Source organism: uncultured Polaribacter sp. (assembly GCF_947501385.1).
Taxonomy (GTDB): domain Bacteria; phylum Bacteroidota; class Bacteroidia; order Flavobacteriales; family Flavobacteriaceae; genus Polaribacter.
Genome location: NZ_CANMVP010000012.1, coordinates 1 through 57,671, shown reverse-complemented (window position 1 = coordinate 57,671; position 57,671 = coordinate 1). Strand labels below are relative to the sequence as shown.

Genomic DNA, 57,671 nt, shown 5'->3' with positions numbered 1-57,671 from the left:
CCTTTATTATGTGTGACTGCTCTGTACGGTTCTATCTCAGCAATTTTTACTGCTTGATAAAATTTTTCTGCAAATTTCTGCGGATTTTCGCCACCCAATTCCTCGATTTTACAACTCACTTCTGCTCTCACCAAACATTCTGGAACATAATTAGAGAGAATACTCATGACGATTTCAATTTCATCATTTCTAAATTGATTTGCAATTGCTTCTAAACAAGAGTTGATAAAATTTGCACCCATAGAATCTTTGGTTTCAAAGGTGGCGTACAATTGATAATAATTAGAGAATTTATCTGTCTTATCAACCAGTTTAATATCTAAAATTCCACCACCACGTTTTTCCATATTTTTAGTGATAGAAGCTGTGGCTGCAAATAATTCTGTTTTATTTTTATTGAAATAGGTTTCTAAATCTTCTTTTTTTCCTGAGAACATAAAGTGAACTTGCCCTATTTTGGTAGTTCCTAAAACGGATGTTTTAAAACCACCTCTGGTACTCCAAAATTTTGCGACTAGAGAAGCTGCTGCAACAACAGAACTTTCTTCAATAACCATAGGAATTGCATACTCTTTGCCATTAATTACGAAATTTGGCGCAACGCCAATTGGCAAATAAAAGTTAGAAATGGTGTTTTCTATAAAATCGTCATGCAATTGTTGTAATTTTTTATCCTCATTCCAATATTGCTTTATAATTGCAACTGCTTCTAAATTATTATTAAAATAATGTTTTACCAGCCAATGTATTTTTTTCTCTTTGGTAAATTTAGAAAAACCAGATATTCTTTTGCTCATTTAATGTTTTGTAATCTATCGAAGACAAATATAAATGAATCTATTTTAAGGTCTAAACTTATTCTTACAACTCTTTTTAATTACACTTTTTTTTAGTTAATAAATATTTTTTAATCGATAATGAACGATTCAATATTATAAATCGTAAATTTTTAAGAAAATTAACATAAACTCAATAAAGTATAAGATATAACAATTAATTGATAAATAAAATTGATTAACAAAAATGCAAACTTAAAAGTATTACTATTAAATTTGAAAGTGATATTAACATAAAATATGATCGTCATGAAAAATTTTGGTACATTAATTTTAGCAGTAGTTTTATTTTATAGCTGCGCCGTCGTAAGACCAGGAGAAGTAGGAATCAAACAGACTTTAGGGAAGCTTTCTAGCAACGTCAAAACACAAGGTACTGTTTTATACAATCCAATAACAAGTAAAGTCTTAATTGAATCTACAAAAACTAAAAATATTAAGTTAATCTTAAGCTTACCCAGTAAAGAAGGTTTGAGTGTAAATTCTGAAATATCAATTCTATACAGATTAGAAGCTAATAAAGTGGCGTCTGTTCTGGAAAACTTAGGACAGGATTATGAATCTGTAATTACAAGTGTTTTTAGATCTGCTGCTTCTGATGTGTGTGCCCAATTTTATGCAAAAGACATGCACTCTGGAATGCGAGCCAAAATAGAAAGTGAAATCTTAAAAAAGATGAAAGTTAATCTTGAAAAACAAGCAGATGGTATTGAATTAATTGCAGTTTTAATGAAAAGAATTCAGCTACCTAGAGGCTTGGCAAGTTCTATAGAAAGAAAACTACAAGCAGAACAAGATGCAATGAGGATGAAATTTGTTATAGATCAGGAAAAATTAGAAGCAGAAAGAAAAATTATCAATGCAAAAGGAGAAAGAGACGCACAATTGATAATAGCCGAAGGTTTAACTGCAGGAATTATAAGATTAAAAGCAATAGAAGCTTTTAGAGAACTAGCAGCATCTGCAAATGCCAAAACCATTATTACAGATGGAAAAACACCATTAATAGTAGGACAAGAGGAAAAATAACATATCAATAAGCAATAGAAATTTCTGATACAATATTTAAAATCTCGATAAATAGTTTATTTATCGAGATTTATTATTTTAATTAAATTACCAAAACTGTATTAAAATGCTATAAAAATTTAGAAAAAAATAAATTACCCTCTTTTTTAAAGTGTTTTTTTGCAGTTTTTTACGTAAACTTGACAAACTTTTATTAAAACGATGTCTCTAATGAAAAAATTGTTCATTTTAGCAACTATTCTTTTACTGGTTAGTTGCAAAGTAACCACCTCAACATCTTCAAATTACAAAACCCAAAAAAAACAAATTACGCTAGAAGAAATCTGGAATGGTACATTTTCTACCAATAGAATGAATGCTTTAAATTCTATGAATGGTGATTTTTATTCTTTGTTAAATTCAGAGAATGGAACTACAACTGTAGATAAATATAGTTACAAGACTTTAGAAAAAGTTGAAACTCTAGTAAGCAGTGCAGATTTAAAAAATTTAAAGACCTTTTCATCCTATAGTTTTAATGCAGAAGAATCTTCTTTAATTTTAGGAACTCATTTTAAGAAACTTTACAGACGTTCATTTACGGGAACTTTTTATTATTATAACATAAATTCTAAAGAACTCACCTTAATTGGTGAAGACATTCAACAACCTACTTTTTCTCCTGATAGTAAAAAAATTGCTTACACAAAGAACAACAATATTTACATTTTAAATATAACCAACGGAAATAAACGCACGATTACCACAGACGGAAAATTCAATCATATTATAAACGGAACTACAGACTGGGTTTATGAAGAAGAATTTGGTTTTGTAAGAGCTTTTGAATGGAGCAAAAATAGCGAATATTTGGCTTTTTTGCGTTTTGATGAAAGTGAAGTTCCTACTTTTTCTATGGATATGGTGGGAAAGGAAAATTACCCAAATCAACAAGTATTCAAATACCCAAAGGCGGGTGAAAAAAATGCAACTGTAACCTTACATGTACATACACTATCTTCAAAAAAAACCCAAAAAATAGATTTGGGAGATGATGAATACATTCCAAGAATCAAATGGTCTAATGATAAAAATATATTGATAGCCACCACGTTAAATCGTCATCAGAATAATTTAAAATTATATAAAATAAATGCTTTGAATAGTAGCGCTACTTTATTATTAAATGAAACGGACAAAGCTTACATAGACATTACAGACAATCTTACTTTTCTAGATGACAATAGCTTTATCTGGACGAGTGAAAAAAACGGATTCAATCATATATATCATTATGATTTCTCAGGAAAACTCATCCATCAAATTACAAAAGGAAATTGGGAAGTAACCAATTATTATGGTTACCATAAAGATAAAAAAACCATTTATTATCAATCTGTAGAAAACAGTTCTATCAACAGAGGTGTCTATTCAATTGGTTTAGATGGCAATAATAAAAAATTATTGAGTACTAAAGAAGGAACAAATTCGGCTTCCTTTAGTAAAAATCTAAACTACTTTATAAACACATTTTCTTCCTCAGAAATACCACCAATGTATGCTCTATATACCGCTGAAGGCGAAATGTTGAAAGTAATTAAAAACAATGCCGAATTAAAAGAGAAATTAGAAAATTACAAAATGAGTCCGAAAGAATTTTCTACAATTCAAATCAATGGAAATGAATTGAATATGTGGATGATAAAACCTGTAGATTTTGATGAGCGTAAGAAATACCCATTATTAATGTTTCAATATTCGGGTCCTGGATCTCAGCAAGTGGCTAATAAATGGAATAACAGCAATGATTATTGGCACAATATGCTAGCACAGCAAGGAATGATTATTGCCTGTGTAGATGGACGTGGAACTGGTTTTAAGGGAAGTGATTTTAAAAAATCGACTTATTTAAACTTGGTAAAATATGAAACGGAAGACCAAATTTCGGCAGCAAAAAAATTAGCCAATGTATCTTATATTGATGAAAATAATATTGGTATTTGGGGTTGGTCTTTTGGTGGACACATGAGTACAAATGCATTGTTAAAAGGAAATGATATTTTTACAACCGCAATTGCAGTTGCTCCTGTAACTTCTTGGCGCTTTTATGATACGGTCTATACAGAACGTTTCTTAAGAACTCCGCAAGAAAACCCTGCAGGATATGATGAAAATTCACCTGTAAATTATGCTGATAAATTAGAAGGTAACTATTTATTGGTTCACGGAACTGGTGATGACAATGTGCATGTTCAAAATAGTTATAGAATGATAAATGCACTCATTGAAGCCAACAAACAATTCGATATGTTTATTGTGCCAGACAGAACACATGGAATTTACAAAGGGAAAAACACACGCTTAAATCTATATACAAAAATGACCAATTTTGTAGAAGAGCATTTAATTGATAAATCAAATACAACACTAAAATAAAAGGATAATTATGTTAGACAAAGGAGTTATTACTACTACAGAAGACCCACAAATGTTTGGGCACCCAAAAGGGTTGTTCTACTTATTTTTCGCAGAATTATGGGAACGCTTTAGTTTCTATGGAATGAGAGCGTTGTTAACGCTTTACATGGTGCAAGAAATATTTAAAGCGATTGCAGAGCGCGATACTGCTACAGCAATTGTTTATGCCTCTTATGGTTCTTTAGTATATGCCTCTACCGTTATTGGTGGGCAAATTTCCGATAAAATTTTAGGAATGCGTAGCTCTATATTTTTGGGAGGAATTTTAATGGCCATTGGTCATTTTGTATTAGCCATAGAAAGTGATGTGGCATTTTTCTTAGCATTGTCTTTAATTGTAGTAGGTAATGGTTTTTTTAAACCTAATATATCAACATTTGTTGGCGCCTTGTATAAAGAAGGTGATGTAAGAAAAGACTCTGGTTTCACTATTTTTTATATGGGAATTAATATTGGTGGCTTTGTTGCACCACTTTTATGTGGATGGCTTGCTGCTACTTATGGCTGGCACTATGGGTTTGGATTGGCAGGAATTGGAATGCTAGCAGGTTTAATTTTCTTTTGGAGTGGAATTAAAAAGAATGTTTTTGGAGATAAAGGGATGCCACCAAGTCAAGAAATTTATGAAAAAAGAGTATTGGGTATTCCTCAAAAAACGTTGATACCAATTATTGCGGTATTATTTGTTCCTGTAATTGCCTATTTACTTTCTTCATGGCAACAAAATTATGTAAGTGGTATTTTTAAATTTATTGGTTTTGCTGTTCTAGTCTATTTAGGATACATTATGTATAGTTTAGACGTTGTTGCCCGTAAAAAATTATTTATGGCCGTTTTAATTACTTTCTTTATGACCTTATTCTGGGGTTTTCATGAATTATCTGGAAGTGTCATTACTTTGTTTGCTTCTAGAAATGTTGACTTAGATGGAATTATGACAGCAAGTCAAACAAATGCATTAAACTCTATGTTTATTATCATTTTAGCAATTCCTATTTCTTTGCTTTGGGGATACTTATCTAAAAATAAATTAAACCCAAGAACACCTTACAAATTTGGATTAGGACTTCTTTTAGCTGGTGCTAGTTTCTATATACTATCTATTAGTGGTGCAAGTGCAGATGAAAACGGAATGGTTCCTTTTGCTTATTTATTAGTGATGTATTTTATCATTTCTATCGGAGAATTATTTATGTCTCCAGTAGGTTTATCGAAAATTACAGATTTATCACCAAGAAACATTGTCGCTTTTATGATGGGAGTTTGGTTTTTATCATCTGCTTTTGCCTTTCAAATTGTAGGTTTTATATCTGAACAATTAGCTATAGAAAGTACAGATGCGAATGTTGGTGGTTTAGATACTTTAAGTGTATATACAGATGGATTTCACTTAATTGCTTTGTATTCTTTAGGTGCAGGAGCAATTGTTTTATTGTTTTCTCCTTTGATGAAAAAGTTAATGGGCAACGTACATTAAAATATAATATTTTTGCAAAAACCTCATAATTATTAATTTATGAGGTTTTTTTCTGCCCTAACAGCAAATCGTTAAAAATCTATTAAATTAAAATTATTTGTAAATTTGGTATTGAATTTGCTAATTCCTAGATATGAAAAAATTCCTAACACTTATAACAATCATCACTTTTGCAGTACAAACAAACGCTCAAGACAAAATTAATTGGTTGTCTTTTGAAGATGCGATTGCTTTGAATAAAGAATCGCCAAAACCTATTTTAATTGATGTCTATACAGACTGGTGTGGGTATTGCAAAAAAATGGATATGGAAACCTATTCTAATGCAACTATCATAAAAGCTATCAACGAAAATTTTTACGCAGTAAAGTTAGATGGTGAACAGAAGGAAGATATTGTCTACAAAGAATATACTTTTAAATTTCAAAAAAGTGGTAGAAATGGTTATCATCAATTACCCGCTTCTTTAATGGATGGCAAATTATCCTATCCTACTACCATATTTCTATCTGAAACAGAACAAAAACTACAGAGTATTCCCGGATATTTAGATAAAAAAATGTTTGAAAAAATAGTCGCTTATTTTTCTTCAGAAACCTATAAAACTAAAAACTGGAAAGACTTCGAAAAAGGTTTTAAGAGTAAATTATAAAATTATTTCTTAAGGGTGAATGCTCCACTTTGTCCAGTATAGTGAAATGGAATTTGCTGTTTTTTGGCGATAATTTTCCATGTAGCTACATCCCTTTTATAATTAGAACCATCTGCAATTATTGTTGATGGTTTTATTGTTTTTATCAATCTTTCTAAGTTTATTTTTGGTGAATATTGTAAAACGACAATTGGTTTCACTAAGTTTTCGACCTTATAAATACCCAAACTATCTACCAATAAAATATGTTGATTTTGAAAATTGATAAAATTTTGAAAATCAATTTTTCTTATTGTTTTAATATCTTCAGCAATTATATAGGGTTTTATAGCACTGATTTCTTTAGAAACAATCGTATCTAAATGATGCTGTAGTAGTAATTTATTTCCTACTCTTTTTCCGATGATAGAAAATCTGCTTTTATGAAAAACGATGAGTTCTTTTTTCTCTGCTAAGGTTTTATTTTCAACAAAAGAAATACTTTGAATCATGACTATTGCAACTAAAAAGTACAGCAATCTTTTTGGTTTTCTTTTTAACAAGAAGAAGATTCCAGAAAAAAAAAAGAAATACCAAGCCAACATCATTAAAAATGATAACGAAATTTCTTGCAATAAAAACTGTTCTTGTTGCGAAATCCAACTAACAAAAGCATTCATCCAAGAAATAACTTCTCCATAAATGCTTGCTAAAAATGCAGGTAATATATTTAGTAAAGAAAGCGCTATTACTAAAATTCCGCCCATTAAAATAAAACCTAAAAAAGGAATAATGACCAAATTAGAAACTACAAACAAACTAGGAAATTGCTGAAAATAATAAATACTCAAGGGTAAAATTCCCACTTGTGCAGCGATAGAAACTGTAAATAATTGCCATATTTTATCATCTAATTTAAATCTTGGTTTGTAAATAGCATATAATTTAGGTTGTATCCAAATTATACCGAAAACTGCCAAATAACTAAGCTGAAAACCAACATCAAACAAAAACATAGGTTTGATAATTAATAAGAATAACATAGATGAAATTAGAGAAAATTCAACCACACTTTTTCGTTGAAAAGATTGCCCAATTGCCAAGAATGTGAACATAGTAACTGCTCTTACTACAGAGGCAGAAAGCCCTGCAATAAAAGCGAACATCCATAATAATAGCACAATGCAAAATGCTTTTAGATACTTTCCATTCTTTAGTCTTTCTAAAGGCTTGAATAGAAAAGAGAGAATCAATAAAATAATCCCAACATGCAATCCTGAAACTGCCAAAATATGAATGGCGCCTGCTCTAGAATAATCTGTAATTAATTCTTTAGAAATGTCTTGCCTTTGACCTAATAACAGCGCACTTATTACTGCAAATTCATCATTTTTAAAGTGGTATTTCACTAATGATTGTTGCATCTTATCTCTAAATTTTTCAGAAATACCTACTAAAGAAACTGATGGGTTTAAAAGTTTTAGAAAATAAAGATTTTCTAAAAATAGTTGATGGTAAATTCCTTGTTTTGCTAAATAAAATTGATAGTCAAATTGATTCGGATTTAAAGGCGGAGTTACTTCTTTAAATTCAGGTTTTACTAAAATTTTATCATCAACTTTCAGTGGAGTTTCTATACTGTCTTTTTGAATATTGAGTAGTATTGCTCCTCTGGTTTTCATACCATCTACTTGGAATACTTCCGCTTGGTATTTTTGATAATAAAGACTCGGTTTTAAGGTTTTTGTAATTCTTAAAATAACATTTGAATCTTTCTTTAAAACCATCTTATAATAGCTTTCAAAATTTCTTGCATCGTTTATATATACTGAAGAAACACCAATGACAAAGAATAGTAGTAAACTTACAAAAGTAATTCCTTTTCTATTCCACAGAAGAAATAAAAGTAACACAAGAGAAAGAATAATTATGAATAAAGTAAGAAAACCAAAGCTCCAAATTTGCGTATAAAATTGAACTCCAATTCCTAAAATTAGAAACACTAACAAGTGTAAAGGCAAATATTTTAATAACTTTTTCAAAGCAACCTAAAGTACTAAAAAAAAATTATAATATTTTAGTTGCTTTTACAAAGGCATTTTTCCAGTATTTTTCTGATAATAAAGAAGTAATAACGCCTCGTGAAGTTGTAGAATGAATAAATCGAATTTGACCCTTTTTAACAGAAACAATCAAACCAACATGATTGATACCTCTTCCTCTTTTAGACGTTTTAAAAAATAATAGATCTCCCTTTTTGACTTTTTTAAGCGGAATTTCAGTTCCTCTTTTTGCCATGTTTCTAGACACTCTTGGCAACTGAACATTTTCTTCTAAAAAAGAAACATAGACAATGCCTGAACAATCCATTCCTTTTTTAGTAGTTCCACCAAATTTGTAACGAACTCCTTTGTATTTTAAGGCGTTGGCAACAACTCTATCTATTTTTGTTATCGATTTTTTGGAAGTTTTTCTAGTTGTTTTTGTTGATGAACAAGAAGTGAACCCCAAAGAAATTAGCAATAAAAATAGAAACCATTTATGCTTTTTAAATCTCTGATTTTAAATCAGCTACAATCTGTGTTGCGACGTTTTTAGAAGCTCCTTTTCCACCTAATTTTTTCTCTAAATCAAAATATGCTAAAAATAATTTTTCCCTATAAGTAGCATCTAAAATATTGGTGAGTTCTTTTTTTAGATTTTGTGTATTAAAATCATTCTGAATTAATTCTGTCACAACTTCTTTGTCCATAATTAAATTTACCAAAGAAATAAATTTTAAGGTGATGATTCTTTTTGCAATTTGGTAAGAAATAAAGCCGCCTTTATAACAAACCACTTGTGGTATTTTAAATAAAGCGGTTTCTAAAGTAGCAGTTCCTGAAGCAACCAAAGCTGCATAGGAAATACTTAATAAATCGTAGGTTTTATTATCGATGAAAGCCACTTCTCTATTATCAATAATTTGTTTGTAAAAAGAAAAATCTTGACTTGGCGCACCCGCAATTACAAATTGATACTCAGAAAAATCATCAACCAAACACAACATTACCGAGAGCATTTTTGTAATTTCTTGCTTTCTGCTTCCTGGTAAAAGCGCTATTATTTTTTTATCACCTAAATTGTGTGCTTTTCTAAAATTCATTTCAGAAACTTGCCTTCTATCTGCAATTGCATCAATTAAAGGATGCCCAACAAATTCGACATGATAATCGAATTTTTTATAAAATTCTTTTTCAAAAGGAAGAATTACAAAAAGCGTATCTACATCTCTTTTAATATCTTGAACTCTGCCTGCTCTGCTTGCCCAAACTTGCGGAGAAATGTAATAATTCGTTCTAAAACCTTGTTCTTTTGCCCACTTGGCAACACGTAAGTTAAAACCTGAGTTGTCTATAAAAATAATAGTATCTGGTTGAAATTCTGCAATATCTTTTTTACAAAATTTTATAAAACCTAAAACCTTAGAGAGATTTTTTAAAACCTCAAAAAAGCCCATAAAGGCTCTTTCTTTATAATGGCTTACCAAAGTTCCACCAACAGCTTGCATTAAATCTCCACCCCAAAATCTTATGTCTGCATTTTCATCTTGTTTGTACAATTCTTTCATTAAGTTAGAACCGTGCAAATCTCCTGAAGCTTCACCCGCAATTATATAATATTTCATAGTAATAAAATGTCTGGTCGAGCGCAGTCGAGACCTAATTATAACCTCTCGTAAACTGTACTTTTATCTTCAAATTAAATATATAGTATTCTCCAATACTGCTCGAGGAAACAAAATTTAAAAAAATTTTAGAATAAAAGTAGTTAATGCAATTAAAATAGTAGCCATTAAAACGCCTTTTGCTTTATGATCTTGTTTCTTTTTGATAAAGATAAAAAATACAAACAAATTAGGGATTGCAGCTAAAGAAAGTACTTTGCCATATAAATTTCCTTCTTTGATCATTTGTAAAGTATCCTCAAAACTAAATTTTGAAAAATATTCTAAATACAAGAAAATGCCTCCAAAAGTGGCAAACAGCGCAACTGAAATTCCAATAAGTATGTCTTTTTTTACAGTTCCCAAGAGTTTAATTTTTGAATCATATGATGTGCCGTCATATCAAATTGAACAGGAACTACAGAAACATAACCATTTTCTAACGCATACACATCTGTATCTTGCCCTTTATCTTTGCTTACAAATTCACCAGAAAGCCAATAATATTCTTTTCCAAACGGACTTTTACGCTTGTCGAAAATTTCTTTCCAATAACCATTTGCTTGTCTACAGACTTTAACTCCTTTTATGGCTTCTTTCTTTAAAGCGGGTATGTTTACATTCAACACAACTCCTTCCGGAATTCCATTTAACAATGCATTTAAAGTAATATTTTTTACAAATTCTTCTGAAGGTTTAAAATCTGCATGCCATTTAAAATCTAACAAAGAAAAACCAATTGCAGGAATTCCCTCAATACCAGCCTCTATTGCAGCACTCATGGTTCCAGAATAAATAACGTTTATTGATGAATTTGCCCCGTGGTTGATTCCAGAAACACATAAATCTGGTCTTCTATTTAGAATTTCACTAATTGCCATCTTTACACAATCTGCGGGTGTCCCTGAACATGTATATTCTAATTGCGGACCATCATCAATTGTTATTGGATTACATGTTAGCACATTGTCTACAGTAATTGCATGTCCCATACCACTTTGTGGGCTGTCTGGTGCAACAACTACAACATCTCCAATTTTATTCATTATTTTTATCAAAGCTCTAATTCCTGGAGCAGTAATTCCATCATCATTCGTGACTAAAATCAATGGTTTGTCTTGCATAAAATTGGTTTAAAATTTAAGATTTAATATTAGGGTTCTTGTTTTGATTCCGTTTCTAATTTTGAATATTGAATCTTTGATTACAAATATAATTCATTTAAAGGAGTTTCTTTTTAACAATTTATAAAGAATATTACAAGGCTTTATTGCGTAATATTGTTAAAATCAATTTTTTGATATTTCTTAAAAAAATTATAAAAATTGTAAGATCACTGTTTTTTAAATTATTTGGCATTATTTTAGTACCTGAGTAAATTAGAAAGTAATTATACTATAAAAATCACGACATAAGATTTATGAAGACGAAACAAAAAAACAGCATTCTTTTCTTAGCTTTTTTATTATTTTTTAATAGTTTTTATACACATGCAAATGATGCTATAAAAAATTCGGATCCTGAAAAAGATAAAATTTTAATTTATGTTTTAAAAAACATTCTAACCAGAGGTCATTTTGTTGTAAAAGATATGAATGACGATTTTTCTGAGCAAGTTTTTAAGAGCTTTATAGATGGTTTAGACCCAAGCAAGCGCTACTTCACACAAGAAGATATTAAAGAATTTTCTAAATATAAATACGAAATTGACAATCAATTATTAACAGATGATGTTTCTTTTTATAATTTGGTATATGGTAGTTTTACTGAAAAAATTAAAAATGCAAGGTCTTATTATGGTGAATTGCTAGCGCAACCTTTCAATTTTAAAAAACAAGAAACGATAGATTTAGACTTTGAAAAAGTTCCGTTTGCTAAAAATGAAAATGAACTTATCAATTATTGGCGCAAGCAATTAAAATTAAACACATTAAGTAGGGTTCAAGATAAATTAGACAAACAAGAAGACAAAGCTAAAAAAGATAAAAATTACCAAAAAAAATCTTTTAAAGTATTAGAGAAAGAAGCAAGAGCAGAAGTTTTAAAAAACATGGACGAACTCTATTTAAGAATAGAAGAATTAGAACATGAAGACTGGTTTTCTACCTTTTTAAATAGTGTAGTGGGTGCTTTTGACCCTCATACAACCTATATGGCTCCAAGGATTAAAGAACGTTTTGACCAAGACATGTCTGGTAAATTAGAGGGTATTGGCGCGCGTTTGTTAAAAAAAGGAATCTATACAGAAATCTTTGAACTAGTTTCTGGAGGCCCTGCTTGGAAACAAGGAGAATTAGAAGCTGGTGACATCATTTTAGAAGTTGCTCAAGGAGAATTAGAACCTCTAGATATTGTTGGTATGCGCTTAGACGATGCGATTAAATTTATCAAAGGAAAAAAAGGAACTGAAGTAAGACTTACTGTAAAGAAAAAATTAGACGGTTCTACAAAAATAATTTCAATTATTAGAGATGTTGTAGAATTAGAAGAAACATTTGTAAAATCTACCATTGTAGAAAAAGAGGGTAAAAAATATGGTTTGATCGATTTACCAAGATTTTATATTGATTTTGCAGATAGCAATTCAAGAGATTCTGCCAAAGACATGGAAAAAGAAATTGCACGCTTAAAAGAAGAAAATGTTTCTGGTCTATTAATAGATTTAAGAAATAATGGTGGTGGCTCTCTAAAAACTGCGATAGAAATAGCTGGATTATTTATTAAGACGGGACCTATTGTACAAGTAAAATATAGAGGACAAGATCCTGTTGTAAAAAATGATGTAGATCCAAAAATACAGTGGGACGGTTCTATTGTTGTTTTGGTGAATGAATTGTCTGCGTCTGCCTCAGAAATTTTTGCTGCCGCTATGCAAGATTATGGAAGAGCGGTTGTTATTGGTGGTAATCAGACCTACGGAAAAGGAACTGTACAAAGTGTAATTCCTATCAATAATTTTTATCCAAATTATGAAAAGGATTTAGGCGCGATTAAAATGACTATTCAAAAATTCTATCGAGTGAATGGAGGTTCTACACAAATTGAAGGGGTTTACTCTGATATTGCGATGCCAGATCGATACAGTTATATGAAATTTGGCGAAAGAGATGTTGCAGGTGCATTAATTTGGGATAAAGTTCCTCAGGCGAACTATACCAAAACAAATTCCTATAAAAACTTTTCTGATGTAGTGAACAATAGTAAAGAAAGAATAGCATCAGACAAAAAGTTTAAGTTGATAAACAACTATGCGAAATGGTTAAAGAAAAATCAAGAAGACACTTCGTATTCACTTAATTTTAGAAAATTTTCTGAAGAAAGTAAATTACTAGAAAAAGATTCTAAAAAATATACAAATGCTTTTAAATACCAATCGAATCTTACTTTTAAATCGCCACAATATGAATTGCCTTTAATGAAAAAAGACAGTGTTTTGGCAGACAAGAGAAATGCTTGGCATAAAAACTTATCAAAAGACATTTATGTAGCTGAAGCGCTAAATGTCTTAAAAGAGTTAAAGTTAAAAGACAATGTAGAAATTGTAAAAAACTAAACAGAAAACATTCATAAATGCCTGATAAAATTGAACATTTTGTCAGGTATTTTTATTTTTAAAAACCATGAGCTTTCAAGTAAACTTTGCCACAAAATGGTCAGATTTTGACCCCAATAGACACATGCGTCATACAGCTTATAATGATTATGCTGCTGAAGTTAGAGTCCGTTATTTTGCCGAACACAACTTTTCTATAGATGAATTTACCAAACACAATTTAGGTCCTATTTTATTTACCGAAGATACTTCATTTAGAAAAGAAATTCATTTAGGAGAAAACATCACTGTTAATTTAAAACTTCAAGGTTTGTCTAAAAACAACGAACGTTGGAGATTGGTACACGAGGTTTTTAATCAAGAAGGTACTCTTTCTGCTGTCATAAAAGTGTATGGCGCTTGGATCGATTTGACAAAAAGAAAATTGGCAATACCACCAATTGAAACAAAAGAAATGTTTGATTTTGCTGAAAAATCTAAGGACTATAAAATTATTGAACTAAAATAATTACATATAAACTTCTAACAATTTACTTCTTTCTGAAATTGAGTTCAATTCAATACTATTAACAGATGCCGGTAGTAGTATTGTTTCTCCTTTTTTCAAAGAATAACCTTTGTTATTGTACGTTAATTCTAAGCTTCCTTCCACACAAATATAAATTACAAAAGAATCTAATGTGGAATACTCTTTTGTGATTGTTCCTTCAACAATTAAGATATTTGAGGTAAAATAAGGTGAATGAACTAATTTATTAGAAGTATTTGGAGTCGTTTTATAAGATGTTTTATACTCTTTATGGCATTCAAAGTCAATCACATCAAGTGCTAAATCATTGTGTAAATCTCTTAGCTCACCTGTTTTAGCATCTACTCTGTCATAATCATAAATACGATATGTGATGTCTGAAGTTTGCTGAATTTCTGCTAGTAACACTCCAGACCCAATGGCGTGAACTCTACCTGTTGGAATATAAAAAGTATCTCCTTCAGAAACATTTTCATGATGTAAAACTTCTAAAACAGTCCCATCAGCTAAATGCTTTTTATAAGCTGTTTTATCTAATTCTTTGTCAAAACCAACAATTAATGCTGCATTTTTATCAGCCTCCATTACATACCACATTTCATTCTTGCCGAATGAATTATGACGTTCTTTTGCAATCTCATTGCCTGGATGTACTTGAATAGATAGTGGCGTTTTAGCATCTATGAATTTTATTAAGAGCGGAAATTCGTTACCAAATTGCTTGTATACTTTTTCTCCTAAAAAAGCCCCTTTAAATTCTTCAGTTAAATTCCTGAGTGTTTTACCACCTAAAGCTCCACTAGAGACAACTGTTTCGTCATTTTTAACATCAGAAATCTCCCAAGATTCTCCAATATTGGTTTCAGAATACGCTTTATTTAAAACTGTTTTCAATTTTTCTCCGCCCCAAAGTCTGTATTTGTAAAGAGGCTTAAATTTTAAAGGATGTAGTTGCATAGTTGTAAAGTTTTCTAAAAATAAAAAAAAAGCCGAAGTTTTCACTTCAGCTTTTTCATTGTACAGGCGGAGAGACTCGAACTCTCACACCTTGCGGCACTAGATCCTAAGTCTAGCGTGTCTACCAATTCCACCACGCCTGCTTTCAGCAGGTAAACCTGCAACTTTTCCGAAGATTTCGGGTTGCAAATATAAACAATACTTCCAAACTTCAAAGTAGTTCATTATTATTTTTCTATTTTTGAGAGAGAAATAAAAAACACTTCATGCATACGATTCAAACTTACATTCAAGAAAACAAAGAAAGGTTTTTAGATGAACTAATAAACCTCTTAAAAATACCATCAATAAGTGCCGATACCGCTTATAAAAAAGACGTTTTAAATACGGCTGATTTTGTTTTAGAAAGTCTAAAAAAAGCAGGTTGTGACCATGTTGAAATGTGTGAAACTCCAGGATATCCAATAATTTATGGAGAAAAAATAATTGATAAAAATCTTCCAACCGTTTTAGTATATGGTCATTATGATGTGCAACCTGCAGATCCTATTGAGCTGTGGACTTCTCCTCCCTTTGAACCTGTTATCAAAAAAACACCCATTCACCCTGAAGGTGCCATTTTTGCCAGAGGAGCTTGTGATGATAAAGGACAAATGTACATGCATATAAAGGCTTTAGAATACATGACTAGTTCAGGAAATTTACCTTGTAACGTAAAATTTATGATTGAGGGTGAAGAAGAAGTTGGTTCAGAAAGTTTGGCTTGGTTTGTTCCTAGAAACAAAGAAAAATTAGCCAATGACGTTATTTTAATTTCCGATACTGGAATGATTGCAAATGACATACCTTCCATTACAACGGGCTTGAGGGGTTTAAGTTATGTAGAAGTAGTAGTTACTGGACCAAATAGAGACTTACATTCTGGTTTGTATGGTGGTGCAGTTGCAAATCCTATCAATATTTTAACCAAAATGATTGCCTCGTTGCATGATGAAAATAATCACATTACCATTCCTGGTTTTTATGATAAAGTAGAAGATTTATCTAAAGAAGAAAGAGCAGAAATGGCAAAAGCACCCTTTTCTTTAGAAAACTACAAAAAAGCTTTAGATATCGACGAAGTTTATGGTGAAAATGGATATTCTACAAATGAAAGGAACGCCATTAGACCCACTTTAGACGTCAACGGAATTTGGGGAGGCTATACTGGTGAAGGTGCAAAAACGGTAATTGCGAGCAAAGCTTATGCAAAAATCTCTATGCGTTTAGTTCCGAATCAAGATTGGAAAGATATTACTCAATTGTTTAAAAATCACTTTGAAAGTATTGCTCCAAAATCTGTGAAAGTTGTTGTAAAACCACATCACGGAGGTCAAGGTTACGTTACTCCTATGGATACAATTTCGTATCAAGCTGCTAGTAAAGCCTATAAAACTACATTTGGAAAAACGCCAATTCCGCAAAGAAGCGGAGGAAGTATTCCTATTGTTGCATTGTTTGAACAAGAGTTAAAAAGCAAAACTATTTTAATGGGCTTTGGTTTAGATTCGGATGCAATTCATTCTCCAGACGAACATTTTGGTATATGGAATTATCTAAAAGGCATAGAAACCATTCCTTATTTTTATCAATATTTTACAGAGTTATCTCAACAACAATAAAACGAACACAAATGAAATTAAATTTTTTAAAAATTGTAGTTCTAACCTGTATTTCAATAAGTATTTTAAGTTGTAATACCGAAAAAAAACAGAAAGAATTTACCGTAGCAGAATATGAAGCAGCGGCAAAATATATGGACAGAAGTTTGTATGGCCTTGTATACAATCAAGTGAGTAGAAGTTCATTTGTTGGTAAAGACAAACTGCTCTATTCAACCACTAATAAAGACGGAAAAAGATTCGTTTTGGTAGATTCAAAATTAAAAACCAAAGAAAATGCTTTCGATCATCAAAAATTAGCAGCTATATTGTCTAAAAAAGCAGACAAAGAAATAAAAGCAACTGCACTGCCAATTTATGGAATTTCTTTTTCTGAAGATTTAAACCTGATGAGTTTCACAACTTCTGGAAAAAAATATACATACAATATAAATAATGACTCTTTAAATGAAAAAAAATCGACATCTAAAAAAGCATCGAGAAATGAGCATGTTTCTCCAAACGGAAAGTTAGCGGCTTATATTAACAATTATAATTTGTGGATTCGTAATTTAGAAACCGATAAAAAAACACAGGTTACTTTTGATGGTGTTGAAGATTATGGATATGCTACCAACAATGCTGGTTGGATTAAAAGTGATGGTGCTGTTTTAAAATGGTCACCAGATTCAGATAAAATTGCAACCTTTCAACAAGATGCAAGAGGCGTTGGTATGATGTATTTGACCTCTACGAATGTTGGGCACCCAAAGTTAGAAGCTTGGAAACACCCGCTTCCTGGAGATGAAAAGGTTTTTACCATAGAACGTGTAATTATTCATTTAGGAAACCAACCAAAAACGGTTCGTTTACAAATGGAAAAAGATTTTCAAAGAGGTTCTACCACAGATCATATTGCGGGTAGAAATAATGAATTGTTAGATGCACAATGGAATGCCGAAGGCACAAAATTTGCTTTTGTTTCTGGGTCTAGAGATCATAAAATAGCGCATTTACAAATTGCTGATGCAAATTCGGGTACAGTGGCATCTATTCATAAAGAAGTAGTTGACACTTATTATGAATCTGGTGTAAATACAGAAAACTGGAAGGTTTTATTCGATTCTAACGAGTTTGTTTGGTATTCAGAAAAAACAAATTGGGGGCATCTTTATTTATATGATTTGAATACAAAAGAATTGAAAAACCAAATTACTTCTGGAGTTTGGATTGTAAAACAAGTTAAAAATATTGACACAGAAAATAGACAAATTTGTTTTACAGCTGGTGGTAAAGAAGAAGGCAATCCGTATCACAACTATTACTACAAAGTAAATTTTGATGGTTCGAACCTCATCAATTTAACACCTTCAAAAGGAACTCATACGGTAACTTTTTCTGATGATTATTCGAAGTTCGTAGACACCTATTCTACAACTACAAATCCACCAATTTCTGTTTTAAGAAACGGGAATGGAGAAAAAATTATGGATTTAGAAACCGCAGACATTTCTGCATTAAAAGCTGCAAATTGGCAAGAGCCTATTGAGTTTTCTGTAAAAGCAAGAGATGAAAAAACAGACATTTACGGAATCATGTGTTTACCGAGTCACTATCAAGAAAACAAAAAATATCCTGTTTTAAATTATATTTATCCAGGTCCACAATCGGGAAGCGTTGGAAATTATGGTTTTAGACCCGTTTGGAGAGATTTTCAAGCAGTTGCAGAGTTAGGTTTTGTTGTGGTTGCAGTTGATGCGATGGGAACTCCAATGCGTTCGAAATCTTTTCATGATGCCTATTATGGAAATATGGGCGATAATGGTTTGCCAGATAATATAACTGCAATAAAACAATTAGCGCAACAATATAAAGGAATGGATATTGAAAGCGTTGGTATTTGGGGGCATTCTGGTGGTGGTTTTGCCTCTACAAGAGCTGTTTTTGCATATCCAGAATTTTATGACGTTGCAGTTTCAGGTGCAGGAAATCATGACAATAGAAATTACGAAGCAGACTGGGGAGAAAAATGGCAAGGTCTTTTGACTGAAGGAAATATAGAAGGAAAAATTGACGGGACTACAAATTACGACAATCAAGCAAATCAATTAATAGCCAAAGATTTAAAAGGAAAATTATTAATTACACATGGTTCTATGGACAATAATGTGCCACCATCAAACACCATGTTGGTAGTGGAAGCTTTGATTAAAGCAAACAAAGATTTCGACATGATTTTATACCCAAACCAAAGACATGGTTATGGAGACATGACCAAATACATGACCCGAAAACGTTGGGATTATTTTGTAACGCATTTATTAGATGCAAAACCTGCTAAAGGTTTTCAGTTAAAATAATAAACACGAAAGCCCCAAAATGGGGCTTTTTTTATTTGATAAAATATGCTTTTTGAATATAATCTACTTTCGGGTATTTTTCTTTCAAAAATGCATTTCCGAATTCATTTATTTTACCCTGCTGTCTTCCTAATCTATCGCCATAACCATCGTAAAAATTCAAAACAGTTTCTTGACCAGCAATCACCTTTGCCACTACAGGAAAACCTGAAACTCCAGAATAGGTTAATGTATTGAGTCTTTTATTCTCTTTTAAGTTGATAAAAATTTGATTCGACCTTGTTTTTACACCACCTCTTGCAAAAGCAATGGTCATCGAGTCATTTTTAACAAGTACAGGTTCATCTTCTATCCCTTTTTGCCAACTTTTATTGATCAAAGAATCATTGTGAATTCCAAATTGAGCCACAAAATTTGGCACAACTCTATAAATAGCTACATCTGTATAATAGCCATACTTAATTAATTGATACAGTCTGTCTACACCTTTAGGAGACCATTCTCTTTTGGCTTCAATATCGAAAGTTCCTTGTGTTGTTTCAAAACGAGCTTTAAAAGTTTCGGGTGCTTTTTTAGACAACCATTTTTCATTAAATTTCTTAGTTGCACAAGAGGTGAACAAAATAATACTAGCCAACACTACTAATTTTCCTTTCATTTTTTATGGATTTTTCTAACAATTTTCAACAAATATATGAAAAGTCATCGTCTAAATTTAACTCTACATTTGTAGAATTCATTTTTTTATTCTATGTTTGTAGAGTAAAAAATAAAACTTCTTATGCAATTATCTAAAACCGAAGAACAATTAATGCAATATTTATGGAAACGTAAAAAAGCATTTTTAAAAGATTTACTAGAAGATTTCCCAGAACCAAAACCTGCAACAACAACGGTTGCTACTTTGTTGAAACGAATTTCTGATAAGGGTTTTATAGATTATACATTGTTTGGGAAATCAAGAGAATATTTCCCGATAATTAAAAAGACAGATTATTTTTCGAAGCATGTAAACGGATTAATTAAAAATTTCTTTAATGATTCTGCCAGTCAGTTTGCTTCTTTTTTCACAAAAGAAACCAACCTTTCTACAGCTGAGTTAGAAGATTTGAAAAAAGTAATTGACAGTCAAATTAAAAAACAGCAAAAATGATCACATACGTTCTAAAATCGGCAAGTTGTTTGGCACTTCTGCTATTTTTCTATCACTTTGTATTAGAGAAAGAAAAAATGCACGCTTTCAATCGTTTCTATCTATTAATTGGAGTTTTATTATCATTCTTAGTGCCTTTTGCTACCATTACTGTCGCAGCGATTCCAGAAGTAATTACAGTAACTCAAACTTTTGAACAACCCGTTTTTACGGAAGGTACTACAGCCATCATTGTTGAAGAAACCAGAGATTATACCATCTATTTTATTAGCTTTTATTTATTAATTTCTTCGATATTATTCCTTCGATTTGGGCGAAACTTATTTAAAATCATTCGAAAAATAAGGTTGAATGAAAAGATAGCGCATCAAAACGCTACTTTAGTTTTGGTTGATGATAAAATTCTACCTCATACTTTTTGGAAAGCTATTTTCATCAATAAAACTGATTATAAAAAAGGTCTTATTGAGGAAGAATTATTTACACACGAGTTAACACATGTTACTCAAAAGCATACTATTGATGTACTTTTAATTGAACTGCTACAAATTATTTTTTGGATAAATCCGCTTTTTATCTTTTTGAAGAAAGCCGTTCAATTAAATCATGAATTTTTAGCGGATGAAAACGTAATCATACAACATAAAAACACTTTCCATTATCAGCATTTATTATTGAACAAAGCTGCTTGGAACAACGCATATTACTTGGCCAGTAATTTGAATTATTCACTTACTAAAAAAAGACTAAAAATGATGACAACACAAAGATCAAAAACCAACATCTGGTTAAAAAAGCTGGCGGTAATTCCGTTATTAACAGGCGTTGTCTTTCTCTTTGCAGAAAGAGTGGAAGCGCAGGAAAAGCAAGAGAAGATTGAGACTATTTATGAGCAGCCTAACAATCAAGAAAAACTGACTGATTCTGAGATGTACAAAGAGTATATCAATAAAACTGTCTTTATAACATTTACAGACAAGAAAGGTAAAAAGACTTCCAAGCGTTATGCGGAAATGAGTCGTGAAGAAAAGGAATTATTAAACCTCCCACCACCACCACCTTTGGAATTTAAAAAGAACGTTCCTTCAAAAAAACAGCTTGAAGATTTCAAAAATAGAGAAAAGCATGCTATTTGGATTGACGGAAAAGTGGTTAAAAACGAAGTTTTAGAAAAGTATAAGAATACTGATTTTGCTAGATATTTTAACAGCTTTGTCAATAATAATGCAAGAAGCAAACGTTTTCCACAAAAAAATCAAATTAATTTAGAAACATTTACATATTTTGAAAATCAAAACAAAAAAAGAGTCAATGATTATTTAGAATATCTAAAAAAAGAAAATATAATCGAAATTGTAGAAGACGCTCCAAAAAAGAAAGATTATATAGATTCGCCTATTCCAACTCAAAAATCTTCAAGGCAAAGCGTACCTATTAGAACAACATCAATAAAATCTAAGCGCAAAAAAGGAACAAAAACAATAGAAGATATTCGATTAAAATTAAAAGATGTAAATGCTTTAAAAATAAGCTATGTAGAAAATGATTCTGTTCCTTCCTTTATAAAAGAAGCAAGAAAAGAATCTAATGAAAAATACAATAAGCTAAATAAGTTATACGAATCTAATAGAGTTCAAAAGCCTCATTTCGTAAAGAGTTCTCAAGAGAGACAAAAGGAATTACAAGAAAGCTTCTCATTGTTAGGTTCATTATATTTTAAGTTATCTAAAGAAGATAAAAGAAAATCAAAAAGACCCATTCATCCTCATTACCCATATCTGAAGTTAACGAAAAACAACAAGATCTTTTATAAATTAAGAAGTGAGTTAACAGAGGAAGATCGATTATTAATTCCACCACCACCAAAGCCTCCAAAGAATCATTTAGATCAGGTGATTGAAATGGCCAAAAAAGGAGCCACTTTTTATCATGAAAAACAACCTATAAATTCTGATAAAGCAATTGATTTACTAAAAAAAAATAAAAAATTAAGCATTCATTCCAAAAGCACCAATAATGGTAACTATGAAGTTTGGATCTCCAAAACTCCTTTAGATGATTTAAATAGAACTGATCTTGAAGTTATTGATGTAAAGAAATTAGAGAAATATAAAAAAGATGATAACATTACATATTATTTGAATGGTAAAAAAATCTCAGAATCAGATCTTACGTATATTGCTACTTCCTCCATAAAAGGTATAACAATTGATAAAAAAATGAGAAAAATCTATATTGTTTCTAAAACTCCCAGATATAAGGGAGAAAGTGTAGAAAAATATCTTCAAAATTAATAATCAAACAATGAATCTTTTATAGTCTTCGACAGGCTCAGACTGACAACAGTTATTATTAATTGGTATTTTGAATTTGAATACTATTTCAGTGAAATCTAAAAAATAAAATGGCGGTATTAAATGCTGTAAGAAATGAAATTATTCATTGTATTTTGGCTGTTTATCAGGAAGCAAATCTTGTGTCAGAATTTTTTGGCTATCGGACTGACATCCCTAGAATCAATTAAATGTCCAAATGTCAATTCCGAAATTTCGGGAGAGCCTGTCGAAGTTTTAGTATTCTATGCAATTATATAAAATTAAAAAAAACCGCATCTAATTGGTCTAAGATGCGGTTGTACTATTTAGAATACTTTATTTCTAGCTAATCTACATTGTCATGTAAAAACGAGTTGTTAGATTTAAAATCTATAGAATTATCGTCTGTTTTTATAGCTGTTTTAGACTTACTTATGGGTGCATCTGCACTTAGATCTAAACCTTGTCTTTTGTAGGCTGGCTGACGCTCAATTTCATCTATGTTTTTATTTAATTGATCATTAAACTTATAGTTGAAACCTTTCATCTTTTGACGTCTTTCTTCTGCTCTTTGTTGTAGTTCAGAAATTGTTAAATCTAAAGGAGAAACTTCTTCACTTCTCGTTTCAATTTTATTAATTGTTGCTTGTGGTGCTGTCGTTTTTAATTCAAATTGAATTTCTTCTTCTTCAACAACTGCAGTTTTTTCAACAATATGAGAGCTTTTTCCAATAGTTGGTTTGGCATTAAAATCTTCTAATATATAACGTGTTTCTTCTACTTTCTTTTCAAAAACAATTTCTTCTTCTTCAAAAACTTCAAGATCATTTGTATTTACGACATCTTCATTCAATTTGAATTTAATTTCTTCAGCAGCTTTTACTTCCGTATAAGAATTTAAAGGCAAATCAAATAACAAATCTGCTTGTATTTGTTCTGGCTCTTCAACTTCAATTTCTGGAACAATTGGAGTTACATCTGTAATAATAAAATCGTTTTCAGAAATAACCTCTAAAGAAATTTCGTCATAAGAAACTGGCATATTTGCAAGCAACTCAGAAGTTGGAATCAAATCCATTTTTGGAGCTGATTTTACTTCTTCAACTTCAATTGTATCTTCTAAAGTATGTACTATTTTTTCTTCAACTAAATTAGAAATTGGCTGATCTACCACTGGCGATTTTGAAATGGTCTTTTCACTAAAATTATAGGTTGCCTTTTGCTCATCTTCTAACGTATGCACAATTTTTTTAACTTCAGTATTCGTAATTGTACTTTGTTGATCTGCAGCAAAACCTGTAGCTACAATCGTTACAGCAATGGCATCTCCTAACTCTTCATCTTCACCAATACCCATGATAATGTTGGCATCGTAACCTGCTTCATCTTGAATATAATCGTTAATTTCTCCAATTTCATCTAAGGTAACTTCATTGGTTCCAGATACAATTAACAAGAGTACATTTTTAGCTCCTGTAATTTTATTATCATTCAATAAAGGCGAATCTAAGGCTTTTACAATTGCGGTTTTTGCTCTTTCATTTCCTTCTTCTTTTGCAGAACCCATAATAGCAGTTCCACTATTAGAAAGTACTGTTTTTGCATCGTGCAAGTCAATATTTTGCTTGTAATGATGTGTAATGACTTCTGCAATTCCACGAGAAGCTGTAGATAGAACTTCATCTGCTTTAGAGAAACCAGCTTTAAAACCTAGGTTTCCATAAACTTCACGTAATTTATTATTGTTAATTACAATTAAAGAATCTACATTTTGGCGCAGTTGATCAATTCCTAATTGTGCTTGTTTTGAACGTCTTCTTCCTTCAAAAGCAAAGGGCATTGTTACGATACCTACCGTAAGAATGTCCATATCTTTTGCGATTTTTGCGATTATTGGTGCTGCTCCCGTTCCAGTTCCTCCACCCATACCAGCGGTTATAAATACCATTTTTGTTTGGGTATTTAACATTTGCTGAATCTCTTGCATGCTTTCTTTGGCTGCCTGTGCCCCAATTTCTGGATTTGCACCTGCACCCAAACCAGAGGTTAAGTTGGCTCCTAATTGAATTTTATTAGGAACAGGACTGTTTTCTAAGGCTTGTGCATCTGTATTGCAAATTACAAAGTCTACACCTCTAATTTGCTGCGTGTACATGTGGTTTACTGCATTGCTTCCACCGCCACCAACACCAATTACTTTTATAGTATTAGACTGTGTTTTTGGCATGTCAAATGAAATGTTATCAAATTCTGTGCTCATAATAACGTAGCTATTGTATTTTATTAATTATTTTTTCTTTTTACTCTTTCTGCTAAATTTTGTTTAAGGTTTCAAGTTTCAAGACTCTCTACTCAAACTTCCAACTTCCAACTTCAAGCTTCAAGCTTCCAACTTCAAGCTATCAACTTTTCTACTCTGCATTGTCCAAAAAGTCTTTAAGACCTTCTGTAAATTTTTCAAAAAACGATTTTTTCTTCTTTGGCTTGATCTTTTCTTCAACAATTGGCGTTGTTTCTTCGGCATCATTTTCAGAGCCATCTAAAATCTCCTCCACTGCTGCTTCTATTGCTTCTTCTTCTTCTTCTTTTGAATCTTTGTTTAAACCTTCCATTAACAAACCAACTGCGGTTGCATACGAAGGACTTGACAAACCATCATCAGAATCGCCTGCTAGATGTTCATTAGGAAAACCAATTCTAGCATCCATACCCGTAATATATTCTACTAACTGACGTAAATGTTTTAATTGAGACCCACCACCCGTTAGTACAATTCCTGCAATTAGTTTTCCTTTTGCAGTTTCATGTCCGTAATTTTTTATTTCTAAATACACATGCTCAATAATTTCTTGCACTCTTGCATGTATGATTTTAGACAAATTCTTTAACGTAATTTCTTTGGGTTCTCTTCCTCTTAAACCAGGAATAGAAACAATTTCTGTTTCCTTGTTTTCTCCAGGCCATGCAGAACCAAACTTAATTTTTAATAACTCTGCTTGTTTTTCAATAATTGAACACCCTTCTTTGATATCTTCTGTAATTACATTTCCACCAAAAGGTATAACTGCTGTATGGCGAATAATTCCGTCTTTAAAAATGGCCAAATCAGTGGTTCCACCCCCAATATCTATCAACGCAACTCCTGCTTCTTTTTCTTCTAAACTTAAAACTGCGGATGCAGATGCGAGAGGTTCTAAAGTGATATCACTTAAATCTAAACCAGCACTTTTTACACAACGTCCAATATTTCTTATGGATGAAACTTGCCCAACAACCACATGAAAGTTCGCTTCTAAACGACCGCCATACATTCCTATGGGTTCTTTAATATCTGCCTGAGAATCAACCTTAAATTCTTGTGGTAATACATGAATGATTTCCTCTCCAGGTAACATCACCAATTTATGAACCTGATTTACCAAGTTTTCTATGTCTGCATCATCAATTACTTCATCTGCATTGTTTCTTGTGATATAGTCTGAATGGTGCAAACTTCTAATGTGCTGACCAGCAATACCTACAACAACCTCTTTAATTTTAACACCAGAAACACTTTCTGCCTCATCTACTGCTTGTTGTATCGATTGAATAGTTTGTGTGATATTACTAACAACACCACGTTTCACGCCTAAACTTTTTGCCTTACCAATACCAACAACCTCAATTTTGCCATATTCATTTTTACGACCAATCATGGCAACAATTTTGGTTGTACCTATATCTAAACCAACAGCTATTTTATTGTTTTCCATTCTAGTTTATTTTGTGCACACAACTTGGTTGTGATATTTTACTGTAATCGTTTTATATTCTTGTATCATTTTATTTTTAAATGTGGTATTATAAAATGCTTTTAACTTCTTAAATTTTACTACTATATCACTTAATTTTCCAAAATCAATTTTATAATCTCCACTTCTTACGGAAAATTCGTACTCATTGGCATCAGATTTTTCAATTCCAACGATTTCTTTTTGCAAAAAATCATCTTCTAAAATGTAAGAGATTAAAGGCAAAATTACTGCAACATCGTCGTTATTTTCTATACCCGAAACCAACATAACTCTTGCCGAATAATTATCAGACAAAGGCACTTTTACACCTTGTTTGTCAACATAATAAGAATCTTTTTCAGAAACAATTCTTGCTATTGGTGTCCGTTGTTTTATGGTTGTTTTTAACACACCTCCTATGGTTAAAAAAACGGCTGCTTTTTCAACATAAGGGTTTTTAGATACGTTATTTTCTAATTTGTATAAATCTATCACAGATTTTGCTTGGTTTGCAACTGTTTTGTTATTTTGTATTAACAATTTATCAACCATAGCATGTGTTAAAAAATTATTGTTTCCCGCTTCAAATTTCACTTCAATATTGGCAACTTTCTTCGTATTATTTCTTACCGAAGTAAAACTATACAAAAAGCCCAAAAAGCCTATTAACAATAGAAATAATAGATATTTTAATACTTTTTTAAATGGCATTTTTATCCGTTTTTAAAAGTTCCTCTGTAACTTCATGAATCATAACCCCAATATCCCCAGCACCTAACATGACCACAATTTTTGCATTTGTATTTTTAATATCTTTTACTAAATTATTTTTTTGCGTCATTTTTTTATGCGGATTCTCTATTTTACTCAATAACCAATTAGCATCTACGCCGGCAATAGGTATTTCTCTTGCTGGATAGATCTCTAATAGTAAAATATGATCAAACTTTGTTAATGCCTTTGCAAAATCATCAATAAAATCTCTCGTTCTAGAAAATAAATGAGGCTGAAATACAACCAAAATCTCTTGATTCGGATACATTTCTCTTACTGAATTTTCTACAGCATTTATCTCTGTTGGATGATGTGCATAATCATCAATCAACATAAAATTTTCTGTTTTAATTTTATACGAAAATCTTCTTTTTACTCCTTTAAAGCTTTCTAAACTTTGTTTAATTTTTTCTAAAGGAATTCCATATACATCTGCCATTGCTAAAGCAGCTAAAGCATTCATGACATTGTGCTTTCCAGGTAAATGAAATGTAATATTTTTTATTTCTGATGAAGGTGTTTTTACATCAAAAACATAGGTGCCGTTTTCTATTTTTAAGTTAAATGCTTTGTAATCTGCAACTTCCTCAATAGCGTAGGTTAAACCTTTTAAAGGCACCCCTTTTGCTACGATTAACGTACTTGAAACTTTGTTTGAAAATTCAACAAATGATTCAGTTAATGCTTCTGGATTTTCGTAAATATCTAAATGATCTGCATCCATAGAAGTTATACAGGCAATATTCGGACTCAATTGCAAGAAAGATCTGTCAAATTCATCTGCTTCTACCACACTTATTTTATCTTCTCCTAAAATTAAGTTTGAATTGTAATTTTCTGCAATTCCCCCTAAAAAAGAAGTTGCGTTTGCTGACGTCATAATATGACCCAAAATAGCAGACGTAGTTGTTTTTCCGTGCGTTCCTGCAACTGCTAAACAAAAAGTAGTCTCGGTAATTTTGCCTAATATTTCTGCACGTTTTAAAATTGTAAAATTATTCTCTAAAAAATAATTGTATTCAGCATGATTTTTTGGGATTGCAGGTGTATAAACAACCAACGTTTTTTCTTTGTTTAAAAAAGAAATAGGTATGTTTTTAACAGCGTCTTCAAAATGAATTTCCACACCTAATTTCTCTAAATCTTTGGTGATTTGAGAAGGCGTCTTATCATAACCTGCCACTTTTTTTCCATTCGAAGCAAAATAACGCGCAATTGCACTCATCCCTATGCCACCAATTCCGATAAAATAAATAGAAGCCCATCCTAAATTCTTCCCAAAGGGAAGGACTTTTTCACTCTTGCTAATATTTTTATCTAAATTATTCATTTTTCTAGAATGCTATTAAAATTCTGTTTTTTTTCGTAACCGTGTTTCTTCCCCTTGGGAAGAATCAAAGATGGGATAAGAGTTTTTCAACTTCGTCAACAATATCTTTTGTGGCACTTGGTAATGCCAATTCCTTTATATTTTCTGCTAAACTTTGCTGTTTCCCAATATCTTTTAACAACGATTCAAAAACTACTAAAAACGTATCTAATTCAGTTTCTTTGATCATGATTGCAGCATGCCTGTCTACAATAAATTTTGCGTTTTTTGTTTGATGATCTTCCGCCACATTTGGCGATGGAATAAAAACTACCGGTTTGCCAACAATACACAATTCTGAAACAGAACTTGCGCCAGCTCTAGAAAGAATGACATCTGCTGTTGCATAAGCCAAATCCATCTTATTTAAAAAGGCATGCACTTGCACGTTTTTGTTGTCATTGTATTTTTTATATGTATCAAAATACAATTTACCACATTGCCAAATCAGTTCTATATTCTGAGTTTTAAAAAAGGCCAAATGAGCTTCTATAAGCTGGTTTATTTTTCTTGCCCCTAAACTGCCACCTAACACCAATACTGTTTTTTTACTCTTATCTAATTGATAAAAATCAGTTGCCTGTTGTAGCTTAGAATGAATTGTTAACAGGTCTTGCCTTACTGGATTGCCTGTCTTAATAATTTTATTTGCAGGAAAAAAGCGTTCTAAATTTTCGTAGGCAACACAAATTTTCTGTACCCTTTTTCCCAGTAATCTATTGGTAATTCCTGGATAGGAATTTTGTTCTTGTATTAAGGTTGGTATGTTTCTTCTATTCGCCATTATTAAGGTTGGCCCACTTGCAAAACCTCCTGTACCAATAGCAATATCTGGTTTAAAATTTCTTATAATTCTTCGTGCATTCCATAAACTATTAACGAGTTTAAAAGGAAAACTTGCATTTTTTCTTGTTAATTTTCGTTGAATTCCAGAAATCCACAAGCCTTCTATTTTATATCCTGCCTGCGGCACTTTTTCCATTTCCATTTTATCTTTCGCACCAACAAATAAGAAATTTGCATCTGGATACCGTGCCTTTATCTCATTTGCAATCGCAATTGCAGGATAAATATGACCTCCTGTTCCTCCTCCAGAAATTAGTATGTTAATCGATTGTTTCATACAGACTTTTCTATTTTAACTTTTTGGATGTATGGAACACTGATGCTATTTCGTTTTTTTGATTTACCCATTTTAGTCTAGTGTTTCATGCAAAATATCTAAAGGATTATCATCTAAAATATCATCTTCTGTTTCTTGTTTCGATGCGCTTACGCTTAGAATCATTCCTAAGGCAAAGCATGTCATCCAGATAGAAGTACCTCCACTACTAATTAGTGGTAAAGTTTGTCCTGTTACTGGAAATAAATTGGTAGCAACTGCCATGTTTATGGTAGCTTGAAAAATGATTGGGAAACCAACTCCAATAACCAATAAAGTTCCAAAAATTGTGGTTGTTTTTTTCAACACCACAAAAACTCTAAAAAACAATAAAAAATATATACATACAATTGAAATTGCTCCTAGAAGTCCATATTCTTCAACAATAATTGCATAAATAAAATCTGATGAAGACTGCGGTAAAAAGTTTTTTTGAACACTTTTACCAGGACCAACTCCTAAAGGTCCACCTGTTGCAATTGCAATTTTTGCTTTTTCTACTTGATAGGCTTCTTTGCCTTCATCACTAGAAAAACTTTCGATTCTACTTTGCCAAGTTTGCACTCTATTTGGCATTGCATCTGGAAATGCTTTCGCTATTAAAACAAAGAAAGCCAATGCCAAAATTCCTGCTGCAAGAATTAAACCAATGTATTTTAAAGGATAGCCCCCAATAAATACAATGACCAAAATCATCGTAAAAATAATAGCGGTTGTCGAAAAATTTGCAGGTAAAATTAAGATCAATACTAAACTTACTGGCAACCAAAGTTGCAATAAGCTTTCTTTGAATTTAATTTGTTTTTCTTTATTCTTAGCCAAATACCTCGCAACATACACCATCAATACCAAACCTGCTAAAGTAGATGTTTGAAATCCTATACCCACAAAAGGAATACGAATCCACCTGCTTGCATTGGCACCACCAATAGTGGTTCCTTGTGCTAAAGTAAAAATCAATAAAACAATAACAATGGGTAGCATCAAAACAGAGCCTCCAGAAAAATACCTGTATGGTATTTTATGAACTCCGTAAATAATTGCGAAGCCCATAATTAGTAAAACAGCGTGTTTTATTAAATAACCAAATGAAGAACCAGCCCCTACAACATATACCAAGTTTGTGCTGGCGCTATACACAGGCATAAATGAAAATATTGCCAATACAGCAACAATTGCCCAAATGGTTTTATCTCCTTTTACATGTTGAAAAATGGTTAGCCCCCTAACCCCCGAAGAGGGAAAAGTATGCTCTTTATTCTTTTCTACATTATTATTCATTTTCTACACTTTAATCCGAAGACTTTACTGTTTTATCCGTAAACGAGCTAACTCCTTCCTTTTTGAAAGGTTGAGATGAGCTATTTAGAGACTTCTCACCGCTTTTTTAAATTGACGCCCCCTGTCTTCATAATTTTCAAACAAATCGAAACTTGCACAAGCTGGTGACAATAAAACGGCATCTCCATTTTCTGATAATTTATGAGCCACTTTCACCGCCTCTTCTGCTCCCGCAGTTTCAACAATAATATCAACCACATTGCCAAACATATTTTTTATTTTATCATTATCTAAACCCAAACAAACAATAGCTTTCACTTTTTCTCTCACCAAAGGCAATAGATCATTGTAATCGTTTCCTTTGTCTTCTCCACCAACAATCCAAACGGTTTGTTTATCCATACATTCTAATGCATAGAAAGTGGCATTTACATTTGTGGCTTTTGAATCATTTATATACTCAACACCTCTAACTTTTAAGACATTTTCTAAACGGTGCTCTGCACCTTCAAAATTTGCCAAACTTTCTTTAATCAATTCTTTACGAACTCTTAATAACTGCGCAGCCATTGTTGCCGCCATTGCGTTTTTTACGTTGTGTTTTCCTTTTACTGTTAAAGTTGATATTGGCATGTTGATTGTGTCTTTATTTATATTGATGTTGATATTATTATCCTTTAAAAATGCACCGTATTTTAATTCTTTCTCTAATGAAAACGGAACTAATTTTGCTGCTGTCTTGTTCTTTTGTAACCAATTATGAATTGCTTCATCATCTGCATCGTAAATCAAATAATCGGTTGCTGTTTGATTTTTTGTAATTCTAAATTTTGAGGCGATGTATTTCTCAAAATCGTATTCATATCTGTCTAAATGATCTGGCGTTATATTCGTTAAAATTGCAATATGACTATTAAAATTCTCAATTCCGTCTAACTGAAAACTACTAAGTTCTAACACATAATTTTCATAGGATGCTTCCGCTACTTGTTGCGCAAAACTATCGCCAATATTTCCTGCAACACCAACGTTTAGACCTGCATTTTTTAAAATATGATGAAGTAGTAAAGTCGTTGTGGTTTTCCCGTTAGAACCTGTAATACCAACAATGGTTGCATTTGTAAATTGGCCTGCAAATTCAATTTCTGATATCACTGGCACTCTATTTTCCTTCAGTTTTAAAACCAATGGCACGGTTTCTGGAATTCCAGGACTTTTCATTACTAGATCAGCATTTAAAACCTTGCTTTCTGTATGATTTCCTTCCTCAAAATCTATCTCGTTATGTATAAGAACTTCTTTGTATTTTTTCGCTATTTCACCTTTGTCTGAAACAAAGACTTTGTATCCTTTTTGCTTTCCTAAAATTGCGGTTCCCATACCACTTTCACCTCCACCAAGAATTACCAGCCTCCTCAATCCTCCAAGGGAGGACTTTTTCTCACTCATATTTTTATAATCCTTTTCTTTGCTCATTTTCTGTTTTTTCATCTTAACTTCTTTCCTATGGGAAGGTTGGGATGGGTTTTTTATCGTAATTTCAATGTAACAATTGTGAATACTGCCAATAGAATTCCTACAATCCAAAAACGGACAACTATTTTACTTTCGTGGTAACTTAATTTCTGATAATGATGATGTAATGGCGACATTCTAAAAATTCTTCTTCCCGCACCAGATTTCTTTTTTGTGTATTTAAACCAAGAAACCTGCAGAATCACAGATAGATTTTCAACAACAAAAATTCCCGCTAAAATTGGCAACAACAATTCTTTTCTGATGGCAATTGCGATGACTGCGATGATTCCACCAATGGTTAAACTTCCTGTATCTCCCATAAAAACCTGAGCAGGATAGGTATTGTACCAAAGAAAACCAATCAAGGCGCCTGCAAAAGCAAGAATAAAAACGGTCATTTCTCCAGAATCTGGAATAAACATGACATCTAAATAATCTGCGAACACAATATTTCCAGAAACCCAAGCAAAAACCGCAAGTGTTAACACCATAATTGCTGATGTACCCGCAGCTAAACCATCAATTCCGTCTGTTAAATTGGCTCCGTTAGAAATTCCTGTCACGATAAAAACTACTACAAAAATGAAAACAATCCAACCATATTTCTCATACCCTTCTCCTAAAAAGTTGAATGCTTTTGAATAATCTAATTCGTTATCTTTTAAAAACGGAACTGTAGTTTTGGTTGATTTATGAGCGTCTCCAAAAACTTTAGTTCGTCCATTTTCTTGAACAATTTGTTCTGCTACAGGTAATTGTTCTTTAATAGTTACATCGTCATGAAAATATAACATAGAACCCACAATGATTCCCAAACCGACTTGTCCTAAAATTTTAAATTTTCCTTTTAAACCTGCTTTGTCTTTTTTAAATATTTTTATATAATCATCTAAAAAACCTATCAAACCCATCCAAACGGTAGTGATGATTAAAATAATTACATAGATATTATCTAACTTCGCTAATAATAAAACTGGAATTAAAGTTGCTAAGATGATGATGATTCCACCCATTGTTGGTGTACCCGATTTTTGTTTTTGTCCATCTAAGCCTAAATCTCTAACCGTTTCACCAACTTGTTGTTTTCTTAAAAAATTGATAATTCTTTTACCATAAATTGTAGAAATTAATAATGATAAAATAAAAGCTGTTGCTGCTCTAAAAGTGATAAACTGAAACACACTAGCTCCCGGAAAACTAAATTGACTTTCTAAATATTGAAATAAATAATATAGCATTCTTACTAATTTTTTAATTGATTGAAACAGTCTTTCACTTCTTCTAAATCATCAAAATGAGTACGAACTCCATCTATTTCTTGATAATTCTCATGTCCTTTTCCTGCAATAAGTAAAATATCTCCAGACTCAGAAAATTTACATGCCGTTTTAATGGCTTGTTTTCTATCTAAAACTGTGAGTGTTTTTTTGTAATTCTCTGGTGAAACACCCACTTCCATTTCGTCTAAAATAGTCTGCGGATTTTCTGTTCTCGGGTTGTCTGATGTAAAAATTGCTTGAGTACTTAACTGAGAAGCGATGTGCGCCATTTTTGGCCTTTTGGTTTTATCCCTATCTCCTCCACAACCTACAACCGTAATCACTTTTTCATTTCCTGTTCTGATATCGTTAATAGTTTCCAGCACATTTTTTAGCGCATCTGGCGTGTGTGCATAGTCTACAATTGCCGTAATTCCGTTTTTAGAAATTACATATTCAAATCGTCCACTTACACTTTCTAGCTCACTAATAATAGTTAGCACTTCTATTTTTCCTAAGCCTAATAGTGCTGCAGTTCCAATAATTGCCGTTACATTGTACATATTGAAAACACCTATTAATTTTGTCCAAACCTCAATTCCATACACAGAAATTAAAGTTCCAGAGATTTGTTTTTCTAAAATCTTCACTTTAAAATCTGCCAAGGTTTTTAAAGCATAGGTTTTCTTCTTTGCTTTGGTATTTTGCAACATAAAGTTGCCATTTTTATCGTCGATATTTGTCAACGCAAAAGCTGATTTTGGCAACGAATCGAAAAACTGTTTTTTTACATTTCTATATTCCGCAAACGTTTCATGGTAATCTAAATGATCGTGAGAAAGATTGGTGAAAATTCCGCCAGCAAATGTTAGTCCTTCTGTTCTTTTTTGATGAATTCCGTGAGAACTCACTTCCATAAAACAAAAGTCTACACCCGCTTCAACCATTTTATCTAAATAAAAATTAATTTTTACCGAATCTGGAGTGGTGTGTGTTGCTTTAAACTCAGCGTCATCAACCATAATTTTTACTGTAGAAAGTAAACCAACTTTATAACCTGCTTTTTTAAATAATTGATACAAAAGTGAAGCAATGGTGGTTTTACCATTTGTACCCGTAATACCCACCAAAGGTATTTTAGCAGAAGGATTATCATAAAAATTAGAAGCCATAATTGCCAAAGCAATATTTGCATTGGCTACTTGAATATATGTAACTCCTTCTTTTTTATTTTTGGGGAAATCTTCACAAATAATTACAATTGCCCCTAAATCTATCGCTTTCTCGATATATAAATGACCATCTACAGAAAGTCCTTTTTGTGCGACAAAAACATCCTTTTCTTCAACTTTTCTTGAGTCGAAAACAAGGTTTTTTATAGCAATAGCTGTTGTACCAAATACTTTGGTAATCGCTACTTTATACAATATGTCTTTTAAATTCTTCAGACTATGATAATTTTAATGTGATTGTTTTTCCTTTTTCTAGCTTCTCTCCTTTTTTTAGAGATTGAGATTCCACTCTACCCACTCCAGAAATTTTTACTTTTAAACCAATATTTTCTAAAAGAGACAAAGCATCCATACCAGACATTCCTTTTACATTCGGAATCTCTGTATAATTTTTACTTAGGTTTTTATCATATTTTAAATATTCCTTTTGAATTTCTTCAAAGTCAACTTTATCGTTTACAGATTGATTGTCTATGGGCGTTGTAGTATAAATTTTTTGAGCAATTTCTTTAAAGACAGGTCCAGCAACGGTTGCGCCATAATATCCTTTTTCCTTTTTAGGATCGTGAATCACCACAATACAAGTATATTTAGGACTCTCTGCTGGAAAAAACCCTGCAAATGAAGCCACATAATGTTTATTAGAATACCCAGCAGCTACGGTTTTACCATCTTCATCTGTATGTTTTTGTAAAAACTTTTTTGCGGTTCCTGTTTTTCCTGCCATTGAAAAATTAGGGGAATAAATATTATCTGCAGTTCCTCTAACAACTACATTTTCCATTACTTTTCTAATTTTACTCAAGGTCTCATCAGAAGCAATTTTCGGATTCACAACAATAGTTTCAAACACTTTTTCTGTTTTATCTTGTCTTCTTAATTCTTTAATAAACCTTGGCTTTACCATCACTCCATTATTTGCAACGGCGTTGTAAAACATTAGGGTTTGCATTGGTGTAATAGAAATTCCATAGCCCCAAGACATCCATTCTAAAGAAATTTTGTTCCACCTTTTATCTGAAGGCTTTGGCACTACAGGCTTTCCTTCTCCTTTAATTGAGAAACCGATGGGATTTGTAAATCCGTACAATTCTAATTTCTCAATAAATTTTTCTGGTTGATGATCGTAATGCTTTTTAATTAATTTCACAATACCCACATTAGAAGAAACCTCAAAAGCTCTCGCCGCAGAGATTTTTCCATAACCGCCTCTGTGAGAATCTTCCACTTTAGAACCATGAATAAAAATTCTACCTTTTTCTGTATCTACAACGGTAGAAGTATCAATCATTTTATCATCTAAAGCCGCCATTAAACTTGCCAACTTAAAAGTAGATCCAGGCTCATGACTTTCCCAAACGGCATAATTTCTTTTTTCGTAATATTTTCCTTTTGAAGTTCTACCCAAATTAGAAATTGCTTTGATTTCTCCTGTTGCCGTTTCCATCACCACTGCACAACCATGATCTGCTTCAAAATATTCTAACTTTCTTAGCAATGCATGATGGGTTATGTCCTGAATATTTACATCAATAGTTGTAATAATATCATGACCATCAATGGGTTCTTTTTCATTAAAATCGCTAATAGGCTTCCACTGGTTCTTTGCAATTTTCTGTTCCCAACGCAAACCATTTTCACCCTGCATATAATCTGCAAAAGCACCTTCTATACCTGCTTCACCTCTAAAATCATCATAACCAATGGTTCTTTCTGCAATTTTACCAATTGGGTGCGCACGCTCGGTTCTATGTTTTGCAATAAAGCCACCTTTATATACTCCCAATTTAAAAATTGGAAATGTTTTCATCTTTAAATAATCTGTATACCCGATATTTCTAGCAATTAAAAAGTACCTTCTTTTCTTATTTTTAGCTTTTCTTAATCTTGTCTGATGGTACTTAGCTGAACGCCCTAATAATTTTGAGAGTTCTTTAGACAATTCAACAATATTTTCTTCAAATATTTGGCTATCTACTGTAACCAAATCCATATAAATATTGAATTTAGACATAGAAGTAGCCAGCAAATTACCATCTGCAGCATAGACATTTCCTTTGTTTGCATAAATGGTATCTTGTCTAACGGTAAGTTCTTCTGCTAATTTTCTATACGCATCTCCTTGAACATATTGAAGATTGATAACTCTAAAAATAATAGCCAACAAAAACAAGGTCATAAAAGCCGCAACCAAGTAGAATTTAGTAAGGATGCTTTTTTTGTGAGTTGCCAATTTTAGTCGTTTTTATAAGTTACTTTTATTTTCTTTGGTGGGGTTGCAGAAGGTTTTAAACCTCTTTTTTTAGCTTTTGTTCTAATATTAGATTCCATTTTCATTCTCATTAAAATAGTACCTGTATCTACATACTCTGCTCTTAATTCTCTTTTTAGCTTATTTAGTTCAGATATTTTATATACTTTTTTCTCTGCGCTATGCCCCATAGAAATCATTATTAAGAGTAGCGCAACGATGAAGATGATAATGCGCCAATTTTTAAAGGCAGATTCGTCTGTAAGGAAACTTCCTCTAAGAAAACCATATACACCTTTTTTAATTTTAGACATTCTAATTATTTAATGTTGCAATTCTTAATTTTGCACTTCTAGATCTATTATTTATTTTTATTTCTTCAGGATTGGGAATAATTAGTTTTCCAACTTTCCTTAACGGCTCATTAGATCTACCAAACATGTCTTTTTCTAACTCACCTTTAAACAAGCCAGTTCTTATAAATCTTTTGACTAATCTATCTTCTAATGAATGATAAGAAATGACACTTAGCCTTCCTTCAGCAGTTAATAAACTTGGGATTTGTTCTAAAAATTCTTTTAAAACATCTAATTCTTCATTTACTTCAATTCTAATGGCTTGAAATATTTGTGCTAATATTTTATGTTCTTTTGCTTTTGGTAAATACCGCTGTAAGACTTCTTTCAGCTGAAAACTGGTTTCAATTTTTTCTTCTTGTCTTTTTTCTACTATTGTTTTTGCGATGTTTCTAGAGTTTCTTAATTCTCCATATAAAAACAATATTTCTGCCAATTTTTCTTCAGAATAACTACTGATAATTTCTTTGGCTGATATTTTAGATTTCTGATTCATCCTCATATCTAAATCACCATCAAAACGAATTGAAAACCCTCTTTCTGCTTCATCAAATTGATGCGAAGAAACTCCCAAATCTGCTAATACTCCGTCTACTTTTCTTACGCCATGAAATCTTAAAAATCTTGAGAGATACCTAAAATTTTCTGGAATCAATGTAAAACGCTCATCATCAATTGCATTCTCTAAAGCATCCGGATCTTGATCAAACCCAAACAACCTTCCATTTTCTCCAAGCCTACTTAAAATTTCTCTAGAATGACCTCCACCACCAAACGTAACATCTACATAAATGCCATCTTCTTTAATAGCCAAAGCATCTACGCTTTCTTTTAATAAAACCGGACTATGATAATTCATCGAATTCTGTATTTCCCATTACTTCTTCAGCCAAATCTGCAAAATCTAAAGCAGCGTCATCAATGGCTTTTTCGTAGTTGTCTTTGTCCCAAATTTCAATAATATTTACTGCAGATGACAATACAACCTGTTTTTTAATTCCTGCAAATTCACTTAAATCTTTCGGAATTAAAACTCTTCCTGCTGCATCAAATTCAACTATTTTTACACCAGCAGTAAACCTTCTTATAAAATCATTATTCTTTTTAACAAACTTGTTCAGTTTATTAATCTTCTGCATCATTAAGTTCCATTCTTCCATAGAATACAACTCAAGACAAGGCTGAAAAACTGCTCGCTTTATAATAAAACCCTCATTTAAAATGGGTTGCAGTTGCTTTTTTAGAGCCGATGAAAACATCACTCTACCCTTTGCATCTGCCTTGCATTCATATGTACCAATTAGGTTGATCACTTTTTCTTGAATCTTAATGTAACATCAAAAATATATAAATTTTACCACTTTTTACCACTTTTTACCACATTGTTGATAAGTAATTGCTTTTTCAAGGTATTTCGGCTCATTTCGCCCTTAGAAATTGACTTATAGTGATTTACGAAAACGTTATATATGTTATAAAAAAGAATTACATTTGCGTTTAAGTAAAACGAATTGAACGATGACTGAAACGTTAAAAACGGAAGGAAAATTTACATACGCAGAATCAGGAAAAGGGCCTGCAATAATTGTTTTACACGGGCTAATGGGTGCTTTGAGTAACTTCGGAAAAACGTTTACTCACTTTTCTGAAAATGGTTACCATGTTTTAATTCCTGAATTGCCATTGTATTCTCTTCCACTTTTAAAAACAAACGTTAAAAACTTAGCTTCGTTTCTAAAGGAATTTATGGAGTATAAAGAACTAAACAAGGCCATTTTATTAGGAAACTCTTTAGGCGGTCATATTGGTTTATATTTTACAAAACACTATCCAGAAAAAGTGAATGCCTTGGTATTAACAGGTAGTTCTGGCTTATACGAAAAAGCAATGGGAGATAGTTTTCCAAAAAGAGGAAACTACGAATATATTGAACAAAAAACGAAGGATGTTTTTTACGATCCAGAAATTGGAACAAAGGAAATGGTTGATGATGTTTTTAAAATTGTAAATGATAGAAGTGCTGTGATTAGAACTTTATCTATTGCAAAAAGTGCCATTAGACATAATATGGCAAATGATATTCCTGAAATGACACAACCAACTTGTTTAATTTGGGGAAAACAAGACAATGTTACACCACCAGAAGTTGCTGAAGATTTTCATAAACTTTTACCTGATTCAGATTTATTTTGGATTGATAAATGCGGGCACGCTGCAATGATGGAAAGACCTGAAGAATTCAACACCATATTGCACAAATGGTTTACAGATAGAAAGCTTTAATTCTTATGAAAATTAGATCTGCAGAATTTGTAATGAGTAACAGTAATGTTATCAATGCACCCAAAGACAGAATACCAGAATACGCTTTTATAGGACGTTCTAATGTGGGAAAATCTTCATTAATTAACATGTTAATGGAGCGTAAAGATTTGGCTAAAATTTCTGGAAAACCAGGAAAAACCCAGTTGATTAATCATTTTAAAATAAATGAAGAGTGGTTTTTAGTCGATCTACCCGGTTATGGTTATGCGCAAATTTCTAAAAAGAAAAGAACCATTTTTCAGTACTTTATAGAAAACTATTTTAAAGAAAGAGAGCAGTTAGTTTGCACATTTGTGTTGATTGATTCTAGACACGATCCTCAAAAAATAGATCTAGAATTTATGCAGTTTTTAGGAGAGAATAAGATTCCGTTTTGCCTTGTTTTTACCAAAGCAGATAAATTAGGAAGCTCTAAAATAAACAAACAAATTACCTCTTACAAAAAGAAACTTTTAAACACTTGGGAAACTTTACCAATAACATTCTTAACCTCTTCTTCCACAGGTTTAGGTAGAAAAGAGTTTTTAGAATTCATTGACGGTGTAAATGAAGATGTTGCCAAAGATTTTAAATAATGAACTTCAATTTTACTTTTAAACACCTATAAATGCAATCAACTAAAGAAAATTTACAGGTTTTATTTGAAGACAATCATATTATTATTGTAAATAAAAGAGCGGGTGATCTTACTCAGGGTGATAAAACTGGCGACAAACCTTTAAGTGATGTTGTAAAAGAATATGTAAAGGATAAATACAAAAAACCTGGGAATGTTTTTATAGGAACCGTTCATCGATTAGACAGACCCACTTCTGGTATTGTAATTTTTGCAAGAACCTCTAAAGCTTTAGAGCGATTAAACAAAATGCTTCGTGAAAAAACAATTAAAAAAACATATTGGGCACTTATAAAAAGTATCCCAAAAAAATCTTCAGACACCTTAGATCATTTCTTAAAAAAGGACACCAAAAAAAATAAGTCTTTTGTTTATAAAAAAGAAATTGAAGGCAGTAAAAAAGCAATTCTACATTATAAAATCATTAAAAAACTAGAGAACTATTCTTTGGTTGAAATTGATTTAGAAACAGGAAGACATCATCAAATAAGAACACAATTATCACATATTGGCAGTCCCATAAAAGGAGATTTAAAATATGGTTTTCCACGTTCTAACAAAGACGGAAGCATTAGTTTACATGCAAGAAAAATCAACTTTACGCATCCTGTTTCTAAAGAAGAAATAGCCATTGTTGCACCTACCCCAAAAGATATTATTTGGAACGCTTGTAACTAAATGCTATCTTTAGAAAATTAATAACTCTAAATGAAAGCTTTAAAATACTTTGCGATCTTAATTTTACCAATCACTGTATTTATTTCTTTTACAAATAAAGGATGGCTTACATTTTTACCCATCATTTTTGTATTTGGCTTTATCCCTCTTTTAGAATTTTTTGTAAAGCCAAATAAGAACAACTTCACAAAAGAAGAAGAAAATAAAGAGAAAAAAAACAAACTCTACACCTATTTATTGTATGGAACTTTACCGATTCAAATTGTCTTTCTACTGCTATTTTTTAAATACATCCAAGAACCTGGTTTAGAAACTTTTGAAATGGTTGGTAGAATTTTAGGAATGGGTATTTTATGTGGTGTGATGGGTATTAATGTAGGGCATGAATTAGGACATAGAAACAATAGAGTTGATGAGTTTATTGGTGAAATATTATTATTAACTTCACTAAACACTCATTTTTTACCATATCATAATGGTGGGCACCATTACAATGTTGCAACCCCTAATGATGCTGCTACTGCAAGAAAAAATGAATGGATTTTTACCTTTTGGATTCGCTCTCATATTACCAGCTATTTTCAAGCTTGGAATATAGAAAATAAACGGATGAAAAGTTTAGAAAGAGGCTGGCTTCACCATCAAAACAGGATGGTTATTTATAGTATTTGTACTGTTATTTTTATTGCTACTATTTTCCTGTTTTATGGAATGTTTGTGACACTTGCATTTCTAGCAGCTGCAATTGCGGGCATTCTACTTTTAGAAACCGTTAATTATATTGAACATTATGGTTTGCTAAGAAAAAAGAATGAACACGGACGTTATGAACGTGTAAAAAGGAATCATTCTTGGAATTCCGACCATCAAATAGGGCAAGCTTTTTTGTTTAATTTGAGTAGACACTCAGACCACCACTACAATGGGGCAAAACATTACCAGTTGTTAAAATCTCTTCCTGAAAGTCCGCAAATGCCTACAGGATATCCTGGAATGATGTTACTTTCATTGATTCCGCCACTTTGGTTTTTAGTGATGAATAAAAAAGTGAATAAATTGGTTTCTTAAAATTTTGATTTTTTTTTAATTTTGAAGTATGGATTCCCACTTTCGTGGGAACGACAAAAAGATTATTTTATCTCTAAAAAAGTAAATTTAAGAGAATGTTCTCAGTCTTGTCATTCCCGAGAAATCGGGAATCCAAACTAGAGTATGTAAAGTTTAATGAAATCAACAAGTTTGAACAGAAAATTTTAAATACTCTTTTCAACATAAGCTTAAACCAATCGATTACTTATAGCTTCTAATTTCCTTACTGTGGATTCTCACTTGCGTGGGAATGACAAATAGACTAATTTTATATTACTAATAAAGAAAACTCGCACTAATCAATTAAAAGATTGTCATACCAATCACTTGCTAAATCAAGCCATCTTATATTTTCTTTTTCAATCAATTCTATTTTCCAACTTCTATTCCACTTTTTCAATCTCTTTTCTCTTAAAATAGCTTCTTCAACATTTTGAAATGTTTCAAAATACACTAATCTATTTACACCATATTTAAAAGTAAAACCTTTTTTGATTCCCATTTTATGTTCGTAAACTCTTCTTTGTAAATCATTCGTCATACCAATATATAATGTACCTCTTATTTTACTTGCTAAAATATAAACATAATATTGATGAATTGTGTTCATTTTCAATTTTTGAAGTATGGATTCCCACTTTCGTGGGAATGACAAACACACTAATTATACGATCTCTAAAAAACTAAATTTAAGAGATTGTTCTCGATCTTGTCATTCCCGAGAAATCGAGAATCCAAACTAGATTGTTTAAAGTTAAATAAAATCAACAAGTTTGAATAGAAAATTTTAAATACTCTTTTCAACATAAGCTTAAACCAATCGATTACTTCTAGCTTCTAATTTACTTACTGTGGATTCCCACTTTCGTGGGAATGACAAACACACTAATTATACGACCTCTAGTGAAGTAAATTTAAGAGATTGTTCTCAGTCTTGTCATTCCCGAGAAATCGGGAATCCAAACTAGATTGTTTAAAGTTAAATAAAATCAACAAGTTTGAACAGAAAATTTTGAATACTCTTTTCAACATAAGCTTAAACCAATCGTTTACTTATAGCTTCTATTTACTTACTGTGGATTCCCACTTTCGTGGGAATGACAAGTACACCAACTACATGATCTCTAAGGAAGTAAATTTAAAAGAAGTTCCATCAAACAAACCTTTATCCGATAATTTTAAAGACGGTATGACCAACAATGCCATAAAAGACAAACTCATATAAGGTGCTCTTAACGTGCTTCCCATTTGTTTCGCCATTTTATCTAATGCTGCGTACGATTTACCAATTTCTTCAGCAGACAAATCAGACATGATTCCTGCAATGGGCAAAGAGACTATTTTTTCTTCGGATGTATTTACAGCACAAACGCCACCGCTGTTTTCAATAATTAAATTTACAGCTTTGCAAATTGCTGCATCAGAAACACCAACAGCAATAATGTTGTGAGAATCATGACCAACAGAACTTGCAATGGCGCCCTTTTTTAATCCGAAATTTTTAATAAATGCAATTGCTGGTTTTTCATTTTTATAACGATTTACGACGGTCATTTTTAACACATCATTTTTTGTGTTTGAAACTAAATTTCCATCAACAAGTAAAGAAGCCATTTCTAGTTGATTCGTAACCAACTCGCCATCTAAAGCTTCAATGACTCTTATTTTTTCTGAGGATGATATAAACTCAAAATCTAATACTTTCTTTTGATCTGTATGAAAGTTATTCAAGATCTCGAAATCTACAGATTCCACAAACGATTCGCCATTTTTCGCCACCAATTCTCCGTTGATATACGTTTCTAAAACTTTAAAATTGGTTAAGTTCTCAACAACAATAAAATCGGCATCATCTCCTTTTTGCAACAACCCAACCTCTAAGTTATAATGTGTTATTGGATTTATACAAGCTGCTTGTAATACCTTAAAAACATCAATTCCTTTGGCAACTGCTCTCTCACACAATTGATTGATATGCCCTAATAACAAATCATCTGGATGCTTATCATCTGAACAAAACATCATATTTTCAAAATGTTCAGGGAGTAAATCTATCAGCGCTTCAAAGTTTTTTGCAGCACTACCCTCTCTGATAATTACCTTCATACCCTTCTGTAATTTTTCTAAAGCTTCTTCGTAGGTAAAACATTCATGATCTGTAGAAATTCCTGCTGAAATATATTTAATTAGGTCGTCTCCTCGCAAACCTGGTGCATGACCATCAATAGGTTTCTTATTATTCTTGGCATGTTTTATTTTTGCTAAAACTTCTTTATCATCAAATAAAACACCTGGATAATTCATCATTTCTGCCAAATATTTGATATCAGGGTTTTCCATCATCAATTTGATGTCTTTTGCATCTACAATGGCACCTGCACTTTCAAAAGATGTTGCGGGCACACAACTTGGGGCACCAAAATTAAATTTCAACGGAACTTTCTTTCCATTTTCGATCATAAATTCCACACCTTTTACACCCAAAACATTGGCAATTTCATGCGGATCTGAAACCGTAGCAACAGTGCCATGCACAACCGCAATTTTTGCAAACTCAGAAGGAACCAACATAGAGCTTTCTATATGAATATGTGCATCTACAAAACCTGGTAAAATATAGTTTTCTTTATGATGATTTGCCTTCCGAATTTCTTTAATTTTTCCGTTTTCAACGACAACTTCACCTTTAAAGGTTCTTCTATTAAGAATATCTACAATATTACCTTGTACAATCATTTTTAAAATATTTACAACAAATTTACAAAGATTCTAAGGTGATTTTAGGTTGATTTCTAAACTTTGTCTTATTTTTATTTTATGGAAACATCTACGTCACATAAAAGTTTTAAAAATAAATTTGCTTTTACAATTCATCCGAATTTAACGAAATTTAATAATTGGGTAACGAAAAACACTTTTTCCTTAACATCACTTTTTCCAACTATAAATAAAAAGGAAATACATCATGTAGACTTGAGTGTTACCAGTAATTTTATAGGAGGAAAAGAAGAGTTTAACGACTTAAGTTTTTTTCAAAAAAAAATAGATTCACTTCAAAAAAAAGCCCCTAATAAAATTATTGCTGGTGGCTATTTAGAAAAAAGGGCTTTATATACTTCTGATATTTATGAAAGAGAAAGTGAAAATGGGTTTGAAAAAAGAACAATTCACTTAGGTTTAGATTTTTGGTTGCCAGAAAAAACACCCGTTCATGCCATTTTAGATGGTGAAGTTATTTGCATAACAGATGACGCTAGCCATAAAGGCTATGGAGGATTCATCATTTTAAAACATACCGTAAAAGAACTTTCTTTTTATACTTTATACGGACATAATACTATAGAGAGCATTCTAAAACATAAAATTGGAGACGTTGTAAAAAAAGGAAAACAGATTGCAATTTTGGCAAATTCTAAAGAAAATGGAGATTGGGTTCCGCATTTACACTTTCAAATAATGCTTACTCTTTTAGACTTTGAAAATGATTTCCCAGGAGTTGCCTTTGAAAGTGAAATTGAAATTTGGAAAAGCATTTGTCCTGACCCAAATATGTTATTTAAATTAGAAGGTTTTAAAGATAATTAGATAAAAATGCAAAAAACTATTAAACTATTATGTAGGATAGATCACTTTATCTAAAGCAACATCAAAATCATTAATATCTTCAATTTTAGAAATAGGTTCAAAAAAATTAAGTCCGATTATTGTAGTATCTGTTCTGCAATTAGATAAAAAACGATCGTAAAAACCTTTGCCGTATCCCACTCTGTAATTTCTTTTATCAGAAATTAGAAGTGGTACAAAAATAAGATCTAATATATCCTCAGAAGCTTGTTCTGAATTTATAGGTTCAGGCACTCCGAATTTATTCAATTCTAAAGCTGTGTTTTTATCGTAGTAAAAATGAGACAAAGTATTGTCATTAAAATTACATTTACTCACCACTATTCGCTTCCTTTTGGCTCTAAAAAAATCAATAATAGGTTGTGTGTCTATTTCATTAAACTTCTTTAAAGAAAGAAACAAATGAACAGTTTCAACTTCAGAAATATCTAATTCATAAACCTGTTGGTAGACGTTGTTTTGTAATACCTGAATTTCATCTTCAGTTAAAACTGCACGTTTCTGCTGATAACGTTTTCTTAATGCTTGTTTTTTCATTTATAAATTCTCTAATTCGGCTTGTAATTTCTTGGTCAAGCTTTTTACCACCAAATCATAAGAATGATTGATCAGTTCTTTGACCAAATCATCTGGAACATCACTTGAATTGATGGTTACCGTATTCCAAAGTCTTTTGTTCATGTGCCAACCAGGGTTTATCCCCTCATATACTCCACGCAATTCAACTGCTTTATCAGGATCGCATTTTAAATTAATTTTTTGTTCTCCTTTTTCCCAATTACTTAAACCCGTAAGTGCAAACATTTTTCCCATCACCTTAAAAACCAATGTAACGTCATCAAAAGGAAAATGTTCTGTCACTCCTTTCTTTACAATACAAAAATCTCTTAATTGTTCTATATGCATAAAATGTTCTATTAATTACAATTTAAAAAGTATCTTTATCTATCAAATTTACAATTATTATTCAAATGGAAAATGAATTCTTAGATAAGTCATCTATCATCAGTTATTCAAGTAAGAATTATGAGAAAAACAACTTCTCTACCATCGCTGAAATTGATTTATCTAAAAATGAAGACACCATAAAATGGTTAAACACCTATGGTATTCAATATAGAGAGTCTTATAGAAAAGTTATTTATCAAAATAAATTAGACGATTTTTTAATTAAATTACTAAGTGATGAAGAACATCCTAACAAAGTTATTTTACTCGATGATTTATTATTTATAACCACACGTGTTTTAATTACTGAAAGTCAGAAATTAGATTCAGAACAGATGATTTTTATTGTTTCGCCAGATTTTTTATGGTCTATTCAAGAAAAGCCGGGTGACTATTTTAATTGGATTCGTGAGCGTTTAGAAGGAAATAAAGGTATTGTTAGAAAGAAAAAAGCAGATTATTTATTGTTTTTATTATTAGAATCTATCATAGATAATTATCAAGATACCTATCAAGTAAATGCAGAGTTAAGTTCTGACAGACTTGGTTCTGGAAGCGTTAAACCAACACCCGAATTTACTTCTTTGGTAGAAAAAAGAAAACAAGAATTATTCAATTTTAAAAAAGCAACAATTAGCCTAAGAGATACCATTGTTAAACTAGAAAAAATAGAAATTGAAGGTTTCAATTCTAAATATTTTAGTGAATTAAAAGAACAGACTAATAATTTGATTTCGAATATCGATTTTGAATTGCAAGAGCTAGAAAGTAAAATAAATTTAATTTTTAGTATTCAAGGACACCGTTTAAATGAAGTAATGAAAACACTTACTATTTTATCTGTTATTTTTATTCCTTTGACTTTTTTAGCAGGAATTTACGGAATGAATTTTGAAAACATTCCAGAGTTAAAATTTAAATACGGCTATTTTATTTTATTGGGAATTATGATTTTAATTACCATTATTTCTGTTTGGTATTTTAAGCGTAAGAAATGGTTTTAGATAAAATTCTACAGATACGAATTTCACAGATTTTCACAAATTAAAATTTGTGAGTTTGGTGCTAACAATACTATTTTTATTTTATAATTTTATACAAAATCGGCTTGCTGGGAGTTGCATCATTCTCAAACGGAGCAATCATTAAATTTAGTAAATATTCTCCGTCTTCCACAGCATTTGGTACATAAATAAACTCTGTAATTGTAGCGTTCAATCTCATTTCTCCAGAAGTATTCCAAAAAGCATTGTGTGAAAGTAACTGCCCATCATCTCTTTCTTTATCTACTGATGGCAAATCTATTAACAAATGCTTAATTCCTTTTTCACGCAAATAAATTGCTGCTTCTTCTAATAAATAAGGTGGATTTGTATTCGAGTATTGCATCGATTTTTTATCCATTAAATTGGGCAAAGTTCGTATAATTATAGCATCTCTTTTTTTATTTCTTAAAGCAGTTCTTAATTGTTTTTCAGAAATTACAAAATCTTCTCCTAGATTTTCTGGAGCAACGGTTACCACTTCAGCAACAAAGAAATAATGCTTTAAATTCTGATTTATAGAATGTGCCTTTTCTGTAATATGACCCACACATTCTGTATGCGTAATATGAGAATGAGGATTGAAATGAATGTTGTTAAAGTTTACAACCGCGCCTTCTGAAACTTTCACAATTTCTCCATCAATTTCTTCTGGAAAAATTTTTGGCTCGTCTATATACCAAGCATTTACATTTTTTCTTGACACATCTATAGGAATAGAAATATCTATAGGTTCAGAGACATTGATGATTATTTTTCTTGAGTTATATTCTATGATTGCTTTCATGTCTGCTGAACTTGTTTCAGTATCTGATTATTATAAATCCAAATATAAGTTTTTTAAATTAGGCTTTTGCGATTTTATTACATTCCATATCCAATCTTTATACCAATTTTTTAACTATTTTTATTTTTTAAAAGCCTCTTTAAAAATTATACATTCCGCAAAATAAGAAATTCGTTATCATCGTATTTCTTTATACTGAAACTAGTTTAGCATAAACAAATCGGATGCGATTCCGTCTGATAAAAACTTTCCTTTTTTAGTTATTTTTAACTGCTCTACTCCGTTCGAAATCACAATTATTTCTAACAATTCTTCCTGAATATATTTTTGAGACTGTTTTGCTAAATAATTTACAAAATCATCTCCAAAATCTTCTTTAATTTTAAGTATTGAAACGCCCCAAATGGTTCTTAAACCCGTCATAATATATTCATTATAGCTATCTACTTTAGAGAGTGTTTCTCTTTCTATGGGAAGTATATTTTTTTGAATTTCGTTGATATATTTTGAATTGTTTCTCACATTCCAACTTCTTTGATTTCCATCAAAAGAATGTGCAGAAGGTCCTATTCCTAAATAAGATTTCCCCAACCAATAAGACGAATTATTTTTGCTAAAAAAACCTTTTTTTCCGAAGTTAGAAAGTTCATAATGCACAAAATTTGAATTTTCTAATTCATCAATTAAAATATAAAATTGTTCTTGTGCCTTTTCATCATCTACATTTTTAATGATTCCTTTATGTATCAAAGTCTCCAGAGCCGTTTTTGGCTCCACAGTTAAGGCGTAACTAGAAATATGAGGAATTCCGAAACTCAAAGCCGTTTGTATATTTTCTCTCCATTGCTGATTGGTACAATCGGGAATTCCGTAAATTAAATCTAGTGAAATATTATCAAAATATTTTGTTGCTAGAGATAGTGATTCTCTAGCTTCTTTCGCATTGTGAGCTCTGTTCATCAACTTTAAATCTTTCTCAAAAAAAGATTGGATGCCAATACTTAATCTATTGATTGACGATTTTGAAAGCTCAATGATTTTTTCCTCAGACAAATCATCAGGATTTGCTTCTAACGTAATTTCAGGATTTTCTACAACTTCAAAATTATGATAAACAGCCGCTATTAAAAGCTGAATTTCCTCAGTATTTAAAACAGAAGGTGTTCCTCCACCAAAATAAATAGTTGCTACAATTTTATTACCTAGCTCGTCTTTTCTAAATTCAATTTCTTTTATTAAAGACGAAATCATATCGTCTTTCTTTTTCAAAGAGGTAGAAAAGTGAAAGTCGCAGTAAAAACATGCTTGTTTGCAAAATGGTATGTGAATGTAGATCCCACAAGCCCCATCTAGCTTCCCAAAAGGGGAAGAATTCTTACTCTTGTGAGAATACTCTTTGACCATACCTATTATTTTTTCTTTTTAAGGTTAACGACTAAAGAGTTTTTTGAGCCCCCTTTGGGGGTTTGGGGGCTATTCTGTTTCACAAAACTCGCCCAACCTGTATAATTTTTTCCACCAACCACTTTTCCTGAATTGTAAAAATGGCAAACTGCAGCTGCCAATCCATCTGTAGCATCTAAATTTTTCGGCAATGTTTTTAAATCTAAAAGCGATTTTAACATCAAGGCAACTTGCTCTTTACTTGCACTTCCTTTTCCCGTAATGGACATTTTAATTTTTTTCGGCAAATACTCTGTAATCGGAATTTCTCTAGACAAACCAGCTGCCATGGCAACCCCTTGTGCTCTGCCTAATTTCAACATCGATTGCACATTTTTACCAAAAAATGGAGCTTCAATAGCGATCTCATCTGGATGATAGGTATCTATTAATTCTATGGTTCGTTCAAAAATTAGTTTTAGTTTTAGATAATGGTCATCATATTTCTGCAACATCAATTCATTCATTTGAATAAATTCCATTTTTTTACCAATCACTTTTATCAGACCAAAACCCATGATGGTAGTCCCTGGGTCGATTCCTAAAATAATTTTCTCCGTCTTCAATATTTTAGATTGTTTTTGAATTTCTCATCTCACTTACTGACGATTATTTGTTACTTTGCAAACAATGAATTATTCGCTAACACACAAATCTAAACAATTCTTTTGGTTGCTCATAAAACTAAGTATTGTATTTGGTTGTGGATATTTTATTTGGCAAAAATTAAATTCTAACGATCAATTGAAATTTTCTGATTTTTATCAAAATTTGATTGAAAACCATATTATTTCATCTAAAAACCTTGTTTTTCTATTATTTTTTACTTTTTTAAACTGGTTTTTAGAAATTAAAAAGTGGCAGATATTGGTTTTAAATATTAAGAAGATTCATTTTTTAGAAGCAGCAAAGCAAAGTTTAGCCTCGTTAACAACTTCTTTACTAACACCAAACAGAATTGGTGAATATGGCGCGAAAGCATTGTATTTCGAGAAATCTTTACGAAAAAAAATTCTAAGTTTAAACTTTATCGGAAATTTGCACCAACTTTTTGCAACTGTCTTTTTTGGTCTTATTGGATTATTTTATTTGATAAACACCCAGAACGTTCCATTGAATTTGACTAAAATTTCTTATGCAATTCTTATGGGTTTTGTAATTATTTTTGGAAGCTTATTTCTTTGGAAATTTTTAAAATCTAAAGAAAATTTATTTCGAAAATATTCAGTAAAAATCTCCGTAAATGAACATTGCAAGATTGGTTTGTTCTCTTTTTTAAGATACCTTATTTTCTCTCATCAATTTTATTTTTTGCTCATTATTTTTAAAGCTGATGTTTCTTATATCGATGCACTTAGCGCTACTTGTGCTATGTATTTGATTAGTTCGTTTATACCGATGCTATCAGTATTTGATGCTGTTTTAAAAGGAACGGTTGCTATTTTTATTTTTACTTTTTTGAATCTTAATACGCTTACAATTCTAAGCATTACAACATTCATGTGGATTTTAAATTTTGCGATTCCTGCAATGATTGGCAGTTATTTTGTACTTACTTTTAAACTAAAATTAGTTACATGATTTGGGTATTCGTCTTTCTTTTTTCTGTGTATGCAGTGCTAATCATTTCTTTAACGATTGGTTTTTATAAAATTGAAGAATTTTACGCAGAAAACACAACTTTCAAAACCAGGTTTTCTGTTATTATTCCTTTTAGAAATGAAGCAGAAAATCTCCCTAATTTGTTAAACTCAATTGCAGCATTAAAGTATCCAAAAGAACTCGTAGAATTTATTTTTGTTGATGATGATTCTACGGATGCTTCAGTTGCTAAAATCCAACAAATTCTAAATAAATTTCAGATTGATAATAGTCAAAATCTAAAACCTCTCGACTGCGCTCGAGGAGACATCCATATTATTAAAAATAAAAGAACCTCCAACTCTCCAAAAAAAGATGCTATTTCTACAGCAATACAAATGGCAAAAAATAATTGGATTCTTACAACAGATGCAGATTGTATTGTTTCTGAAAATTGGCTAAAAGCTTTGGATCGTTTTATTCAAAAAAGCAATCCTAAAATGGTGGTTGCTCCAGTAAATTATATTGCCAAAAACAACTTCTTAGAGCAGTTTCAATTGTTAGACTTTATGAGCTTACAAGGAACTACCATTGGTGGTTTTGGCATGAACTTTCCTTTTCTATGCAACGGTGCAAATTTAGCTTACAGAAAAGATATTTTTTTAAAGTTGAATGGTTTTAAAGGAAATGATACAATTGCAAGTGGAGATGATATTTTTCTGTTTGAAAAATTTTTAGAAGATGATAAAAACGGAGTTCATTTTTTAAAATCTAAAGAAGCGATTGTTTCTACTTTTCCAGTAAAATCGACTTCAGCGCTCATTCAACAAAGAATTCGTTGGGTTTCAAAAACAAGTAAATTTAAATCTACTCGCGTAAAACTGATTGGTCTTTTAGTCTTTTTGGTAAATCTTTATGTGGTTTTCAATGTATTCTTTTATGACAATATAGCGTCTATTTTTCTTCCTTTAGTTCTAAAAATATCAATCGATTTATTTCTATTTATACCAACGATAAACTTTTACAATCATAAAAAAACATTCTTTAAATGGTATGTATTTAGTGGTATTATATATCCTTTTTTTAGCGTATGTATTGTTTTTAAATCGTTTTTCTATAAATACAATTGGAAAGGAAGAAATTTTAAAAAATAAGCTTAAAACAAAGCTTCCATAATTGCATCTGCCTTAAACCAAAGGATTAGAGCGATTGCTAAAAGCAACACTAAAAAAAGACCTTTTTTAGGTTTTGATTCTTTCTTTCTACCAAACTTTCTTTTGAATTCCATTTGAATAAATTTTTTATAAAAAATATAACTGAAAACTGCTTACTACTTACTGATTGCTTTTTTTAACAGCTCGTAACATTTCTCTTTTTCCCGGAGGACCAGGCAAACGTTCTACTGTAAAACCTACCGCTTGCATGGCTCTTCGAACACTTCCTTTTGCAGAATAGGTTACTAAAATTCCGTTTTCCTTTAATGCATCAAACATTTTAGCAAAAATTTCTTCTGTCCATAATTGAGGTTGAACACGAGCTCCAAAAGCATCAAAATAAATCAAATGAAAAGCATCTTTATCTTCAATGTCTTCAAAAAACTGCTTCCTTTTTAAAAGAGAAAATGTATCTGTAATTTGGTGTTTTTCATCCCAAGAAACTTGGTGCATTTTATGAAAGATTGTATGCTCTTTTTTTGCATCTAACACAGCTATAAAATTCATTTTCTCAATTTCATCTGGAGTAACAGGATAGGCTTCTACACCAACGTAGTCTATTGGTTTTTTAGCTTCTAAATACGTAATAAAAGCGTTTAAACCCGTACCAAAACCAATTTCGAGTATTGCAACTTTATCAGAAGAAACCAACTTTAACCCGCTTTCTATAAAAACATGATAGGTCTCATTGATAGAACCATTTTTAGAATGGTATTGTTCATCCCAATCTGGTAAATGTATGGTTGTAGACCCATCTGAAGTAATTAAAATTTCTCTTTTCAAGTTTTATTGGAATTAGGTTGTTTTGTTAAGCACAGTCGAGACAATTTATGAAAATTATTCTAAACTTAACAAAACACCGTTTGCTTCAAAAGTAAATTCTTTTTTAGGTGCTGTGATTTTTGCAATTTCTTCTTTACTTTTTCCTGCGTCTTCCGCATAATGTTGTAATTCTTCTACAGGTGTTATTTTTACAAATGCTTTCCCTGCTACAATTACTTCTTTTCCTTGAGCATCTAAAGGCATAAAAAAACCGTAATCTTTAAAACGTACCATCGCTTCGCTTTCTTCTGCTAGAGGAAGCTTCATCCAACATCCCTTTTTTGAGCAAACTTCTTTTATTTCTGATATAAATTTTACATTTACAGTATCACCAACATTCATATTCTCAAATTTAGCCAACATCTGTTCAGAAGTCATTGCTTTTTCTTTAGATATTTTATCACCATAAGAAGCGTATGCCAATTCTTGTGTAGGCATTTCTGTGCTTACATTTTCCGTTTTTCCTTTTTTACATGCTGTAAAAACCAATAGTGCAATTGCACAAAATCTAAGGACTAATTTCATCTTAAAAAATTTTAACTATTCAAACACAAATGTAATGAATTTAACAGCAAAACCCACTTTTTTATATCAGTACAGATGAATAAATTATGTACATTTGTAATCAAATTTAATTAGCTAAACTATGAATTCTAATATAGAAATCAAACCTATAGAAAAGTCTAAAATAGACTCCGTAGATTTTAATAATCTACCTTTTGGTAGCGTTTTTTCTGATCACATGCTTGTGTGTGATTTTAAAGATGGAGAATGGCAGACACCAGTAATTGAACCTTATGCACCTATTTCTTTAGATCCTTCTGCGAAGATTTTTCATTACGGACAATCTATTTTTGAAGGAATGAAAGCTTACAAAGATACAGACGGAAACACTTTATTGTTTAGACCTACAGACAATTGTAAACGTTTAAATAAATCTGCTGAACGTTTGGTAATTCCTCAAATTCCTGAAGCAATTTTTATGGAAGGTTTAAAAGCTTTATTAAAAGTTGATGAAGCTTGGATACCTACAAATGACGGAAGTTCTTTATATATTAGACCTTTTATGTTTGCGTCTGGAAATGGTTTTCATGCCTCTCCTGCAGACGCTTATAAATTAATGATTTGTACTGCACCTTCAGGAGCTTATTTTGCAGGTAAAGTAAAAGTTTTAATTGAAGAAAAATATGCACGTGCTGCAAATGGTGGGGTTGGTTTTGCAAAAGCTGGTGGTAATTACGCTGCCCAGTTTTACCCAACACAATTGGCTATTGAAAAAGGATATAATCAAGTAATTTGGACAGATGACCATAAACATGAATATATCGAAGAAGCGGGTGCGATGAATATATTTATCAGAATTCATGATACCTTAATTACAAGTCCTACAAGTGATCGGATTTTAGATGGAATTACTCGTAAAAGCATCATTCAAATTGCAAAAGATAGGGGTATTGATGTAGAAGTAAGAAAAATTTCTGTTTCTGAAGTAATCGCTGCTGCACAATCTGGTAGTTTAAAAGAAATGTTTGGTGCAGGAACTGCTGCCGTAATTTCACCGATTTCAGGTTTTGGGTATCAAGATACAGACTACGATTTACCAGAACTAGACAAACCTTTTGCAGCTACATTAAAGAAAGCAATTACAGACATTCAAACCAATAAAGCTGAAGACCCTTATGGCTGGAGAGTTGTAGTGAAATAATAAATAAAACTTTTTATATTTTTAAAAGCATCAATTTACATTGATGCTTTTTTTAACTGCTCTTTCTTTAAAATTTTCACCAGAAAAAGTAATATTAAAACTCCCATCAAGGCAAAAACAGTTAGCACATCTAAAGTTGTTTCAAAACCAAAATTAGCAACCATTTGCATACCCGCGTTGTGACTAAACACATGAGATAGAGAGAATGCAATGCTATACATTGCCATATACTCTCCTTGATTTCCTTTTTTGGCTCTTTCTACAGCAAAGGCATTAGAAAAAGGGAAAGCAATCATTTCTCCGATCGTCATTAATAACATTCCAACCAATAAAATTCCAATCCAAGATGTTGTGTTTAAAACCACAAAACTTATGGCGACTAGAAAAAGCCCAATTGCAACCAATTTTATTTTTGAGTTTTTTGGTTGTTCTAACCATTTAATCAATGGCATTTCAAAAAGAAAGATAAAAAATCCGTTGAAACCCATTAACAAGCCTATTTCTAGTTCAGATAAAAAACGGATGTCTTTATAATACAAAGGCATTGTAGAAAAATACTGCAAAAAGGTAAATCCGAAGATAAACATTGCTATAAAAAAGATCCAAAAAGCTTTGTCTTTATATACTGAAACGGGGTTTTCTACTTTTACAACATCTAACACTTTTACCTTTTTAGGGTGTAAAACTTTTAATAGTAAAATACTTGCCAAAGCACAGGTAATTCCATCTACCCAAAACAGACCTTGGTAGCCAATTCCTGTAATTATTAAACCGCCAATTGCAGGTCCTGCAGAAAAACCTAAATTAATTGCCAAACGAATTAAAGTGACAGAACGTGTTTTATTTTCTGGTTTACTATAGGCACTCAATGCTACAAACATGGCGGGTCTAAATGCATCAGCAACCAACATTACAGAGAAAATTCCGAAGCAAAAACCCGCAAAAGTAGTTACATATTGAAGTAGCACAAAAAATACACCTGTAAATACAAGACTTACAAACATTACTTTGTAGTACCCAATTTTGTCTGTCAACTTTCCTCCTAACCAAGTTCCTACTAAAGAACCTATCCCAAAAAAAGACATAATGATACCCACATCTGGCAATGAAAAATGGAGACTTTTGTTTAAATACAAACTCAAAAACGGAATCACCATAGTTCCTGCCCTATTGATTAATGTTATTAAAGCAAGCCACCAAACTTCTGTTGAAAGTCCTTTAAAAGTGTTTATGTAATTTTTAAATAATCTATTCATCTAGTTTGGTTATTAATTTTTTTCTGATGCTGAAACGAGTGCAGAATAAGTTCAACGTATCAATTCTTATAAAACTGAGAATTTCTTTAAAATAGAAAGTCCGACTGTGAAGTCGGACTTTATTAAATTGTTTGATATAATTGTATCATTATCAAAATTTATAGATAGTCCGCCTTTCGTATTTTATATACGATAACTGCATGTTATAAATTTTGACTGTTTTCATTTTGATTTCTTAATTGATTTCAAATCTACATAAAATAATTGAAAGTTGTATTTTTGATTTTTTAAATAAGTAAATATGAAATTTGTAAGCCTATTATTGTTCTTCATTATCATTACTTCATGCAATTCACAAGATAAAAGACCCATTCTTGGTGCAACCGAATACCAGAAAGAACTAAACACACAATATAAAGATGCTACAAAATCGCCTTTAAAAAAAAGAGATTTAAAGAAGTTTAAAGGATTGGATTTTTTTCCAGTAGATTCCTCTTTTATTGTAACTGCAAATTTGAAAAGAACAGAAAACGCACCTATTTTTGAAATGGCAACTACTACAACTAGAAAACCATTGTATAAAGAATATGGAATTTTGAGTTTTAATTTAAATGGAAAAGATTGCAAATTGACTATTTATCAGAGTCAAGATGATGAACGAGACGAGAAGTATAAAGACTACTTGTTTTTACCTTTTACAGATGATACTTCTGGAAACGAATCTTATGGTGGCGGGCGTTATATGGACGTAATGACGACTGATATAAGTGCTGAAAATACAATTCAACTAAACTTCAACAATACTTACAATCCTTATTGTGCTTATAACGACAAATATTCCTGCCCGTCAGACTGTCTAATAACTTCTTGATATTTTTCGTAATAATCCCAATGTCATTTTTCAAGTTTTTTGTATCTTAAT

General features: G+C 31.4%; 52 protein-coding genes and 1 tRNA gene (1 of these 53 running past the window's edge). 20 read left to right on the top strand and 33 right to left on the bottom strand.

Annotated features, from left to right (window positions below; all coding sequences use genetic code 11):
* Positions 1-797, bottom strand: partial view of a hydroxymethylglutaryl-CoA reductase, degradative gene (locus Q0998_RS09325; RefSeq protein ID WP_299669290.1) — the start only. 931 nt of this gene lie to the left of the window's left edge; only the first 797 of its 1,728 coding nucleotides appear in the window; it begins with the start codon at positions 795-797; its stop codon lies off the left edge, out of view.
* Between the two features lie 288 nt (positions 798-1,085).
* Between Q0998_RS09325 and Q0998_RS09320 the strand changes: the two genes are divergently transcribed.
* The 4 genes from Q0998_RS09320 (at position 1,086) to Q0998_RS09305 (ending at position 6,451) form a co-directional block, all read left to right on the top strand.
* Positions 1,086-1,865 carry a prohibitin family protein gene (locus tag Q0998_RS09320; protein ID WP_299669288.1) on the top strand — a complete coding sequence of 260 codons (780 nt, stop codon included), beginning with the start codon at positions 1,086-1,088 and terminating at the stop codon, positions 1,863-1,865.
* 210 nt (positions 1,866-2,075) lie between these two features.
* A complete protein-coding gene (locus tag Q0998_RS09315) occupies positions 2,076-4,280 on the top strand; it encodes a S9 family peptidase (protein ID WP_299669286.1) in 2,205 nt (734 codons plus the stop codon).
* Positions 4,281-4,290: 10 nt separating this feature from the next.
* Complete coding sequence (locus Q0998_RS09310; RefSeq protein ID WP_299669284.1) at positions 4,291-5,799, top strand: oligopeptide:H+ symporter; 1,509 nt, start codon at positions 4,291-4,293, stop codon at positions 5,797-5,799.
* 133 nt (positions 5,800-5,932) lie between these two features.
* Positions 5,933-6,451, top strand: a complete 519-nt coding sequence (locus Q0998_RS09305) for a DUF255 domain-containing protein (protein ID WP_299669282.1) — start codon at positions 5,933-5,935, stop codon at positions 6,449-6,451.
* Positions 6,452-6,453: 2 nt separating this feature from the next.
* On the opposite strand, the gene Q0998_RS09300 is transcribed toward Q0998_RS09305, so the two are convergent.
* The 5 genes from Q0998_RS09300 to surE form a co-directional block, all read right to left on the bottom strand.
* Positions 6,454-8,343 carry a ComEC/Rec2 family competence protein gene (locus Q0998_RS09300; protein WP_299669280.1) on the bottom strand — a complete coding sequence of 630 codons (1,890 nt, stop codon included), beginning with the start codon at positions 8,341-8,343 and terminating at the stop codon, positions 6,454-6,456.
* A 154-nt stretch (positions 8,344-8,497) separates the two neighbouring features.
* Positions 8,498-8,941: a C40 family peptidase gene (locus tag Q0998_RS09295; protein WP_299669278.1), complete on the bottom strand. Its 444-nt coding sequence runs from the start codon at positions 8,939-8,941 to the stop codon at positions 8,498-8,500.
* Between the two features lie 37 nt (positions 8,942-8,978).
* On the bottom strand, positions 8,979-10,097 hold the full coding sequence (lpxB, locus tag Q0998_RS09290) for a lipid-A-disaccharide synthase (RefSeq protein WP_299669276.1): 1,119 nt from the start codon (positions 10,095-10,097) through the stop codon (positions 8,979-8,981).
* Between the two features lie 117 nt (positions 10,098-10,214).
* On the bottom strand, positions 10,215-10,502 hold the full coding sequence (locus tag Q0998_RS09285) for a hypothetical protein (protein ID WP_299669274.1): 288 nt from the start codon (positions 10,500-10,502) through the stop codon (positions 10,215-10,217).
* Positions 10,490-11,260, bottom strand: a complete 771-nt coding sequence (gene surE / locus Q0998_RS09280; protein WP_299669272.1) for a 5'/3'-nucleotidase SurE — start codon at positions 11,258-11,260, stop codon at positions 10,490-10,492. Before surE ends, Q0998_RS09285 begins: the two co-directional genes overlap by 13 nt.
* Positions 11,261-11,556: 296 nt before the next feature.
* Between surE and Q0998_RS09275 the strand changes: the two genes are divergently transcribed.
* Both Q0998_RS09275 and Q0998_RS09270 read left to right on the top strand, forming a co-directional pair.
* Entirely contained in the window at positions 11,557-13,689 is a 2,133-nt protein-coding gene (locus tag Q0998_RS09275; protein WP_299669270.1) for a carboxy terminal-processing peptidase, read from the top strand.
* A 67-nt stretch (positions 13,690-13,756) separates the two neighbouring features.
* Positions 13,757-14,197 (top strand): thioesterase family protein, encoded by a 441-nt coding sequence (locus Q0998_RS09270; RefSeq protein WP_299669268.1) that lies wholly within the window; start codon positions 13,757-13,759, stop codon positions 14,195-14,197.
* On the opposite strand, the gene Q0998_RS09265 is transcribed toward Q0998_RS09270, so the two are convergent.
* Both Q0998_RS09265 and Q0998_RS09260 read right to left on the bottom strand, forming a co-directional pair.
* Entirely contained in the window at positions 14,198-15,175 is a 978-nt protein-coding gene (locus Q0998_RS09265; protein WP_299669266.1) for a type I phosphomannose isomerase catalytic subunit, read from the bottom strand.
* A 61-nt stretch (positions 15,176-15,236) separates the two neighbouring features.
* A tRNA-Leu gene (locus Q0998_RS09260) sits at positions 15,237-15,318 on the bottom strand.
* Positions 15,319-15,441: 123 nt separating this feature from the next.
* Between Q0998_RS09260 and Q0998_RS09255 the strand changes: the two genes are divergently transcribed.
* Together Q0998_RS09255 and Q0998_RS09250 are read left to right on the top strand one after the other, a co-directional pair.
* The gene (locus Q0998_RS09255; RefSeq protein WP_299669264.1) at positions 15,442-16,836 is read left to right on the top strand and encodes a dipeptidase; all 1,395 of its coding nucleotides are present in this window, start codon (positions 15,442-15,444) and stop codon (positions 16,834-16,836) included.
* Positions 16,837-16,847: 11 nt separating this feature from the next.
* Positions 16,848-19,175: a DPP IV N-terminal domain-containing protein gene (locus tag Q0998_RS09250; protein WP_299669262.1), complete on the top strand. Its 2,328-nt coding sequence runs from the start codon at positions 16,848-16,850 to the stop codon at positions 19,173-19,175.
* 31 nt (positions 19,176-19,206) lie between these two features.
* Here Q0998_RS09250 and Q0998_RS09245 read toward each other — a convergent pair whose 3' ends face one another.
* Positions 19,207-19,833 carry a peptidylprolyl isomerase gene (locus Q0998_RS09245; protein WP_299669260.1) on the bottom strand — a complete coding sequence of 209 codons (627 nt, stop codon included), beginning with the start codon at positions 19,831-19,833 and terminating at the stop codon, positions 19,207-19,209.
* A gap of 123 nt (positions 19,834-19,956) precedes the next feature.
* Between Q0998_RS09245 and Q0998_RS09240 the strand changes: the two genes are divergently transcribed.
* Complete coding sequence (locus tag Q0998_RS09240) at positions 19,957-20,328, top strand: BlaI/MecI/CopY family transcriptional regulator (RefSeq protein WP_299669258.1); 372 nt, start codon at positions 19,957-19,959, stop codon at positions 20,326-20,328.
* Positions 20,325-22,622 (top strand): M56 family metallopeptidase, encoded by a 2,298-nt coding sequence (locus tag Q0998_RS09235; RefSeq protein ID WP_299669256.1) that lies wholly within the window; start codon positions 20,325-20,327, stop codon positions 22,620-22,622. The genes Q0998_RS09240 and Q0998_RS09235 overlap by 4 nt, the downstream gene beginning before the upstream one ends.
* A gap of 367 nt (positions 22,623-22,989) precedes the next feature.
* Here the strand turns inward: Q0998_RS09235 and ftsZ are convergent, their stop codons facing one another.
* The 13 genes from ftsZ to Q0998_RS09170 all read right to left on the bottom strand — a co-directional run bounded on the left by ftsZ (position 22,990) and on the right by Q0998_RS09170 (position 38,931).
* Positions 22,990-24,903, bottom strand: coding sequence for a cell division protein FtsZ (gene ftsZ, locus Q0998_RS09230; protein ID WP_299669254.1), 1,914 nt, complete (start codon positions 24,901-24,903; stop codon positions 22,990-22,992).
* A gap of 151 nt (positions 24,904-25,054) precedes the next feature.
* Positions 25,055-26,395, bottom strand: coding sequence for a cell division protein FtsA (gene ftsA / locus Q0998_RS09225; RefSeq protein WP_299669251.1), 1,341 nt, complete (start codon positions 26,393-26,395; stop codon positions 25,055-25,057).
* A gap of 6 nt (positions 26,396-26,401) precedes the next feature.
* Positions 26,402-27,127, bottom strand: coding sequence for a cell division protein FtsQ (locus Q0998_RS09220; RefSeq protein ID WP_299669248.1), 726 nt, complete (start codon positions 27,125-27,127; stop codon positions 26,402-26,404).
* Positions 27,117-28,520 carry a UDP-N-acetylmuramate--L-alanine ligase gene (murC, locus tag Q0998_RS09215; protein ID WP_299669245.1) on the bottom strand — a complete coding sequence of 468 codons (1,404 nt, stop codon included), beginning with the start codon at positions 28,518-28,520 and terminating at the stop codon, positions 27,117-27,119. The genes Q0998_RS09220 and murC overlap by 11 nt, the downstream gene beginning before the upstream one ends.
* Positions 28,521-28,584: 64 nt before the next feature.
* Positions 28,585-29,682, bottom strand: a complete 1,098-nt coding sequence (murG, locus tag Q0998_RS09210; protein ID WP_299669242.1) for an undecaprenyldiphospho-muramoylpentapeptide beta-N-acetylglucosaminyltransferase — start codon at positions 29,680-29,682, stop codon at positions 28,585-28,587.
* A 72-nt stretch (positions 29,683-29,754) separates the two neighbouring features.
* The gene (locus Q0998_RS09205) at positions 29,755-31,002 is read right to left on the bottom strand and encodes an FtsW/RodA/SpoVE family cell cycle protein (RefSeq protein WP_299669239.1); all 1,248 of its coding nucleotides are present in this window, start codon (positions 31,000-31,002) and stop codon (positions 29,755-29,757) included.
* 84 nt (positions 31,003-31,086) lie between these two features.
* Positions 31,087-32,451, bottom strand: a complete 1,365-nt coding sequence (murD, locus tag Q0998_RS09200; RefSeq protein ID WP_299669447.1) for a UDP-N-acetylmuramoyl-L-alanine--D-glutamate ligase — start codon at positions 32,449-32,451, stop codon at positions 31,087-31,089.
* Between the two features lie 80 nt (positions 32,452-32,531).
* Positions 32,532-33,758, bottom strand: coding sequence for a phospho-N-acetylmuramoyl-pentapeptide-transferase (gene mraY / locus Q0998_RS09195; protein ID WP_299669236.1), 1,227 nt, complete (start codon positions 33,756-33,758; stop codon positions 32,532-32,534).
* Positions 33,759-33,763: 5 nt separating this feature from the next.
* Positions 33,764-35,227, bottom strand: a complete 1,464-nt coding sequence (locus tag Q0998_RS09190; RefSeq protein WP_299669445.1) for a UDP-N-acetylmuramoyl-L-alanyl-D-glutamate--2,6-diaminopimelate ligase — start codon at positions 35,225-35,227, stop codon at positions 33,764-33,766.
* A 1-nt stretch (position 35,228) separates the two neighbouring features.
* On the bottom strand, positions 35,229-37,190 hold the full coding sequence (locus Q0998_RS09185; RefSeq protein WP_299669443.1) for a penicillin-binding protein: 1,962 nt from the start codon (positions 37,188-37,190) through the stop codon (positions 35,229-35,231).
* A gap of 56 nt (positions 37,191-37,246) precedes the next feature.
* Entirely contained in the window at positions 37,247-37,576 is a 330-nt protein-coding gene (locus tag Q0998_RS09180) for an FtsL-like putative cell division protein (protein ID WP_299669233.1), read from the bottom strand.
* Position 37,577: 1 nt separating this feature from the next.
* Positions 37,578-38,477, bottom strand: a complete 900-nt coding sequence (gene rsmH, locus Q0998_RS09175; RefSeq protein WP_299669230.1) for a 16S rRNA (cytosine(1402)-N(4))-methyltransferase RsmH — start codon at positions 38,475-38,477, stop codon at positions 37,578-37,580.
* Positions 38,464-38,931 (bottom strand): division/cell wall cluster transcriptional repressor MraZ, encoded by a 468-nt coding sequence (locus Q0998_RS09170; protein ID WP_299669227.1) that lies wholly within the window; start codon positions 38,929-38,931, stop codon positions 38,464-38,466. The genes rsmH and Q0998_RS09170 overlap by 14 nt, the downstream gene beginning before the upstream one ends.
* Before the next feature lie 205 nt (positions 38,932-39,136).
* On the opposite strand from Q0998_RS09170, the gene Q0998_RS09165 reads away from it, so the two are divergent.
* From Q0998_RS09165 to Q0998_RS09150, 4 genes are read left to right on the top strand one after another with little or no spacing between them, the layout of a single operon-like run.
* Positions 39,137-39,901 carry an alpha/beta hydrolase gene (locus Q0998_RS09165; protein ID WP_299669224.1) on the top strand — a complete coding sequence of 255 codons (765 nt, stop codon included), beginning with the start codon at positions 39,137-39,139 and terminating at the stop codon, positions 39,899-39,901.
* A 5-nt stretch (positions 39,902-39,906) separates the two neighbouring features.
* Positions 39,907-40,518 carry a ribosome biogenesis GTP-binding protein YihA/YsxC gene (yihA, locus tag Q0998_RS09160; RefSeq protein WP_299669221.1) on the top strand — a complete coding sequence of 204 codons (612 nt, stop codon included), beginning with the start codon at positions 39,907-39,909 and terminating at the stop codon, positions 40,516-40,518.
* Positions 40,519-40,550: 32 nt separating this feature from the next.
* Complete coding sequence (locus tag Q0998_RS09155) at positions 40,551-41,237, top strand: RluA family pseudouridine synthase (RefSeq protein ID WP_299669218.1); 687 nt, start codon at positions 40,551-40,553, stop codon at positions 41,235-41,237.
* Positions 41,238-41,267: 30 nt separating this feature from the next.
* Positions 41,268-42,305 carry an alkane 1-monooxygenase gene (locus tag Q0998_RS09150; protein ID WP_299669216.1) on the top strand — a complete coding sequence of 346 codons (1,038 nt, stop codon included), beginning with the start codon at positions 41,268-41,270 and terminating at the stop codon, positions 42,303-42,305.
* A gap of 316 nt (positions 42,306-42,621) precedes the next feature.
* Here the strand turns inward: Q0998_RS09150 and Q0998_RS09145 are convergent, their stop codons facing one another.
* Together Q0998_RS09145 and ade are read right to left on the bottom strand one after the other, a co-directional pair.
* Positions 42,622-42,936 (bottom strand): GIY-YIG nuclease family protein, encoded by a 315-nt coding sequence (locus Q0998_RS09145; protein ID WP_299669213.1) that lies wholly within the window; start codon positions 42,934-42,936, stop codon positions 42,622-42,624.
* Between the two features lie 503 nt (positions 42,937-43,439).
* Positions 43,440-45,062: an adenine deaminase gene (gene ade, locus Q0998_RS09140; protein ID WP_299669210.1), complete on the bottom strand. Its 1,623-nt coding sequence runs from the start codon at positions 45,060-45,062 to the stop codon at positions 43,440-43,442.
* An 81-nt stretch (positions 45,063-45,143) separates the two neighbouring features.
* Between ade and Q0998_RS09135 the strand changes: the two genes are divergently transcribed.
* Positions 45,144-45,911 (top strand): peptidoglycan DD-metalloendopeptidase family protein, encoded by a 768-nt coding sequence (locus Q0998_RS09135; RefSeq protein WP_299669207.1) that lies wholly within the window; start codon positions 45,144-45,146, stop codon positions 45,909-45,911.
* A gap of 27 nt (positions 45,912-45,938) precedes the next feature.
* Here Q0998_RS09135 and Q0998_RS09130 read toward each other — a convergent pair whose 3' ends face one another.
* On the bottom strand, positions 45,939-46,487 hold the full coding sequence (locus tag Q0998_RS09130; RefSeq protein WP_299669204.1) for a 5-formyltetrahydrofolate cyclo-ligase: 549 nt from the start codon (positions 46,485-46,487) through the stop codon (positions 45,939-45,941).
* On the bottom strand, positions 46,488-46,856 hold the full coding sequence (locus tag Q0998_RS09125) for an MmcQ/YjbR family DNA-binding protein (protein WP_299669201.1): 369 nt from the start codon (positions 46,854-46,856) through the stop codon (positions 46,488-46,490).
* A 65-nt stretch (positions 46,857-46,921) separates the two neighbouring features.
* Here Q0998_RS09125 and Q0998_RS09120 point away from each other — a divergent pair, with 65 nt between their 5' ends.
* On the top strand, positions 46,922-47,902 hold the full coding sequence (locus Q0998_RS09120; RefSeq protein ID WP_299669198.1) for a CorA family divalent cation transporter: 981 nt from the start codon (positions 46,922-46,924) through the stop codon (positions 47,900-47,902).
* A gap of 76 nt (positions 47,903-47,978) precedes the next feature.
* On the opposite strand, the gene Q0998_RS09115 is transcribed toward Q0998_RS09120, so the two are convergent.
* From Q0998_RS09115 to ruvC, 3 genes are all read right to left on the bottom strand, one after another.
* The gene (locus tag Q0998_RS09115; protein WP_299669195.1) at positions 47,979-48,728 is read right to left on the bottom strand and encodes a cyclase family protein; all 750 of its coding nucleotides are present in this window, start codon (positions 48,726-48,728) and stop codon (positions 47,979-47,981) included.
* Positions 48,729-48,929: 201 nt separating this feature from the next.
* Positions 48,930-50,132 (bottom strand): radical SAM family heme chaperone HemW, encoded by a 1,203-nt coding sequence (gene hemW / locus Q0998_RS09110; protein WP_299669192.1) that lies wholly within the window; start codon positions 50,130-50,132, stop codon positions 48,930-48,932.
* A gap of 5 nt (positions 50,133-50,137) precedes the next feature.
* The gene (gene ruvC / locus Q0998_RS09105) at positions 50,138-50,737 is read right to left on the bottom strand and encodes a crossover junction endodeoxyribonuclease RuvC (RefSeq protein ID WP_299669189.1); all 600 of its coding nucleotides are present in this window, start codon (positions 50,735-50,737) and stop codon (positions 50,138-50,140) included.
* Between the two features lie 64 nt (positions 50,738-50,801).
* Here ruvC and Q0998_RS09100 point away from each other — a divergent pair, with 64 nt between their 5' ends.
* A complete protein-coding gene (locus Q0998_RS09100) occupies positions 50,802-51,752 on the top strand; it encodes a lysylphosphatidylglycerol synthase domain-containing protein (protein WP_299669187.1) in 951 nt (316 codons plus the stop codon).
* Positions 51,749-52,906, top strand: coding sequence for a glycosyltransferase (locus tag Q0998_RS09095; protein WP_299669185.1), 1,158 nt, complete (start codon positions 51,749-51,751; stop codon positions 52,904-52,906). The genes Q0998_RS09100 and Q0998_RS09095 overlap by 4 nt, the downstream gene beginning before the upstream one ends.
* 2 nt (positions 52,907-52,908) lie before the next feature.
* Here Q0998_RS09095 and Q0998_RS09090 read toward each other — a convergent pair whose 3' ends face one another.
* From Q0998_RS09090 to Q0998_RS09080, 3 genes are read right to left on the bottom strand one after another with little or no spacing between them, the layout of a single operon-like run.
* A complete protein-coding gene (locus Q0998_RS09090) occupies positions 52,909-53,040 on the bottom strand; it encodes a hypothetical protein (protein ID WP_299669183.1) in 132 nt (43 codons plus the stop codon).
* 46 nt (positions 53,041-53,086) lie between these two features.
* Entirely contained in the window at positions 53,087-53,749 is a 663-nt protein-coding gene (gene mnmD, locus Q0998_RS09085) for a tRNA (5-methylaminomethyl-2-thiouridine)(34)-methyltransferase MnmD (RefSeq protein WP_299669181.1), read from the bottom strand.
* Between the two features lie 54 nt (positions 53,750-53,803).
* The gene (locus Q0998_RS09080) at positions 53,804-54,313 is read right to left on the bottom strand and encodes a DUF4920 domain-containing protein (protein WP_299669179.1); all 510 of its coding nucleotides are present in this window, start codon (positions 54,311-54,313) and stop codon (positions 53,804-53,806) included.
* A 121-nt stretch (positions 54,314-54,434) separates the two neighbouring features.
* Between Q0998_RS09080 and Q0998_RS09075 the strand changes: the two genes are divergently transcribed.
* Positions 54,435-55,493, top strand: a complete 1,059-nt coding sequence (locus Q0998_RS09075) for a branched-chain amino acid aminotransferase (RefSeq protein WP_299669177.1) — start codon at positions 54,435-54,437, stop codon at positions 55,491-55,493.
* A gap of 35 nt (positions 55,494-55,528) precedes the next feature.
* Here the strand turns inward: Q0998_RS09075 and Q0998_RS09070 are convergent, their stop codons facing one another.
* Positions 55,529-56,749 (bottom strand): MFS transporter, encoded by a 1,221-nt coding sequence (locus Q0998_RS09070; protein WP_299669175.1) that lies wholly within the window; start codon positions 56,747-56,749, stop codon positions 55,529-55,531.
* Between the two features lie 301 nt (positions 56,750-57,050).
* Between Q0998_RS09070 and Q0998_RS09065 the strand changes: the two genes are divergently transcribed.
* Positions 57,051-57,620, top strand: a complete 570-nt coding sequence (locus tag Q0998_RS09065; protein WP_299669173.1) for a DUF1684 domain-containing protein — start codon at positions 57,051-57,053, stop codon at positions 57,618-57,620.
* Positions 57,621-57,671: the final 51 nt, after the last annotated feature.

Bases quoted from the DNA above. Each gene is read 5' to 3' on its own strand.
- Q0998_RS09130 (WP_299669204.1), bottom strand. From the start codon at position 46,487: ATGAAAAAACAAGCATTAAGAAAACGTTATCAGCAGAAACGTGCAGTT.
- rsmH (WP_299669230.1), bottom strand. From the start codon at position 38,477: ATGAATTATCATAGTCCGGTTTTATTAAAAGAAAGCGTAGATGCTTTG.
- Q0998_RS09150 (WP_299669216.1), top strand. From the start codon at position 41,268: ATGAAAGCTTTAAAATACTTTGCGATCTTAATTTTACCAATCACTGTA.
- ade (WP_299669210.1), bottom strand. From the start codon at position 45,062: ATGATTGTACAAGGTAATATTGTAGATATTCTTAATAGAAGAACCTTT.
- Q0998_RS09220 (WP_299669248.1), bottom strand. From the start codon at position 27,127: ATGCCATTTAAAAAAGTATTAAAATATCTATTATTTCTATTGTTAATA.
- murD (WP_299669447.1), bottom strand. From the start codon at position 32,451: ATGAGTGAGAAAAAGTCCTCCCTTGGAGGATTGAGGAGGCTGGTAATT.
- Q0998_RS09180 (WP_299669233.1), bottom strand. From the start codon at position 37,576: ATGTCTAAAATTAAAAAAGGTGTATATGGTTTTCTTAGAGGAAGTTTC.
- Q0998_RS09075 (WP_299669177.1), top strand. From the start codon at position 54,435: ATGAATTCTAATATAGAAATCAAACCTATAGAAAAGTCTAAAATAGAC.
- Q0998_RS09270 (WP_299669268.1), top strand. From the start codon at position 13,757: ATGAGCTTTCAAGTAAACTTTGCCACAAAATGGTCAGATTTTGACCCC.
- Q0998_RS09120 (WP_299669198.1), top strand. From the start codon at position 46,922: ATGGAAAATGAATTCTTAGATAAGTCATCTATCATCAGTTATTCAAGT.
- Q0998_RS09320 (WP_299669288.1), top strand. From the start codon at position 1,086: ATGAAAAATTTTGGTACATTAATTTTAGCAGTAGTTTTATTTTATAGC.
- hemW (WP_299669192.1), bottom strand. From the start codon at position 50,132: ATGGTCAAAGAGTATTCTCACAAGAGTAAGAATTCTTCCCCTTTTGGG.
- Q0998_RS09165 (WP_299669224.1), top strand. From the start codon at position 39,137: ATGACTGAAACGTTAAAAACGGAAGGAAAATTTACATACGCAGAATCA.
- Q0998_RS09070 (WP_299669175.1), bottom strand. From the start codon at position 56,749: ATGAATAGATTATTTAAAAATTACATAAACACTTTTAAAGGACTTTCA.
- surE (WP_299669272.1), bottom strand. From the start codon at position 11,260: ATGCAAGACAAACCATTGATTTTAGTCACGAATGATGATGGAATTACT.
- Q0998_RS09065 (WP_299669173.1), top strand. From the start codon at position 57,051: ATGAAATTTGTAAGCCTATTATTGTTCTTCATTATCATTACTTCATGC.
- Q0998_RS09095 (WP_299669185.1), top strand. From the start codon at position 51,749: ATGATTTGGGTATTCGTCTTTCTTTTTTCTGTGTATGCAGTGCTAATC.
- Q0998_RS09305 (WP_299669282.1), top strand. From the start codon at position 5,933: ATGAAAAAATTCCTAACACTTATAACAATCATCACTTTTGCAGTACAA.
- Q0998_RS09080 (WP_299669179.1), bottom strand. From the start codon at position 54,313: ATGAAATTAGTCCTTAGATTTTGTGCAATTGCACTATTGGTTTTTACA.
- ftsA (WP_299669251.1), bottom strand. From the start codon at position 26,395: ATGGAAAACAATAAAATAGCTGTTGGTTTAGATATAGGTACAACCAAA.
- murC (WP_299669245.1), bottom strand. From the start codon at position 28,520: ATGAATAATTTAGATAAAAATATTAGCAAGAGTGAAAAAGTCCTTCCC.
- Q0998_RS09155 (WP_299669218.1), top strand. From the start codon at position 40,551: ATGCAATCAACTAAAGAAAATTTACAGGTTTTATTTGAAGACAATCAT.
- Q0998_RS09240 (WP_299669258.1), top strand. From the start codon at position 19,957: ATGCAATTATCTAAAACCGAAGAACAATTAATGCAATATTTATGGAAA.
- Q0998_RS09205 (WP_299669239.1), bottom strand. From the start codon at position 31,002: ATGAATAATAATGTAGAAAAGAATAAAGAGCATACTTTTCCCTCTTCG.
- Q0998_RS09265 (WP_299669266.1), bottom strand. From the start codon at position 15,175: ATGCAACTACATCCTTTAAAATTTAAGCCTCTTTACAAATACAGACTT.
- Q0998_RS09100 (WP_299669187.1), top strand. From the start codon at position 50,802: ATGAATTATTCGCTAACACACAAATCTAAACAATTCTTTTGGTTGCTC.
- Q0998_RS09090 (WP_299669183.1), bottom strand. From the start codon at position 53,040: ATGGAATTCAAAAGAAAGTTTGGTAGAAAGAAAGAATCAAAACCTAAA.
- Q0998_RS09185 (WP_299669443.1), bottom strand. From the start codon at position 37,190: ATGACCTTGTTTTTGTTGGCTATTATTTTTAGAGTTATCAATCTTCAA.
- ftsZ (WP_299669254.1), bottom strand. From the start codon at position 24,903: ATGAGCACAGAATTTGATAACATTTCATTTGACATGCCAAAAACACAG.
- Q0998_RS09115 (WP_299669195.1), bottom strand. From the start codon at position 48,728: ATGAAAGCAATCATAGAATATAACTCAAGAAAAATAATCATCAATGTC.
- Q0998_RS09310 (WP_299669284.1), top strand. From the start codon at position 4,291: ATGTTAGACAAAGGAGTTATTACTACTACAGAAGACCCACAAATGTTT.
- lpxB (WP_299669276.1), bottom strand. From the start codon at position 10,097: ATGAAATATTATATAATTGCGGGTGAAGCTTCAGGAGATTTGCACGGT.
- Q0998_RS09245 (WP_299669260.1), bottom strand. From the start codon at position 19,833: ATGAAAGGAAAATTAGTAGTGTTGGCTAGTATTATTTTGTTCACCTCT.
- Q0998_RS09315 (WP_299669286.1), top strand. From the start codon at position 2,076: ATGAAAAAATTGTTCATTTTAGCAACTATTCTTTTACTGGTTAGTTGC.
- Q0998_RS09145 (WP_299669213.1), bottom strand. From the start codon at position 42,936: ATGAACACAATTCATCAATATTATGTTTATATTTTAGCAAGTAAAATA.
- Q0998_RS09135 (WP_299669207.1), top strand. From the start codon at position 45,144: ATGGAAACATCTACGTCACATAAAAGTTTTAAAAATAAATTTGCTTTT.
- yihA (WP_299669221.1), top strand. From the start codon at position 39,907: ATGAAAATTAGATCTGCAGAATTTGTAATGAGTAACAGTAATGTTATC.
- murG (WP_299669242.1), bottom strand. From the start codon at position 29,682: ATGAAACAATCGATTAACATACTAATTTCTGGAGGAGGAACAGGAGGT.
- mraY (WP_299669236.1), bottom strand. From the start codon at position 33,758: ATGCTATATTATTTATTTCAATATTTAGAAAGTCAATTTAGTTTTCCG.
- Q0998_RS09255 (WP_299669264.1), top strand. From the start codon at position 15,442: ATGCATACGATTCAAACTTACATTCAAGAAAACAAAGAAAGGTTTTTA.
- Q0998_RS09275 (WP_299669270.1), top strand. From the start codon at position 11,557: ATGAAGACGAAACAAAAAAACAGCATTCTTTTCTTAGCTTTTTTATTA.
- Q0998_RS09125 (WP_299669201.1), bottom strand. From the start codon at position 46,856: ATGCATATAGAACAATTAAGAGATTTTTGTATTGTAAAGAAAGGAGTG.
- Q0998_RS09250 (WP_299669262.1), top strand. From the start codon at position 16,848: ATGAAATTAAATTTTTTAAAAATTGTAGTTCTAACCTGTATTTCAATA.
- Q0998_RS09235 (WP_299669256.1), top strand. From the start codon at position 20,325: ATGATCACATACGTTCTAAAATCGGCAAGTTGTTTGGCACTTCTGCTA.